49 protein-coding genes and 1 tRNA gene are annotated in these 41,377 nt (G+C 49.5%); 20 read left to right on the top strand and 30 right to left on the bottom strand.

Translation table 11 applies throughout. The features are described from left to right. Positions 1–153 precede the first annotated feature (153 nt). Positions 154–1,068, top strand: coding sequence for a bifunctional riboflavin kinase/FAD synthetase (locus NZM01_12320; GenBank protein ID MCS6960818.1), 915 nt, complete (start codon positions 154–156; stop codon positions 1,066–1,068). On the opposite strand, the gene NZM01_12325 is transcribed toward NZM01_12320, so the two are convergent. The 5 genes from NZM01_12325 to NZM01_12345 form a co-directional block, all read right to left on the bottom strand. After that, complete coding sequence (locus NZM01_12325) at positions 1,036–1,494, bottom strand: peroxiredoxin (protein MCS6960819.1); 459 nt, start codon at positions 1,492–1,494, stop codon at positions 1,036–1,038. The genes NZM01_12320 and NZM01_12325 overlap by 33 nt on opposite strands. 87 nt (positions 1,495–1,581) lie before the next feature. Next, complete coding sequence (locus tag NZM01_12330; GenBank protein ID MCS6960820.1) at positions 1,582–2,901, bottom strand: hypothetical protein; 1,320 nt, start codon at positions 2,899–2,901, stop codon at positions 1,582–1,584. 107 nt (positions 2,902–3,008) lie between these two features. Further along, the gene (locus NZM01_12335) at positions 3,009–3,710 is read right to left on the bottom strand and encodes a DUF1995 family protein (protein ID MCS6960821.1); all 702 of its coding nucleotides are present in this window, start codon (positions 3,708–3,710) and stop codon (positions 3,009–3,011) included. A gap of 57 nt (positions 3,711–3,767) precedes the next feature. Then, positions 3,768–4,493 carry a DUF429 domain-containing protein gene (locus NZM01_12340; protein ID MCS6960822.1) on the bottom strand — a complete coding sequence of 242 codons (726 nt, stop codon included), beginning with the start codon at positions 4,491–4,493 and terminating at the stop codon, positions 3,768–3,770. After that, a complete protein-coding gene (locus NZM01_12345) occupies positions 4,490–4,780 on the bottom strand; it encodes a metalloregulator ArsR/SmtB family transcription factor (protein ID MCS6960823.1) in 291 nt (96 codons plus the stop codon). Before NZM01_12345 ends, NZM01_12340 begins: the two co-directional genes overlap by 4 nt. 131 nt (positions 4,781–4,911) lie before the next feature. Between NZM01_12345 and NZM01_12350 the strand changes: the two genes are divergently transcribed. Further along, a complete protein-coding gene (locus NZM01_12350) occupies positions 4,912–5,073 on the top strand; it encodes a metallothionein (GenBank protein ID MCS6960824.1) in 162 nt (53 codons plus the stop codon). A 117-nt stretch (positions 5,074–5,190) separates the two neighbouring features. Here the strand turns inward: NZM01_12350 and NZM01_12355 are convergent, their stop codons facing one another. Together NZM01_12355 and rbfA are read right to left on the bottom strand one after the other, a co-directional pair. Continuing rightward, a complete protein-coding gene (locus tag NZM01_12355; protein MCS6960825.1) occupies positions 5,191–5,280 on the bottom strand; it encodes a cytochrome b6-f complex subunit PetN in 90 nt (29 codons plus the stop codon). A gap of 26 nt (positions 5,281–5,306) precedes the next feature. Next, complete coding sequence (rbfA, locus tag NZM01_12360) at positions 5,307–5,693, bottom strand: 30S ribosome-binding factor RbfA (GenBank protein MCS6960826.1); 387 nt, start codon at positions 5,691–5,693, stop codon at positions 5,307–5,309. A 100-nt stretch (positions 5,694–5,793) separates the two neighbouring features. On the opposite strand from rbfA, the gene NZM01_12365 reads away from it, so the two are divergent. Together NZM01_12365 and NZM01_12370 are read left to right on the top strand one after the other, a co-directional pair. Continuing rightward, positions 5,794–7,095: a histidine phosphatase family protein gene (locus NZM01_12365; protein ID MCS6960827.1), complete on the top strand. Its 1,302-nt coding sequence runs from the start codon at positions 5,794–5,796 to the stop codon at positions 7,093–7,095. A gap of 26 nt (positions 7,096–7,121) precedes the next feature. Beyond that, positions 7,122–7,268 carry a hypothetical protein gene (locus tag NZM01_12370; protein ID MCS6960828.1) on the top strand — a complete coding sequence of 49 codons (147 nt, stop codon included), beginning with the start codon at positions 7,122–7,124 and terminating at the stop codon, positions 7,266–7,268. Here the strand turns inward: NZM01_12370 and NZM01_12375 are convergent. Beyond that, entirely contained in the window at positions 7,265–7,612 is a 348-nt protein-coding gene (locus NZM01_12375; protein MCS6960829.1) for a hypothetical protein, read from the bottom strand. The genes NZM01_12370 and NZM01_12375 overlap by 4 nt on opposite strands. Positions 7,613–7,946: 334 nt before the next feature. Between NZM01_12375 and NZM01_12380 the strand changes: the two genes are divergently transcribed. After that, entirely contained in the window at positions 7,947–9,551 is a 1,605-nt protein-coding gene (locus tag NZM01_12380; GenBank protein ID MCS6960830.1) for a lamin tail domain-containing protein, read from the top strand. A 32-nt stretch (positions 9,552–9,583) separates the two neighbouring features. Here NZM01_12380 and NZM01_12385 read toward each other — a convergent pair. The 5 genes from NZM01_12385 to NZM01_12405 form a co-directional block, all read right to left on the bottom strand. Next, positions 9,584–9,655, bottom strand: a tRNA-Cys gene (locus tag NZM01_12385). 22 nt (positions 9,656–9,677) lie between these two features. Beyond that, a complete protein-coding gene (locus NZM01_12390) occupies positions 9,678–10,286 on the bottom strand; it encodes a DUF2076 domain-containing protein (protein ID MCS6960831.1) in 609 nt (202 codons plus the stop codon). Then, on the bottom strand, positions 10,270–11,070 hold the full coding sequence (locus NZM01_12395; GenBank protein MCS6960832.1) for a ParA family protein: 801 nt from the start codon (positions 11,068–11,070) through the stop codon (positions 10,270–10,272). The genes NZM01_12390 and NZM01_12395 overlap by 17 nt, the downstream gene beginning before the upstream one ends. A gap of 81 nt (positions 11,071–11,151) precedes the next feature. Continuing rightward, positions 11,152–11,631, bottom strand: a complete 480-nt coding sequence (locus NZM01_12400) for a gamma carbonic anhydrase family protein (protein MCS6960833.1) — start codon at positions 11,629–11,631, stop codon at positions 11,152–11,154. Positions 11,632–11,661: 30 nt separating this feature from the next. Continuing rightward, positions 11,662–12,483: an Rpn family recombination-promoting nuclease/putative transposase gene (locus NZM01_12405; protein MCS6960834.1), complete on the bottom strand. Its 822-nt coding sequence runs from the start codon at positions 12,481–12,483 to the stop codon at positions 11,662–11,664. A 293-nt stretch (positions 12,484–12,776) separates the two neighbouring features. Between NZM01_12405 and NZM01_12410 the strand changes: the two genes are divergently transcribed. Both NZM01_12410 and NZM01_12415 read left to right on the top strand, forming a co-directional pair. Then, positions 12,777–13,949, top strand: coding sequence for a GNAT family N-acetyltransferase (locus NZM01_12410; GenBank protein MCS6960835.1), 1,173 nt, complete (start codon positions 12,777–12,779; stop codon positions 13,947–13,949). Positions 13,950–14,022: 73 nt separating this feature from the next. Continuing rightward, on the top strand, positions 14,023–14,916 hold the full coding sequence (locus NZM01_12415; protein ID MCS6960836.1) for an AEC family transporter: 894 nt from the start codon (positions 14,023–14,025) through the stop codon (positions 14,914–14,916). Here NZM01_12415 and NZM01_12420 read toward each other — a convergent pair. Beyond that, positions 14,913–15,416, bottom strand: a complete 504-nt coding sequence (locus NZM01_12420; protein ID MCS6960837.1) for a DUF192 domain-containing protein — start codon at positions 15,414–15,416, stop codon at positions 14,913–14,915. The two genes, NZM01_12415 and NZM01_12420, sit on opposite strands and share 4 nt — an antisense overlap. A 3-nt stretch (positions 15,417–15,419) precedes the next feature. Between NZM01_12420 and NZM01_12425 the strand changes: the two genes are divergently transcribed. Both NZM01_12425 and NZM01_12430 read left to right on the top strand, forming a co-directional pair. Beyond that, on the top strand, positions 15,420–17,600 hold the full coding sequence (locus NZM01_12425; GenBank protein ID MCS6960838.1) for a glycoside hydrolase: 2,181 nt from the start codon (positions 15,420–15,422) through the stop codon (positions 17,598–17,600). Between the two features lie 142 nt (positions 17,601–17,742). Then, entirely contained in the window at positions 17,743–18,213 is a 471-nt protein-coding gene (locus NZM01_12430) for a late competence development ComFB family protein (protein MCS6960839.1), read from the top strand. Here NZM01_12430 and rpsI read toward each other — a convergent pair. From rpsI to rpsM, 7 genes are read right to left on the bottom strand one after another with little or no spacing between them, the layout of a single operon-like run. After that, positions 18,210–18,617, bottom strand: a complete 408-nt coding sequence (rpsI, locus tag NZM01_12435) for a 30S ribosomal protein S9 (GenBank protein MCS6960840.1) — start codon at positions 18,615–18,617, stop codon at positions 18,210–18,212. The two genes, NZM01_12430 and rpsI, sit on opposite strands and share 4 nt — an antisense overlap. Further along, a complete protein-coding gene (gene rplM, locus NZM01_12440) occupies positions 18,617–19,066 on the bottom strand; it encodes a 50S ribosomal protein L13 (protein ID MCS6960841.1) in 450 nt (149 codons plus the stop codon). The genes rpsI and rplM overlap by 1 nt, the downstream gene beginning before the upstream one ends. 5 nt (positions 19,067–19,071) lie before the next feature. After that, entirely contained in the window at positions 19,072–19,872 is an 801-nt protein-coding gene (gene truA, locus NZM01_12445; GenBank protein MCS6960842.1) for a tRNA pseudouridine(38-40) synthase TruA, read from the bottom strand. Between the two features lie 2 nt (positions 19,873–19,874). After that, the gene (gene rplQ, locus NZM01_12450) at positions 19,875–20,255 is read right to left on the bottom strand and encodes a 50S ribosomal protein L17 (protein MCS6960843.1); all 381 of its coding nucleotides are present in this window, start codon (positions 20,253–20,255) and stop codon (positions 19,875–19,877) included. Between the two features lies 1 nt (position 20,256). Beyond that, positions 20,257–21,201 carry a DNA-directed RNA polymerase subunit alpha gene (locus tag NZM01_12455; GenBank protein MCS6960844.1) on the bottom strand — a complete coding sequence of 315 codons (945 nt, stop codon included), beginning with the start codon at positions 21,199–21,201 and terminating at the stop codon, positions 20,257–20,259. A gap of 8 nt (positions 21,202–21,209) precedes the next feature. Further along, positions 21,210–21,605: a 30S ribosomal protein S11 gene (gene rpsK, locus NZM01_12460; GenBank protein ID MCS6960845.1), complete on the bottom strand. Its 396-nt coding sequence runs from the start codon at positions 21,603–21,605 to the stop codon at positions 21,210–21,212. Between the two features lie 18 nt (positions 21,606–21,623). Beyond that, positions 21,624–22,007, bottom strand: coding sequence for a 30S ribosomal protein S13 (gene rpsM / locus NZM01_12465; protein ID MCS6960846.1), 384 nt, complete (start codon positions 22,005–22,007; stop codon positions 21,624–21,626). A gap of 107 nt (positions 22,008–22,114) precedes the next feature. Between rpsM and NZM01_12470 the strand changes: the two genes are divergently transcribed. Genes NZM01_12470 through NZM01_12490 form a run of 5 tightly spaced genes read left to right on the top strand, consistent with a single transcriptional unit; the run spans position 22,115 to position 26,123 of the window. Further along, a complete protein-coding gene (locus tag NZM01_12470) occupies positions 22,115–23,176 on the top strand; it encodes an LOG family protein (protein ID MCS6960847.1) in 1,062 nt (353 codons plus the stop codon). After that, positions 23,173–24,159 (top strand): UDP-glucose 4-epimerase GalE, encoded by a 987-nt coding sequence (gene galE / locus NZM01_12475; GenBank protein MCS6960848.1) that lies wholly within the window; start codon positions 23,173–23,175, stop codon positions 24,157–24,159. The genes NZM01_12470 and galE overlap by 4 nt, the downstream gene beginning before the upstream one ends. Positions 24,160–24,169: 10 nt before the next feature. Beyond that, a complete protein-coding gene (locus NZM01_12480) occupies positions 24,170–24,823 on the top strand; it encodes a Uma2 family endonuclease (protein ID MCS6960849.1) in 654 nt (217 codons plus the stop codon). After that, positions 24,820–25,473: a Uma2 family endonuclease gene (locus NZM01_12485; GenBank protein MCS6960850.1), complete on the top strand. Its 654-nt coding sequence runs from the start codon at positions 24,820–24,822 to the stop codon at positions 25,471–25,473. The genes NZM01_12480 and NZM01_12485 overlap by 4 nt, the downstream gene beginning before the upstream one ends. Beyond that, positions 25,470–26,123, top strand: a complete 654-nt coding sequence (locus NZM01_12490) for a Uma2 family endonuclease (GenBank protein MCS6960851.1) — start codon at positions 25,470–25,472, stop codon at positions 26,121–26,123. The genes NZM01_12485 and NZM01_12490 overlap by 4 nt, the downstream gene beginning before the upstream one ends. Here the strand turns inward: NZM01_12490 and NZM01_12495 are convergent. Together NZM01_12495 and NZM01_12500 are read right to left on the bottom strand one after the other, a co-directional pair. After that, a complete protein-coding gene (locus NZM01_12495; protein MCS6960852.1) occupies positions 26,115–26,732 on the bottom strand; it encodes a Maf-like protein in 618 nt (205 codons plus the stop codon). The two genes, NZM01_12490 and NZM01_12495, sit on opposite strands and share 9 nt — an antisense overlap. Next, positions 26,729–27,952: a 2-oxo acid dehydrogenase subunit E2 gene (locus NZM01_12500; GenBank protein ID MCS6960853.1), complete on the bottom strand. Its 1,224-nt coding sequence runs from the start codon at positions 27,950–27,952 to the stop codon at positions 26,729–26,731. Before NZM01_12500 ends, NZM01_12495 begins: the two co-directional genes overlap by 4 nt. 144 nt (positions 27,953–28,096) lie before the next feature. On the opposite strand from NZM01_12500, the gene NZM01_12505 reads away from it, so the two are divergent. Further along, complete coding sequence (locus tag NZM01_12505; protein ID MCS6960854.1) at positions 28,097–28,381, top strand: hypothetical protein; 285 nt, start codon at positions 28,097–28,099, stop codon at positions 28,379–28,381. A gap of 3 nt (positions 28,382–28,384) precedes the next feature. On the opposite strand, the gene NZM01_12510 is transcribed toward NZM01_12505, so the two are convergent. Next, the gene (locus tag NZM01_12510) at positions 28,385–29,968 is read right to left on the bottom strand and encodes an NB-ARC domain-containing protein (GenBank protein ID MCS6960855.1); all 1,584 of its coding nucleotides are present in this window, start codon (positions 29,966–29,968) and stop codon (positions 28,385–28,387) included. Between the two features lie 147 nt (positions 29,969–30,115). On the opposite strand from NZM01_12510, the gene NZM01_12515 reads away from it, so the two are divergent. Further along, a complete protein-coding gene (locus NZM01_12515; GenBank protein MCS6960856.1) occupies positions 30,116–31,309 on the top strand; it encodes an OFA family MFS transporter in 1,194 nt (397 codons plus the stop codon). Between the two features lie 14 nt (positions 31,310–31,323). On the opposite strand, the gene lptB is transcribed toward NZM01_12515, so the two are convergent. Genes lptB through NZM01_12535 form a run of 4 tightly spaced genes read right to left on the bottom strand, consistent with a single transcriptional unit; the run spans position 31,324 to position 35,579 of the window. Next, complete coding sequence (gene lptB / locus NZM01_12520) at positions 31,324–32,052, bottom strand: LPS export ABC transporter ATP-binding protein (protein MCS6960857.1); 729 nt, start codon at positions 32,050–32,052, stop codon at positions 31,324–31,326. Beyond that, on the bottom strand, positions 32,024–32,563 hold the full coding sequence (gene folK, locus NZM01_12525; GenBank protein MCS6960858.1) for a 2-amino-4-hydroxy-6-hydroxymethyldihydropteridine diphosphokinase: 540 nt from the start codon (positions 32,561–32,563) through the stop codon (positions 32,024–32,026). Before folK ends, lptB begins: the two co-directional genes overlap by 29 nt. Continuing rightward, positions 32,547–33,413 (bottom strand): DnaJ domain-containing protein, encoded by an 867-nt coding sequence (locus NZM01_12530; protein ID MCS6960859.1) that lies wholly within the window; start codon positions 33,411–33,413, stop codon positions 32,547–32,549. The genes folK and NZM01_12530 overlap by 17 nt, the downstream gene beginning before the upstream one ends. 54 nt (positions 33,414–33,467) lie before the next feature. Then, complete coding sequence (locus NZM01_12535; protein ID MCS6960860.1) at positions 33,468–35,579, bottom strand: hypothetical protein; 2,112 nt, start codon at positions 35,577–35,579, stop codon at positions 33,468–33,470. Between the two features lie 171 nt (positions 35,580–35,750). On the opposite strand from NZM01_12535, the gene dnaG reads away from it, so the two are divergent. From dnaG to NZM01_12555, 4 genes are all read left to right on the top strand, one after another. After that, entirely contained in the window at positions 35,751–37,655 is a 1,905-nt protein-coding gene (gene dnaG, locus NZM01_12540; GenBank protein MCS6960861.1) for a DNA primase, read from the top strand. An 87-nt stretch (positions 37,656–37,742) separates the two neighbouring features. Next, positions 37,743–37,991: a hypothetical protein gene (locus NZM01_12545; GenBank protein MCS6960862.1), complete on the top strand. Its 249-nt coding sequence runs from the start codon at positions 37,743–37,745 to the stop codon at positions 37,989–37,991. Continuing rightward, complete coding sequence (locus NZM01_12550) at positions 37,966–38,202, top strand: hypothetical protein (protein MCS6960863.1); 237 nt, start codon at positions 37,966–37,968, stop codon at positions 38,200–38,202. Before NZM01_12545 ends, NZM01_12550 begins: the two co-directional genes overlap by 26 nt. Next, complete coding sequence (locus NZM01_12555) at positions 38,183–39,220, top strand: Fe(3+) ABC transporter substrate-binding protein (GenBank protein ID MCS6960864.1); 1,038 nt, start codon at positions 38,183–38,185, stop codon at positions 39,218–39,220. Before NZM01_12550 ends, NZM01_12555 begins: the two co-directional genes overlap by 20 nt. Before the next feature lie 12 nt (positions 39,221–39,232). On the opposite strand, the gene NZM01_12560 is transcribed toward NZM01_12555, so the two are convergent. Both NZM01_12560 and NZM01_12565 read right to left on the bottom strand, forming a co-directional pair. Further along, on the bottom strand, positions 39,233–40,627 hold the full coding sequence (locus tag NZM01_12560) for a deoxyribodipyrimidine photo-lyase (GenBank protein MCS6960865.1): 1,395 nt from the start codon (positions 40,625–40,627) through the stop codon (positions 39,233–39,235). Positions 40,628–40,850: 223 nt separating this feature from the next. Continuing rightward, positions 40,851–41,377 (bottom strand): Uma2 family endonuclease (locus NZM01_12565; protein MCS6960866.1); only part of this gene is annotated, 527 nt, incomplete at its 5' end.

Below are 41,377 nucleotides of genomic sequence, written 5' to 3' on the forward strand. Positions count from 1 at the left end.
TATTTGTTTGTCTTGGTTCTGGGTGGTTGCGCAAAAGGCGCTTTATTAATATGCACCACCCCCTCAACCCCTGTCAAGTACTTACCTAAAAAATCTTTTCCCTGTTGGCGAGGGGGGAGGGTTGGGCTAGAATGGGGCTGTCTCATAATCGGAATGAAAGTGATTGTAGTCAGTGATCTGGAGTGGCTGCACAAACCTACAGCGATCGCTCTGGGTAACTTTGACGGGGTGCACCGTGGACATCAACGGGTGATTACGTCGGTTTTGCACCGAGAGGGTTTGATCTCTACAGTTGTAACTTTTAATCCCCACCCCAGGGATTTTTTCAGTGGAAGAATGTCTTCGTTCCTTACTCCTTTGGCGGAGAAGATGGCTCTGTTGCAGGCAATGGGGGTGGAACAGTTGGTGGTGTTGCCCTTTACCAGGGAGTTAGCCAGTCTAAGGGCGGAAAATTTTGTCGCGGAGATTCTGCAGCAGGGGTTGGATGCGCAGTTGGTTAGTGTGGGGTGTGATTTTCGCTTTGGTTGGCAGCGGCAGGGAGATGTGCAATTGCTCCGATCGTTTTTTGGGGATAGGGTCTTGGTGGTGGCGGAGCAGAGGTTGGAGGGGGCTAGCTCGATTAGGATAAGTAGCTCTGCTATCAAGACTGCGCTAGGGGAAGGGAATGTGGCTCTTGCCAATGATTTGTTGGGCAGACGTTATAGTATTACGGGTCATGTGGTAACAGGGCAACAACTGGGTCGGGAATTGGGCTTCCCTACGGCTAATTTGCAAGTTGATCCGCAAAAGTATCTACCCAGGGATGGGGTCTATGCTGTTTTGTGGCGGGGACAGCCAGGGGTGATGAACATTGGGGTACGCCCAACAGTGGCAGGGGAACGGAAGCGAACGGTGGAAGTTCATTTACTGAACTGGGAGGGAAATTTGTATGGTCAGGAAATGACAGTGGAGTTGCTTCGCTTCATTAGGGAAGAGAAGAAATTTGCTAGCTTGGCTGAATTGCAAAACCAGATTCAAAGAGATTGTGAGGTGGCTCTAGGCTGTTCGGAGTTGGCGCAGAATTGTTAGCAGTTCGCTATCTTCCCGCTTGAAGATAGGTAAAAATTCAATGTGCTTGTAGCGAATGATGCCGTTGATGTCAACGATAAAATAAGCTCTCTTGCTGCCGAAAAGACTGTCTGCCACTCCGTATAATTTACTTACTTCTTGGTTACGGTCGCTGAGGAGGGGAAACTGTAGCCCTAATTTGCGGGAGAATTCTATGTGTTTCTCGATCGGGTCTTTGCTAATTCCCAAAATCTCTGCCCCTAATTCCCGAAACTTGCTCCAGTCATCGGCAAAACATTGCATTTCATTGGTGCACACTGGGGTAAAATCGGCAGGGTAAAAAGCAAGAAGGACAGTCTGTTTACCTCTGTAACTACTGAGAGAGATGTTGCCCTTGTCACTGGGCAGGGTGAAATCAGGAGCAGGTTGACCAACTTCAGCAGGCATAGTCTTGCTTAGATTGAGTAGTTAAATCCTAGCAGAAAGTACCCCCCTTGGTGAAAGAGGCAGAGGTTATCTGCCCCTGGAGTATTGTTAGACAGTGACGAAGTAACCAGCGCTTAGGTTCAGTCCTGTACTGCCCTGGATGATAGCAATGAGGTCGCTACCTCCCTGGTTGTGAAAGAGGGCGGTGCCACTGGGGAAACCTGCAGGGGGATTGCCGAGGCTGTAGTTGGTTTTGCTGCCAAAGAGTTGGATGAGGTCTTCGCTGGTGTTGAAGTCCAGAATGAGAGCATAGTCACTGTTGCCTTGCCCACGATAGAACACTCCTTGGGGTGTGCCTAGCACAAACCGATCGCGCCCTACCCCGCCGAACAGTCTGTCCACTTCCCCTGTTCCTCTGCCTGTCAAGGGGTCTGCCCCCGTGAGAGTGTCATCACCAGCATCACCAAAGAGCCGATCGTTACCTGTACCACCAGTTAACACATCATTGCCTCTGCCACCGTAGAGAAGGTCGTTCCCTGTTTCACCCAGGACTGTATCATTCCCATCACCAGCAGAGATGAAGTCATTGTCTGCTCCCCCTCTGAGGTTGTCGTTGCCTGCGCCACCAGCGATCGTGTCAGCACCAGCAGTGCCAGTAAAGGACAGGTTTTCAGTGGTTTGATTATTTTTCGTGGAGCTGTCCGTGCGACCAGCAAAACCAGCGTTGACTACAGAATTGAGGTTGAGGAAGGTGCCATTGCCCTGGCGGAAGCTGGAACCTTGCAGGAGCTGGGTGTATAGGGTGTGGGCGTAGCTGTGATTGCCAGCGAAATTCCACTGCCCCGGTTGAAACATATCCCGCCAGTTAACATAGACATCGTAGGTAGCCAGGGGATCGTCGTAGCCGAGGGTTTGGCTAGTGTGAAAAACAGTTACTCTTCTGGCATCAGTGGGGTCAAGTCTCTGGCTAGCATTTTTGCCCTCAAAGGATGGACCAGCGGGGTCAAGTCCCACAATTTGTCCGATTTGTCTACCTGTGAGGTTGCGGTAGTCAGTGCCAGCAAAACCAGCAATGTGTGCACCCAAGCTGTGCCCAATGATTGTGGTCAGGGCAGGATTAACATTGATGTTGCGCAGATAGTTAGCAATTTGATTACCTACATTGGGGGTGTTACCAGCAGCAGTGGGATACCACCAGCTACTTGCCCCTTTTTCCCAGTCCACGAGAATAATGTTGGCGTTGCTTTCTCTCTGTCTGATAGTGTTGGCAATGTTAGCCATCCAGTCGGCGGGCTTGAAGCCATTGTCTGCGTTGCCGCCTGTGCTCTGATAACCATGCACAATAATATAGGTAGGTGCGTCCCGATCGATAGCACGGTTTCTATCAATTCCTGTGCTGCCCCAGGGGTTAAAATTGACCTGAACCATAACCTGCTCTACGCTACAAGGCTAATGTTCCCCCATGGCTGAGGCGCTGTAGCAAGTTTAACCAAAGACCAAAATATGCATCAATTCCTAGCGAAATATCCGTCAGTTTAGCGGTTGAGAAAATTGAACAAGGTTTGTAACTGGTCGAGGAAGGAAAATTTTTTCCCTGTTTGGGGGGCAAAGATGCGCTGCAGCTCCTCGGGGGTCGGTTTACTCAATAGCTCTCGCAAACATTGTCCCTCTGCCCATACTTGCCAGGTTTGGGGATAGCATCGCCAGACAAATCCTGCTTCCAGGGGTTGTAAATAATAGGCAGTCTCAAAGGTATTGAGGAAACGCTCCCGCATTCTTCTGGTTGCTAAGCCTATCCCTACTTCCATGTTTTCTAACTGGGGATTCAGCATAATCAAAGGGCGGTCACTCACCAGCTGCGCCAATTTTTCCACTTGCTCGAGTTCTACAGAACTGGGAGCAATTAGTAAAAACAAGTCCTTGTCTTCGGCGGTTAGTCTTCTTCCTTCGTTTACCCCCCGTAGTTTGATGGGAATGTCTGACCAGTCCCGCTGTGCTAGCGCTGCCGCCCCCGCATCAGGAAATATACCCTGCCACCGATCGCCATACCGCTCTGTCAAAGCTCTGGCAAACTGGTAAGCAATGGGCATCTGTCGCAGTTCCGGAAACCGTAAATCCACTACAAGGCGATAAGTACTGCGCTCAATTGCGCTAAAACAGGCAGCGATCGCTTGACTGACTGCTACCTCTAAACTGTCGGGTGGCTGCTGAGTTTCGCTGAACGGAGGGGTGTTCACTGTATCGCAACTTTCTAGGGCAAGGATAGTTTAGCAAAAGCTAGGAAATTGTTATTTCTATGGTATCAGCTGGGGAACGATTATGTATCCTGTTTCTCGGTTACCTAGAGTCAAGTTCTTCGCACTGCCCCAATACCACCAGTGGGCACCGACATAGGCGCAAATTAAACTATCCAGTTGGTCTTCCAGGATTTTTAGGTCTGTTCCCTTATCAGGGATAGCTGGTAACGATCGGGTAAGTTTTAACTGTGGCTCTCTGTGACAGAGAATAGTCTCAATGTAGTATTTTAACTTGCTTAGTTCCTGCTTTCTCTCATTTAGCTTGCCCTTTTTATACTTCAAAATCCGATCGAGACCAAACAAATGCACGATGGCAGGATGGGGAAATACTTCAATCTGATATTTGCCACTAGACTGGGGCTCAATTTGCGGGGCATGGGCAAATCCCCGCGCTTCTAATGCCCTGCCAAAACTGACTGTACGATGGGCAAAGGGTCTGCCCAAATTGGCAGGATAACAACCTGCATGATACTGGCGGAAGTATCGATGGGTAAGGCGATCGGGTAGTCGCATCCCCGTCGGATTGTTGATAATTGTCGGCGCATCGACAGCAATTAAAGTTGTGGTAATTGTCCAGCAGTCTACCCAATGCAAAATCGCTGCTATTTCTGCTAAGCGATCGAGATTGAGTAGGTATAAACTATCCCCTTGCCATTCCAAACAACAGACTCCACTTGGTTGGGACCGCCAACCCAAATCTATACCTAAGAAACGAGCAATCACTCCTGTTCTTCGTCAATATGGTCTGCTACAGCATTGTATAAATCTAAAACATGATGGTCTTGTAACTGATAATAAACTTTGCGCTTTTCTTTGCGATAACTAACTAACCGTAAATTGCGCAACACCCGTAACTGATGAGAAACCGCCGATTCTGTCATGCCCAGCACGCTGGCAATATCGTGTACACACAGCTCCTGCTGCGACAACACCGACAAAATCCGCAACCGATTGGCATCCCCCAGTAAGCTAAAAAATTCCGCCATCCGCTGCGCCTTCTCTACCCCCAATGGCTCCACACCCTCCAACCGATCAGCAGTACAGGGTAAGCCCTCACACTCAGGTAATATCTTGGACTCTACTATTGACATATGAACATACGTTCAGGTATTGTAGATGTATTGAATTTGGGTAAGAGAATATGGTTACGGTTAAGCAGATGAAGTGTGCTTGTCCCCAGTGCCTGTGCATTGTGGAGATTGAGACAGCGGTATGTGTCAATGGTCGGTACTACTGTAGCGAAGCCTGCGCCCAGGGTAACTGTGGCAACGGTGGCTGTGGTCACAAAGGTTGTCCTTGCTAAGAGCGCCGACGACGATCGCGCCAGTCTAGGAAGGTGAGGTAGCCCACTCCTAGGGTTACCCCCCCCAGCAAGATGATCGCTAACCAGAAGACGGCTGTGATCAAATAGTCAGCCATACTAGAGACCGCTACGCCCCCAGACAACAAAGGCGATAGTGAGGGTGAACATGGCAGCTAGACCGACCCAGCCCAGTGTGAGAATATCCATTTTTCCTTAGTGATAATTGCCACTTGTTATTCTAGCTCAGGGGAGGCTTGTTTAGCTGCTCGTTCAGCGCTCAGGCGATTGATGAGAGAGAGAACCCTTACCCCCTGCTCTAGGGAGCGGTCTTCCTTGATGAGGACTTCAGGCACTCGGCGCAAACTGAGGCGTTGCCCTAACTCACGACGGATAAACCCTGTGGCAGCTGTTAGTCCCGCCATGGTTTCTTGGCGAGCTTCTTCCGTCCCGTAGATGCTGACAAAGATACGGGCGTGCTGTAAATCTCCCGATACTTCCACTGCGGTAACACTAACCATACCTGCTCCCACGCGGTCATCTTTTATATCTCGCATAATCATAGCGCTGACTTCCCGTTTGATTAACTCCGCCACGCGCTCCACACGCCGACTGGTAGCCATAGGACTGTTCCTCCCCTGGGTAGCTTGTTAATTTTACCATTAGCCCCTAGGATAAGAAAGGGTTTTTGGAGTTACGTATCTGAACACGCGGGTAATTTTGGTGCGGCATGGGGAGAGCACTTCTAACCTGCAGGGACTGGTTCAGGGGCGGGGTTTTTTGGATGATCCAGCGCGCCAGTCTGCTCTTACGGAAAAAGGGGTAAATCAGGCTCTGGCAGTGGGAAAGGCTCTGTTGGACATAGAAATAGACTACATGCTTGTCAGTCCGCTTAAACGTGCTCAACAAACGGCAGAATTGATCAACTCTCTGCGGTCCTATCCCCTACCCACCACTACTGTTGCTAATCTCTGTGAAATTGATTTGCCTGGGTGGGAAGGGGTTAGCTTTGAGGAAGTTAAGCGCACTAGTCCCGATCGTTATCACTGTTGGCACAACACTCCCCACTTGTTGGAGATGCAGGGGAAGTATCCTGTTTTGGATTTATTTGCCCAAGCGCAAGCCTTTTGGCAGGAGTTGTTACCTAGTTATCAGGGCAAAACGGTTTTATGTATTGGTCACAGTGGTATCAATCGTGCTTTGATTTTTACGGCGTTAGGTATTACTCCCGATCGCTATCACTGTCTCTCCCAGGGCAACTGTTGTGTTAGCGTCATCAACTTTAAGCCGGATGGTACCGCCCAACTGGAGTCTGCTAACCTAACCCAACACCACAATCACATTCTCTATCCCCTGCGCTCGGGGTGGACGGGTCCGCGCATTCTTTTGGTCAGGCACGGCGAAACCCAGTGGAATCGGGAGCAGCGCTTTCAGGGACAGATCGATGTCCCCCTCAATCAAACGGGTCTTGCCCAAGCCCAGAAGACAGCGGAATTTTTGCGGTCAGTTAAAATCGATCGGGCTTTTGCCAGTCCCCTCCTGCGCCCTAAACAAACGGCAGAGGCAATCTTAGCGGGGCGGGATGTCCCTCTTACTCTACTAGATGACCTTAAGGAAATCTCCCACGGGTTATGGGAAGGGAAGTTAGAGACAGAAATTGCCCAAGAATTCCCAGGGGAGTTAGAGCGTTGGCAAAGGGAACCCCAAAATGTGCAAATGCCCCAGGGGGAAAATCTGCAGCAGGTGTGGCAACGGGCAAAGCGGGCTTGGCAGGAAATTATCACTGTATCCCAACCAGGGGAGACTGTTTTAGTCGTAGGACACGATGCCATCAACAAAGCTCTGTTGTGTCAGTTGTTTGACCTAAAGCCCGATCGGTTTTGGGCATTTAAGCAGGGTAATGGGGGCATTAGCGTGGTCGATTTTCGGGAAGGCAAAGAGTCTGCCCCTGTTCTCACCACCGCCAACATCACCTTTCATCTATCGGGCAGTATCCTGGACACTACAGCCAAGGGGGCTCTATAGTGGTAGGTGGGAGAAGGAGGAGGACTATGGCAGAGGACAGAACATTTCAGGTTACGGTTAGGGCAGAACTGCTTCCCAAAATTGAGTACCTAGCTGCTAGGGAGGGTTGTTCCCTAGAAGCCATGATTGAGCTGCTACTGGAAGAGAAACTCAGCGAAGTGAAAACTCCCTAAATGTCAATATCCCACAATTCAGGGACAAGAATATTGGGGCTAGGAGCGATCGAGCCATCACTGTTGACCTTCCAAGTAGCGGGCAGAGACACAGTCTTGCCATTTCTGGTTCTATAGAGATTAGCCACTGGCTCTTTTGGTGGAGTAGGTGAAGTAGTAGGTTTGCTGGGGGTTTGGGGGGTAGAAGGCTTCCCAGGAGTAGCCCCGCATATCCTAGTCAAATCTTGGGTACGACCATCTTTAGTTTGAATAAAGCATTCAGGCGGCGTTTGGCTGTAGCTACCCAATGCCATTACCAAGAACACCGACAGCACAAATAAAACACAAGCCCAAACGTACTTCATAAGTTCCTCAGAAAAAGACAACTCCAGCTTATCCTAGTACAGATGGGATAGTGAACAAAATACGTCTAACCAAACCTTAACTAGTCCTTAACCATTCGTTAAAGATAAAAACAAGTTGGGGTTGAAATAATAGGAGTCTGTACCTGTTACGGAATCGTTGTCTATGTTTCTGCGATTTATATCACTAATTCTGTGTTTATTGCTAGTGGGAGTGCCAGTAATTTTAGGGCAGTCCGTTCAAGCTTCCACAGCTCTACCTTGTTCTGCCACTGGGGGCACTTGGACAAAAGGGGAACTGAACGTTTATGTGTTTGATGTAGAACAAGGTGACAGTATGCTGGTCGTTGGACCCAACGCTAAGACCATCTTGATTGACCTGGGAGAGACAAGATTTAATACTACAGGGTCTGCTACTAACGCCACTTCTGTTGCCAACAAGATCAAACAAATTTGTGGCACGGGACAGAACCCTGTGCTCTTGGATTATTTCATTGCTACTCACTTGCACCTTGACCATATTGGCTATGCTGCTAATCCCAGCGACACTACCAGTTACGGTAATGGCATTTATCAACTGTTGAATGGATTGGGTTTTAGAGTTAATCAGTTTATCACCAGGGATGCCGGTACATGGACAGATAGAAACGGCAACGGCAGATGCGAACCTGGTAAATCCAACGAGCCTACCAATGAAATTAACTGGACAAATGTCGGTACTATTTCCACTACTGCTACGCGGTTCCTTTGTTGGGTTTATGGACCTGACAGCCAACCCGATCGGGCTAGTATTCGGGGTCGCGTATTGACTGTGCGCAACAATGCCCCTTGGCCCGTCATTGATTTAGGGTCGGGTGCGAAAGCTGAAATCGTCAATGCCAATGGCAAGGGGTCTTTCATGGTTGATGGAGTGACTCCTATCAGTGGTAATTACGCCAACTTATCAGCACCACCCTCTGACAGCGACTATGCTGGGAGTAGTTCTGGGGGGCGACTACCTCCTTCAGAAAATGACTACAGTATTGCGGTGAAGCTATCCTACGGCAAGTACGTCATGGCTACCTCTGGTGATACGGATGGGGAATATAGCACCAGCAGATTTGGCTATACCTACAACGACATTGAAGCCAGACTGGGTCCCCTCTTTGGCAACGTGGACACTTATCGTGTCAATCACCATGGTAGTCAACATTCTTCTAATGCCCAGTTCTTGGCTACCCTACGTCCAGAAACAGCGATTATTTCCTGCGGGGCTAATACCTATGGTCACCCCACCAACCCCGTCCTCGATCGGCTGAGGAGAGTGCCCAATGACCGCGGTACAGGAGCAGATATATTTTTAACTAACAATCCCTGTTCCCCTACCCAGTCTGATGGTTCTGCCACCAACTACAGCGGTGTGTTTGGGAGCAATGGGGATGTAGTGGTGGTTACAACTAACCAAGGAGCAGGCTATCGCATTTCCTATCCAGGGGGCAGCAGGACTTACACTGCCTACGGTAACGCTTCTTCCTCTGGTGGGACAGCGGGTGATCCCTCCAAGGTAGTAATTAATGAATACATGATGGCTCCTAATTCGGGCAATGAATGGGTAGAACTATACAACCCCACCAATAGCCCCGTAACGATCGGTGGTTTATATGTGGACGACATTCCTGGCGGCACTGCTCCTAAACAAATTCCCAGTGGTACTACCATTCCTGCTAAGGGGTACTACGTATTAGAGGTTGGTAGTGCCATGCTCAACAACACGGGCTATGAAGAGGTTAGATTCCTGAAGCTAGAGAACGGTACAGAAACAGTCTATGACAAGACTAGCTATAATCTCTCGACAGCTAGAAACAACCAAGTCTTCTTCCGTACGGGAGATGGGGGTAGCTGGTGTAACCAAATTTCCAGCCGCATAACTAGGGGAACAGCTAATCCTACTACCTGTCCCTAGGTTGTTTACAGAGGGGGAAAATGCTCCCCCTAAGGCGGCACCCAGATTCGAACTGGGGAATGAAGGTTTTGCAAACCTCTGCCTTACCACTTGGCTATGCCGCCACTTCTCTCTATGTTATCACAGCTAGGAGCGGTTTTTGCTGAGGAAGGAAGGCAACTCAACACGGGCGGGTAATTCCGCCTTTTGCCATTCCCGGTGTTCTTCCAGTAACCGATCGATCGCCTTACTGAGGCGCAGAGCGTAGTTATGGAAATGCAAGGCTTGTTCCTGGAGATATTGCAGGGCAGTTTCGTATTCGTGTTTTTGTTTAGCCTGAGCAATAATTTGTTCCTGTAATTCTGCTACCTGTTGTTCCAATTCTTGAATGCGTTTTTGTCCTTGTTTATATTCCGCTTCCATAATATGGAGAGCTTCTTGCCAGGCAGACTGTAAAAGAAGGTGCTTTTGCTGTTGATATTCTTGCAATTGCTGTTCTAATTTTTGTTTTTCCTGCTGCAGGATATTAATTTGTTGTTTTTGTACCTGTAACTGACTTTGATATTCTTCTTGTAGCGCCAATAACTCTTGCATTTTGCGCAATAGAACCCCCTCGTTCTGCAACTTTTCCAACTGGTGGCATTTCTCTTGGTACTTCTTCCTGAGATTTTCTAGCTCTCGTTTTAGCTTTCCTATTTCTTCATCCCTTGTTGGTTTCCTTGGTGTTCTCGTGCCTCTTCTACTTCCGTTTGCCACTGCCCACAACCTCTTGCTTGAACAACTCCTGAATGCGCTTGGCGGCTATTTCCTTGGGTCTGTGTTCCATCACTGTTAACCCCCGATCGAAAGCTGTACGAATGTCATTACTTTCGGGGATAGTGATAGGGGAAAGCAGTGCCCCGAAAGTTTCCTGTGCCTGCAAGTACAGCCTACCCAGATGGGAACCTGCCCAAATAGTTTTATAGCGATCGTCTAACATATTGATAATTACTTTGACTTCCTTGTGACCGATGATGGGTGCAACTTCCTCTATGAATTGGATCATAGTTTCTGTGCACTGAAAGTCAGTGCGGTTAACACGGGTAGGTACTAGAATTTTGTGGGCACAAACCAGAGCGTTGGAAGTAATTTGGTTTAGTTCCCCTGGGCTGTCGATGAAGATGAAGTCGTAGCGGTCACTGATTTGCTGGATGTGACGATCGAGGACTTTCTCTGCTCCAATGGGAATTGCCGATAGTTCCACCACTGCCTGTGCCATAGAGACACTAGCGGGAATGATGTCTAGGTTTTTGTGGCTACGATGACACACTTCTATGACAGAACGATCGGGTTTTTTCTTCAGCAAAGCTAGGACAGTCTCTGTTTCATCTAGGGTGTCGCCCTGTTCCAAAAATAAGGTCGTACAAGTAATCTGGGAAGTCAGGTCAATGATGAGGACGCGATGACCAGCTAAAGCGGCACAGTGGGCAACATTAGAACATAGCGTTGACTTGCCTGTCCCCCCCTTGTTGTTGGTAAATGCAAATACCCTGGCCGTCATAACTGCATGGAAAATTTTTTAGGACAGCGTAGCAGAAATAATGCTATTTGTCCCCCTCCTTTTCTAAGTTTATGATTTTTTCTAGGTTTTGTGTTGCAATGCCAGTTGATAGTAAGACTTGGCGTGGTGGATCAATTCCGATTGTTCTGCCTCTGTCACTTCCCTTACCACTCGTGCTGGCACTCCTGCTACTACCACCCCATCTGCTACATCCTTCGTCACTACTGCTCCCGCCCCGACGATACTACCACTGCCAATGGTCACCCCTTCTAAGATCACTGCCCCCATACCGATCAAACTCCCTGCACCAATCTTAACCCCATGCACAACAGCGCGATGCCCGATCGTGACATGATCACCAATTACTAAATCTTTCCCCGGGTCACCGTGTAAAATTGCACCATCTTGGATGTTAGTGTAGGCTCCAATCGTGATGTGATTGAGGTCAGCCCGAATAACCACCTGGTACCAAATATTTACTCCCTCTGCAACAACCACATCCCCCAGAACTGTGGCATTGGGAGCAACAAATGCACAAAGAGATAGATCAGGAGTATGCATATACATCCTAATGATAATAGGGGGTCTGGATTATTGTTGGTGTAAGGCTATAACCCGATCGAGTCGGTCGACGAGGCTCCCGAGGCGTCGGTCGACGAGGCTCCCGAGGCGTCGGTCGACGAGGCTCCCGAGGCGGGGCAGCCCTGTTATGTCAGCAACCTGCTCTGGGGGCATAGCTAGTTTGAGGAGATTGCGACCTATTTTAGCGGCTTCCTCCTGCTTGCCAAGTTGAAATCCTTCCTCCTTTGCCTCCTGATAAACCTTCGTCTGCTTCAAGTCCCCCAAACTAAACATCCTCTCTATCTCCTCCCTGCTTCTGTCCTTTAGCTTGTATACCAAAATTGTTAGTACGAATTCTAGCAAATCTGGCTGTTTCTCTACCACTTGCTTAGCTAATTCCACGGCTTCAAACTCTGAACAAATCATCAGTTTTGTTAATCCCACCAGGGGAGATTTGTGCTCAGATAACTCATCTAGGTAAATAACTCTAACCCTACCACTGCTATACAACTCCTGATAGTGTTTACCTACCTCCGGTTCTACCTTGCGACTGGGGAAAATAACTGCCGCCCGCCAATCTGACACAGGTCGATATTGATTGAGATAGATGAAAATCTCGGTAAACAACTCACTGTAGAATGTCTCAACTTTCTGAAACTGCACCTCGACAAACCACAGGCAGTTATCGGGATGGTCAGGTACAAACACCCCGTCAAATCTAAAGGCTTTTTCTTTGACTTCTACGGAGGTAAACTGGTAGGTAGAAGCGATTTCAGGGGACAGCCCCAGCAACTCAAACAACAGTTGAGGGTAGGATTGAAACAGTTGATAAAAGATAGTGTCAGTCCGCATGCTTTTGTTGTAAGGCTGTGACCCGATTGAATCAGTCGACGAGGCTCCCGAGTCGTCGGTCGACGAGGCTCCCGAGGCGTCGGTCGACGAGGCTCCCGAGTCGGGGTAGTCCTGTCACGGCGTTGAAATCCCTCCTATCTTAGCTGTTGATAAACCTTTGTTTGCCTCAAGCCTTGCAAATTAAACATCCCTGGTATGTCTTGGTATACCAAACCTTAGTTCAGTTTCCCAGGGGAATTTAGATCATGCCTGTTCCCTAGATTAGAATGGGGCAAGGGTGGTTAGACAGATTTATGGCTCTCACTTGTCGATGGATAACTAGGATGGCGGATGTGGCACCCCAAATGTGGAATGAATTAGCAGTGCCTCTAGCCACGCCGTTTCTGGAGTGGGAATGGTTGCACAATCTGGAGGTATCGGGTAGTGCTGTCCGCCAGGCAGGATGGGTACCGCAACACTTAACTGTGTGGGAGGGGCAGGAGCTAGTAGGGGTAGCGCCGCTTTATATCAAGGGTCATAGTCAGGGAGAGTTTGTCTTTGACCATCAGTTTGCTGATTTAGCCCATCGCTTGGGAGTCAGATACTATCCTAAGTTGCTGGGTATGTCCCCTTTCACGCCAGCGGGAGGGTACCAATTTATATTCAGAGAAGGTTTTACCGATCGGTCTCGCGCTCTTGACCTGATGGTAGAAGAAATCGATCGTTTTTGTCTGCGCCACAATCTTTCTAGTTGTCATTTTTTGTATGTGGATACCCAGTGGCAGAGGGAGATGGTGGAGAGAGGGTTTGCGGAGTGGATGCACCACAGTTTTATTTGGACAAATCAGGATTTTCACAGTTTTGATCAATTTTTGCAGACATTTAATGCCAATCAACGGCGCAATATTAAACGGGAACGAAAAGCCATAGGTAATGGGGGAATTACAGTTGTGCCCTATACAGGGGAGCATATTCCACATTTCCTGTTTGGACTGATGTATGACTTTTATAGCGACCACTGTGATAAGTTTGGCTGGTGGGGTAGTAAATATCTGACACGGCGATTTTTTGAGAATCTCTATGATTGTTTTCGGGACAAGGTAGTATTTTTTGCAGCGGAACGGGAGGGGGAAAAGAAACCAATAGCTATGTCTTTTTGTATTAGAAAAAATGACCGACTCTATGGTAGGTACTGGGGCTGTTTTGAGGAAATTAATTGCCTACATTTTGAAGCTTGTTACTACAAACCGATCGAGTGGTCGATTCAGGAAGGTATTAAAATCTTTGATCCAGGAGCGGGGGGGGGACACAAGAAAAGGAGGGGTTTCCCTGCTACACCTAACTTTAGTTTGCATAGATTTTACCACCCTGTATTAGCTAAAATTATTTTGCCCTATATGGAGGAGTACAATGTTTATGAGGCAAAGGAAATAGAAGCAATTAACCAAGAACTACCTTTTGACATCCCTGCCCCTACTATTAGCTAAATCCCTAGTTGTATTGATTAGACATGATGGGGTACTATAACAACCAGTTTCCTGATTTGAGGTAAGAAATGTATTGTTAGACACACTTTTGAAACTCTATTTGCCCTTAGTAACCGTGGTCACACTGGGGGTAATTGTAGTCAGATATTTGCCTGCCTCTGTACCTCTACGTATTGGTCAGTTTCTTTACTATTTGGGTATTCCTATTAGTATTGTGGCATTTTTGCAGCAGGCAAATTTAGCAGGGAAAGTGTGGTTAGCACCGATCGTGGCTTGGGGGGGAATTTTAGGCGGCTTGACGATCGCATGGCTATCTATAAAAGACAGAAACTGGGAAATAAAAAGTAAGGCCAGCTTTCTACTGGCGGCGATGGTAGGCAACACTGGCTACATCGGTTATCCTGTGGCATTGGCGGTTGGGGGAGAAAAGCATTTCGCCTGGGCATTGTTCTATGATTTGTTGGGCACTTTGTTTGGCTCCTTTGGTTTGGGGGTAGTAATTGCCTCCCAATGTGGGGCAAAACAGTCCTACCCTTGGTGGCGGGAGTTACTACAAAATCCCACTTTATGGAGTTTAGGATTGGGGCTAATTTTACGCCGCTGGTCTCTGCCTACAATAGTTTTACTACCCCTCAAAACGATCGGTTGGGGGATGGTATGGTTTTCTTTACTCCTAATCGGCATGCGGCTTGGGGGTGTCAAGCATCTCGCCTACTGGGGAAGAGCCTGGGGGAGCGTAGTAATCAAAATGGCAATCGTACCCTTGATATTTGCAGTAGTTTCCCACTTCATTGCCATAGAAACTATGCCCCGTCGGATTTTATTATTGGAAATGGCTATGCCCCCTGCCTTTGCCACAGTCGTTTTAGCAGAAGTCTACGAACTCGATCGAGAATTAACCGTTAGCGCTCTATCGGTTGGTACCATACTACTGATGTTCACTTTGCCCCTGTGGTTACTTCTCTAAATCCCTTGCAGTTTGATTTTGTCCCCCACCTGTAGGTTTAATTTCTCGATCGTGCCAGCTCTCAACTCAATTACCAAATCTCCCACCACACCGCCAGGGGGATAGACAGGACAAGGGTCAGTAGTACAGGGGGGCACATTAGGAGCAAGAGCTTTGACTACACCCCGTTCCAGAAAGATCATATCCAAGGGGACAGGAGTGTTGTACATCCAAAAAGCTAGGGGGCGGGGGGTAGGGTAGGGAAATGCCATGCCCTGATCCGGTGCTAGGGGGGGACGGAACATCAACCCCCGTGCTTGCTGCTGGGGTGTGCGGGCTACTTCCAGGCGAAACCTTCTGCCCTTGATTTCCGCTGTGGCACTGAGGGGTAAAAACTGGGCGCGTTGGGGGTCGATAACAGGGGCTTGTCCTACCACAGGGAGACAGCTTGCCAGTGTAATTACCAACAAAACAATTGTTAAAGGTATGCCACAATTTGTATAGGTATTGCCAGTCTTCACCCTATGTCCTTTCCTCTCCATGTTGCGTTAGTCTGGCACCACTACCACCCCGTCTGCAGAGATTTTCCCATCGGAAGATACCGTCAGCCCTGGGCACGACTTTACGGTGTGAAAGATTACCTCCATGTCCTGCGCCCTGTAGAGCTTTATCCCGAACTGCGCCAAACCATCAATATTCTACCTAGTTCTATTTTGCAGTTACAAGACTATGCCCTCGGTACAGGTTTTGATCCGCTTTTGGAAGTTCTCCTTTCCCCCCATTTCACGGATAAGCACAAGCGGCTAGCACTGGCACATTGCTTTACTGCCCACCCCGCCCATCTTATTTTTCCCTACCCTCGCTACCAAGAACTGTGGGAGCAGCACTACTACTGGGGAGTAGAGGGTTGTTTACAACGCTGGCAGGAACAGGACTACAGTGACCTGGTAGCTTGGCATAACCTCTGTTGGCTGGTGACGGCATTACCCGATCGGCAAGTGCAAACCTGGTTAGAGCAGGGCAAAAACTTTAGTCTGAGCGATCGACAATTTATCTACGCCAAACAGCGGCAGATTTTGGGTCAGATCATTCCCAAACATCGGCAACTACAAGACCAAGGTAGGATTGAAATTTTGGGTAGCTCCTACACCCATGCGCTTCTACCCCTCCTCTGGGATACCCAGGCTGGCAAGGCGGCTCATCCCCAACTATTAACACCAGGAACAAAAGTGCGCTGGGACGTGGATATAGGGGGTCAATTACAACGGGGTCGGCAAATCTATGAACAGCATTTTTACCGCCGTCCCCTGGGTTTTTGGGCAGCGGAACAGGGGGTTAGCCCTGGCATCCTATGCCCTATTGCGAAACAGGGTTATCGCTGGCTAATTACAGATGAGAGTATCCTGGGCTGGACACTGGGTCATTATTTCTGGCGGGATGCCCAGGGCAACGTACTTAGCCCCCACCTTCTCTACCAGCCGTATCGCTTGGAGACCAATCAGGGGGAATTGGCAATTGTATTCCGCGACCAACGCCTATCGGATTTAATCCGTTATAGCTACCCCACCCTGTCTGCCCAGGCTGCTTGTCAAGATTTGATGGACCACCTCAAGGTTATCTATCGTGCCCAGCAACGCCACAGAAGCGATCGTCCCTGGCTAGTCACTATTTCCCCTGGGGAAACCTGCTGGGATGCCTACCCCGATCAGGGGCAGGAATTTTTAACCCTGCTAGGCTACTGTCTCACCCAAGCACCCTGGCTGAAAACCACCACCATTTCGGAATTTATTGACCGCTATCCCCCCAAAGAACGTATTCCTCCCCACCAACTCCACAGTGGTTCTTGGGTAGAAGCGGGTTTTACCCCCTGGATTGGGACATTGGGGCAAAATCGAGCTTGGGAACTCCTGCATGGAACGCGGCAACTCCTCTCCCAACACCCAGAAGCTACTCCTACCAACAATCCAGAAGCTTGGGAACGTCTCTACGAAGCGGAAAACAGTAGCTGGTTTCTCTGTTTTGGACAACACACCTGCCCTGATCCTGAGTTCGAGTGTTTGTTCCGCGAGCACCTGCAGGCAGTCTATCGAGCAGTGAATGAAAGCATCCCTGTCAGTTTACTCTACCCCCTGCCGCCGGAAGACAGTTCCCACCCCTGGCACAAATACCTTACGCCTACTCTTGATGGTCTAGGCAATGACTGCTATTGGCGCCATGGCTACCACCGAGACATCAACATCATTAGCGGTGACCCCACCCACAATGTCACCCTGAGGAAACTCTGGTATGGCTATAACCACTTTTACTTCTATCTGCGTCTGGATTTCGTCAGTACGGAACTGGGGAAATTGCCCCATGTCCATCTGTGCTTCTTTTACCCCGGTCGCATTCACTTCATCAGCCCCATTCCCCTCCACCATGTCCCTGATGTTGCCCCCGCTAACTACCTCTTCCATCACCACTTGGCGATTGTGCCCCAATCTGAGCAAGCCACACTTTGGCAAGCTGTTCCTTTTCACCAATGGCAAAGGCGGGAAACGAAGACAATAGTAAAACTAGCGAACTGCTTAGAAGTTGCTGTGCCTTGGCAGGACCTAATCCCAGAGACAGGGTTGAGTTTACGCTGTATTATCTTCTTCAGTCAAGATGGGACTTTCCAAACCTGCCTTGACCAAAAAGGGATTATTTCAGTAGAAGTCCCCTAGGCCTAACCCGACATTTACAGAGGTCTACTATATTATTATTGCTAAGATAAATAAAACTGCTAGGGGATTGGCTGCAGTGCAACCAAAGCGAATTATCAAAATCGTGGATCAAGCCCTCAAAGACGGTTACCTAACTCCCGCTATGGAAGCAGAGGTGGGCAGGATTTGTGACAGCGATGAGGAACTGTCGGTTGAGGAGTACATGGCTCTCGATCGGTTAATGGGTGCGCTGTTGACAGGGGAAGTTGTGGCAGTGCCCCGCAAACAGTTTGTGAACATCATGGAAGAGCTAGTTTTAGACTATGCCATTCGGCGAATTGCGGAACTGGAAACCAACGGGCTGTCCCTCAACCTCAGTGACATTGCTGCCTATGCCCTCAATCGCCTTCCCCCCCTTTACGCCACTACCCAAGAGGGTGCACGCTACCAAGAGGAACGGGCGCAAAAAGAACTCTACGACGTGATTGTACAGCGAGTCGAGGAGGCAATCCTCCTCAACCAGCAACGCCCTCGCCCAGAGGATCGAGTTGCCCTCACCCCCCAAAAGCAAGCTGACCTGGTCACCCAGATCAGCGAACTCCTCAAAGCTTACGCCCCTGCTATGGAAACCTAACGTTTGGAGTATTGGGGAGCTTTGCGGGCTTTCTTTAAGCCGTATTTCCGCCTTTCTTTGGAACGGGGGTCACGCCGCAGATAACCTTCCACCTTGAGGGGCTTGCGATGGTCAGGACTGAGTTCACAGAGTGCTCGCGCTACTCCTAGACGAATAGCATCTGCCTGCCCCGTCACACCGCCACCGTGGGCGTTCACCAGCACATCGTATTCATTTTCCAACCCCAGGGTTGCTAAGGGAGCTTTTACACCCTCAATGTGAATGGGATTAAACTGCAAATATTGATCCCCAGGACGACCGTTGATAATTACTTGCCCTGTACCCGGCACCAAACGCACCCGCGCGACCGCTGCTTTCCGTCGTCCCGTCCCCCAGTACACAACGCGATTTGTTGCCTGTGCCATTACTTACCTCCTGGAATGGTGTTAATTTGCAAAACTTCGGGTTGCTGAGCGCTGTGGGGGTGATGGGGTCCAGCATAGACTTTGAGTTTGGTAAATAGATGCCGTCCTAGGGTCCCCTTGGGCAACATCCCTTTAACAGCATGTTCCAACACCCTAGCTGGTAACCGTTCTATTAACTTGGCAAAAGTCTCCATCTTCATCCCCCCTGGACGACCAGAGTGACGGCGATAGATTTTTTGCGTCCGCTTTTTACCCGTGACTACCACCTTGTCAGCATTAATCACAATCACATAGTCACCCGTATCTAGGTGGGGCGTGTAGGTCGGTTTATCCTTGCCCCGCAAAATCATGGCAATTCTGGCTGCCAGACGACCGAGGCGTTGTCCCTCGGCATCAATGAGATACCACTTGGGCGTAATTTCTTTGGGTAAATAGGTTTTGTTGTCCATAGCAGTTATATAAGATAAGCAAAAGGTTGATCTTGCCATTGAAAGGGAGATTCGGGATACCCTACTCCCAACAAGCACAAGCCTTGGGGTGGAGCCGCATATTTTACCGCACTGCGCCGCTGCTGTTGCCAGATGTCAGTAAACTCCTGCAGGGATTTGCGCCCTGACCCTACTTCCACCAACATCCCCACTAATAAACGCATCATACCGTAGAGAAACCCACTGGCTTTTACTTCCACGAGGACAAAGTCGCGGTCTTGCCAGCACTTGGCTTCCTTCACCTCTAGGCGGGCATGGGGACGACGGGAACCCGATCGTTGAAATGCTTTTAACTCCCGTTCCCCCACTAGCGGGGCAAGAGCTGCCTGCATCCGCTCCACATCTAGGGGATAGTAATAATAGTGCCAACTGAGGGGACGGACAAAGATGTTGGGGATAGCTGCGGTGAAGAGGGTATAGCGATATTTGCGCCAGAGGGCAGAAAACCTGGCGTGCCAAGTCAGAGGAACTTCTGCCGACTCCCTTACCAAAATGTCCTTGGGCAGACGAGCATTGAGAATGCGGGCCCACCGATCGGCAGGAATCGTAGAGGTAGTGTCAAAGTGTGCCACCTGACCCGCTGCATGTACCCCTGTATCCGTACGCCCTGCTCCGTGTAGGGTGACAGGATGACCGCAGACAGAAGCGATCGTGTCCTCTAGTACCTCTTGAATACTGGGGTCATGGGGCTGTCGTTGCCATCCACAGTAATTTGTACCCACATACTGCAGCAGCAGAGCAATCCTCGCCATGACCCACTCCAGCATACTTAGACCAGCTCGATGATTGCCATCTCAGCGTTATCCCCCCGGCGGGACACAGTGCGGTAAATACGGGTATAGCCTCCCTGGCGATCACCATAGCGTTCCTGGGCTTTATCAAAGAGCAACTGTACCAGTGTCCGTACTTGGTCGTTCTCCTGTTTCACTTCCCTAGGGTAGAGATAGGCAATCACTTGCCGCCGCGCGTGGAGTGTGCCTTCTTTGGCTAACCCAATCATCTTGTCCACCCAGGGGCGCATGGCATCAGCCCTTGCCCTTGTGGTTTTTATTTGCCCCCGCAGGAGCAACTCCGTCACCAGGGAGCGCAGGAGGGCTTTCCGCTGGTCCGCAGCTTTGCCTAACTTGGGTACTTTACGACGATGACGCATGTTAGTTTCCTTTCTGTGATTTGGTTTCCGGTAGAGTCAGACCGAGCTTGTTTTTGAGGGCTTCTACTACTTCTTCAGCCGACTTTTGCCCAAAATTTTTGATCTCCAGCAGGTCTTCCTGGCTATACACCATCAGGTCTGCCACTGTGTTGATCTGGGCACGCTTGAGGCAGTTGTATGCCCGTACCGATAGACCCAGTTCCTCGATGTGGATGTGCTTAATTTCGCTGTCCTCTTGCTCTGCCTTGCCCTGGGGCTGAATCAGCGTGATCTCCTGCAAGGGACTAAATAGCCCCACCAAAATTTGCGCTGCCTGGGATAGGGACTCTTGGGGGGTGATACTGCCATCTGTTGTAATTTCCATAACCAGCTTGTCCTTGGTTACTCCCCCCACCCGTGTATCTTCCACAAAGTAGCGCACGTTTTTAACCGGCATGAATACGGCATCAATCTGGAGAAAGTCAATGGACAGTCCATCTTCCTTGTTCCGATTGACCATCCGATAGCCTACTCCGGTTTCAATCTTGCATTCCAGTTCCAGTACCGCTCCCTCCGCTACCGTGGCAATGTACTGGGCGGGATTGACCACTTCTACTTCCGAGGGTAGGTTGAAGTCCCCTGCTGTCACGGTACAGGGACCCCGCGCCACAATGCGCCCAATTTGGGGGTCAGAACTGTGGGACTTGAGGGTAATCTGCTTGAGGTTGAGCATCAAATCCATGACATCTTCCCTGACCCCAGGTACGGTAGAATACTCATGGCTCACCCCCGCAATCCGTACTGCCGTAATCCCCGCTCCCGGCAAGTTACCCAGGAGAACCCGCCGCAAAGCATTGCCCACTGTGAGCCCCTGCCCCCGATCGAGGGGACTGATGACAAAGCGACTGTACTGGGACTTGGATTTGTCAGTGTAGGACTCTACACATTCCACCTGAAAGTTAGCCATAGCCCGATCTATACTCTTCTCCGTTTGGGAGGACGACAACCATTGTGGGGAATAGGAGTAATATCGCGAATGAGGGTGATCTCTAAGCCCGCTGCCTGCAGAGCACGAATTGCTGTTTCCCGCCCCGCCCCTGGACCAGATACCATCACCTCAATTTGGCGCATCCCCTGCTCGATCGCCCGTTTTGCTGCACTTTCTGCTGCTGTTTGCGCGGCAAAGGGTGTTCCTTTTTTCGCTCCCTTGAAGCCACTTGACCCCGCCGATGCCCAGGAAATTACGTCCCCAGCAGTGTCGGCAATAGTGACAATCGTATTATTGAAGGTGGACTGAATATATGCCACCCCATTGGGCACATTGCGTTTGGGTTTGCGCGGTCCTGATTTCCGCCCTTGCCGAGTAGCCATACCTTTCCTACATCCTTTCTACTTCTTACTTGGAGCCTTTTTCTTGCCAGCAACTGTGCGTCTTACCCCCTTACGGGTGCGGGCATTGGTACGCGTCCGCTGTCCTCGCACAGGTAGACCCATACGGTGGCGACGACCTCGATAGCAGCCAATATCCATCAAGCGCTTGATACTCAAGCCCACTACCCGCCTTAGGTCCCCCTCCACTTGGTAGTTCTCCTCTATTTCCTGCCTCAGAGCCGCTACCTCCTGGTCACTTAAATCCTTAACGCGGGTGTCGGGATTTACCCCCGTTGCCGCTAAAATCTTACGGGAACTGGTCAAACCAATCCCATAAATATAGGTCAAACCAATTTCCACGCGCTTATCCCTGGGTAGGTCAACGCCTGCAATCCGAGCCACTATCTATCTCCTTACAAACAACTAGCAGGGGTGCTGCTAAATGACGAAAAATTTGTCGCAAAAATCATAATATACTGATTAAGCCCTGTCATGTCAAGTAAGATTGCATGGTTTCCAGCGCCGAAATTAGAGCACTACGCCACGCCACGGAGAGGTTACTCGATCGCTTAGAGGACATGCCCCACCGTAAGTTTATTTTCCGCGCCCTGCGGGTGATTACGGAGTTGAGTCAGCGGGAAGTAGAGCGCCTAGACTGGAAGCTGATGAGTGGTGCCCTGGAGGACATGGAGAGGGGATTAAAAGTCTTCCATCCCTATCGGCGTGTGAGGAAGGTGAGCATTTTTGGGTCAGCGCGCATGGGGAGGGAAGAGCCAGAATATCAGCAGGCAGTAAATTTTGCCCGTTGTATCACGGAGTGCGGGTTTATGGTGCTGACAGGGGCAGGGGGGGGTATCATGGCGGCAGGCAATGAAGGGGCGGGGCAGGAACATTCCTTTGGGCTAAATATTTCTTTACCCTTTGAGCAGTCCCACAACGAATTTATTGATGGCTCCGATCGGTTGATTGAGTTTCGCTATTTCTTCACGCGCAAATTATTTTTCTTAAAGGAAAGTGATGCTATTGCTTTGTTCCCAGGGGGATTTGGTACCCAGGATGAATTTTTTGAGTGTTTAACTTTGTGTCAGACAGGCAAATCAACACCAAAACCCCTAGTTTTAATTGATAAGGTAGGGGGGGATTACTGGCGACAGTGGGACGCTTATATTGCCAACCATCTGGTCAAGCGCAACTTAATCAGTCCTGAAGATCGATATTTGTACTACATCACTGATGATGTGGGGGATGCCTGTGAGAGTATCAAGAATTTCTATAAAGTTTACCACTCCAGCCGCTGGGTGGACGATTTATTAGTAATTCGGCTGTGCCAGGATATTAGCGATGCGGATTTGCGCCGTCTCAACCGTGAATTTAGTGATATTGTGGTGAAGGGGGAAATTGAGAAATCTAAGGCCCTGGCAAAGGAAAAGAATGAACCCCATCTCCTGGAACTGCCGCGACTATTGCTATACTTTGACCAACGCAGTTATGGGCGATTACAACAGCTAATTCTTGCCTTAAATGCCTGTGCTACGACTCATTCTCCCACTATGCCCTGTTTTAAGAAATGATGAAAATATTAGTTACTGGTGGTGCGGGTTACATTGGTTCTCACTGTGTGCTAGCACTACAGGAACGAGGTTATGATGTCTTGGTCCTAGATAACTTAGTGTATGGACATCGCGATTTTTTAACGGATGTATTACAGGTGGATTGGGTCCAGGGGGATGTCAACGATCGGGTTTTACTAGATGAAATTTTTACTAACTATAAAATCGGTGCAGTTCTCCATTTTGCCGCCTACGCCTATGTGGGGGAATCTGTGCAATTACCTGCTAAGTATTATCGCAATAATGTGGGGGGAAGTCTCACCCTGTTAGAAGCAATGGTAGCCCATCGTGTCCCCTACTTTATCTTCTCTTCTACCTGTGCTACCTATGGAGTTCCCCAAGTAATTCCCATCCCTGAAACTCACCCCCAGCAACCAATTAATCCCTACGGTAAATCAAAACTAATGGTGGAACAAATGCTAACGGACTTGGAAGGTGCCTATGGCATCCGATCGGTGATTTTCCGTTATTTTAATGCGGCTGGTGCTGACCCCCAAGCCCGCCTTGGTGAAGACCACAATCCTGAAACTCACCTCATTCCTTTGGTGTTCTATGCCGCTTTGGGCAAACGATCGGCAATTTCGATTTACGGCACGGATTACCCTACTCATGATGGTACTTGTATTAGGGACTATGTTCATGTAATGGATTTAGCAGAAGCCCATGTTTTAGGATTAGAGTATCTGTTAGCGGGTAATCCTAGTGATGCCTTTAATCTGGGTAACGGCAATGGTTTTTCTGTGAAAGAAGTGATTGACTGTGCGCAAACGGTGTGTAGCAAATCAATTACTGTAGTGATGACCGATCGGCGACCTGGTGATCCCCCTATCCTAGTGGGCAGTAGTGACAAGGCTAAGCAAATTTTAGGTTGGCAACCCCGCTACTATGAGTTAAAACAAATTTTGACCGATGCGTGGCGGTGGCATCAAAAACGACATGGTTAGTTAGACAATCATGGTAACTTTTGCACCTAGTGTCAAGCAAATAATAGGAGAGAAACGGGTTACCCTCCATCACTTAACTTGGCAATCCTATCAACAAATTTTACAGGCTTTACCGCTAACTAGAGCCGCGCGGTTGACCTTCGATCGGGGTGTTTTAGAAATTACTATGCCTTTACAAGACCATAAGTTTTTTATGCGCTTGATTGAGCGGTTTATCATCATCCTTGTGGTGGAAATGGGCATGAAAGTGAAAACCATGGGGTCAACAACGATCGAGCGACCGGACTTAAATCGCGCTGCTGAGCCTGACTGTGCTTACTACATCCAAAACTACGCCCAAGTGGCGGGACGCAAGGTAAACTTTGCTATCGATCCCCCCCCTGATTTGGTGGTGGAAGTAGACATTACTCACACTGATATTGATAAGAACCTCTTCTATGCCACTTTGGGTGTGCCAGAATTCTGGCGTTTTAATGGCAAGGAGTGGCGGATTTTCCAGCTGAAGGAAGGGAGTTACCAGAAGTGCGATCGGTCACCGACTTTTCCTTGGGTTAAAAAAGAATACCTGTACAATTTTCTGGCAGAGGCAGAACGGGATGAAGTGTTAGCAGAGCAAAACTGGCGGCAGTTTGTACGAGATTACTTGGGGCAGCAAACACTATGAAAACAACCACCCTACCCCTAACAGAAGTGATAGGAGAAAAACGGGTTACCCTCCATCATTTATCTTGGCAGTCCTATCAGCAAATTTTGCGGGCTTTACCCCTGACTAGAGCCGCGCGGCTGACTTACGATCGTGGTGTTTTGGAAATTACTATGCCCCTAGAAGAACATGAATTCTATCGCTGCCTCATTGAATTATTTATTCGCATTCTTGTGGTGGAAATGGGCATGAAAGTGAAAACCATGGGGTCAACAACGATCGACCGAGCGGACTTAAATCGCGGTGCTGAGCCTGACTGTGCCTACTACATCCAAAATTACGCCCAAGTGGCAGGACGCAAGGTAAATTTTGCTATCGATCCCCCCCCTGATTTAGTGGTGGAAGTGGACATCACTCACTCTGATATTGATAAAAACCTCTTCTATGCCACTTTGGGTGTGCCAGAATTCTGGCGTTTTGATGGCAAGGAGTGGCGGATTTTGCAGCTAGGGGAAGGGAGTTATCAAGAGTGCGATCGGTCACCGACTTTTCCCTGGGTTAAGAAAGAATACCTGTACAATTTCCTAGCAGAGGCAGAGCAGGATGAAGTAGTAGCAGAGCAAAACTGGCGCCAGTTTGTACGAGATTACTTGGGGCAACAAGCACAATGAAAACAACCACCCTACCCCTAACAGAAGTGATAGGAGAAAAACGGGTTACCCTCCACCATTTAACCTGGCAATCCTATCAACAAATTTTGCAGGCTTTACCGCAAACTAGAGCCGCGCGTCTGACTTACGATCGTGGTGTTCTCGAAATTACTATGCCCCTAGAAGAACATGAGTCCTTTAGGGAACTACTTGGTTTATTTGTGCGCATTTTGGTGGGGGAAACAGGCTTGAAATTAAAATCCCTGCGCTCTACTACCCTAGATCGGCAAGACCCACAACTGGGAGCAGAACCTGACAATGCCTATTACATACAAAATCAACCCCAGGTAGCAGGGTGTAAAGTAGATTTGCAGTCCGATCCTCCCCCTGACTTAGTTATAGGGGTGGACATTACCCACTCTGATATTGACAAAAACAATCTGTATGCTGCCCTGGGTGTGCCAGAGTTTTGGCGTTTCGATGGTCAAGAATGGCGAATTTTCCAGTTAAGGGCAGAAGTCTATCAAGAGTGCGATCGGTCACCAAATTTTCCCTGGGTAAGAAAAGAATATCTCTACAATTTCCTCGCGGAAGCACAACAGGATGAAATTATGGCAGAACGTAATTGGCGTAAGTTTGTGCAGAATTATTTAGCAACTACCTCAAACTAAATACACTTTTCTATCACTGGTGAAGCTCAAACTATAGCCCAATTCTTTTAGCATCTGCCGCAGCAGGGGTAAGCTTAAACCCAAAATGTTGCTAGAACAACCCTCAATCCGATCGATAAACCAGCCCCCCAAGCCTTCCAAAGTGAAACAACCAGCGCAGTGCAGCGGCTCCTTGGTGTGGATGTATTCCTCAATTTCCCGATCGGTGGCATTAGCGAAATAGACAGTACTGCGCTTGGCTTTGACGACACGGCGGTTATGCAGGACATCAATTAAACAATGTCCCGTGACCAATGTCCCTTTGCCCCCCCGCATCTGTTCCCACATCTTGAGCGCATTAGCGATAGTTTCGGGTTTGCCGTAGACACCTGAACTTAACTCTAGGACAGAGTCGCATCCCAACACTAAAGCCGCTTGTCCCACAAACTTGGGGGCTACCATTTCTGCCTTACTCTGGGCAAGGATAGTCACGAGGGTATCGGCATCTTCCGCCTTCACTTGGTCTTCGTCGAAGTTGCTGGGCCACACGATGGGGTCAATCCCCGCCTGTTGTAGAATGCGGCGACGAGAAGTAGAAGCAGAGGCAAGGACAATAAAGGGACGGCTCAAAGGGTCAATTGCTCCACTTGGTTTTCTATGAGGTCGGCGAGGTCTTTGAGGAACTGGGCAGCTTGGGCACCATAGATTGTGCGGTGGTCACAGGTGAGATTAACTTCCATCTGGGTCCTGACTATGATTGCTCCCTCTGGAGTTGCCACTACCCTGGGTTGGGATGCCCCCACAGCTAAAATTGCCCCCGTGCCCGGCGGCAGAATGGCTGTAAACCGATCGACTCCATACATTCCCAAGTTCGATATAGTAAAAGTTCCCGTTGTGTATTCCTGGGGCTGGAGCTGCTTCTGTCTTGCCCGTTCTACCAAGGACTGCCACTGCCGCCCAAGGGAGTAAATATCCGTCTTGTCTGCATCCTTTAACACAGGGGTAATCAGACCCCCATCCTCCATTGCTACCGCCACGGCAATATTGATTTCCCCGCGATAGGCGATCCCCCGATCGGTATAGTAGGCATTGATAATAGGATGCTTCTGGAGGGTGAGTGCTGCTGCCTTAGCTAATAACACCGTCATAGTCACGCCCTTGGATTTGACCTGCTTATACAAACGATCGAGGGCAGTCGTGGTGATTGTATAGCCGACGTAGAAAACAGGTACCTCCAGGCTAGCATTCATATTCCGTACTACCGCCTGCTGCAAGGTTGTCAGGGGCTTAACTTCTGCCTTGGTTGCAGGAGCAGTTGCTACTGGGACAGAGGGGGGAGCTGTAACTACCTTGGCTGCCTCAGGTGGACGAGATTGTAAGACATCCGCTGCCGTGATTCTGCCGTGGGGTCCTGTCCCCACGATCGTGGCTAGATCAACTCCCTGTTCCTTTGCCAACTTCTTTGCCCTAGGGCTAGCAATCACCCGGCCCCGCTCGCCATTGCGCTCTTCCACAGTAGCGGTTGTCGCTACCTCGGTACTAACAGCAACTTTAGCTGGTGTTGTCGTGGTGTTAGCGGGAGAGGCAGATGGTAAATTTTGTAACTCTGCTTCCGTGTCAGCAATGTAGGCTAGAACCGCACCGACAGGCGCATTACTGCCAGCAGGGACTAGAATCTGCCCTAGATAGCCGTCATAAAAACTCTCCACATCCATGTCAGCTTTGTCCGATTCCACCACCAGGACTGTCTCCCCCTTTTTCACCTTATCCCCAGGGGATTTAAGCCAAGCGGTGATCTTCCCTTCCGTCATCGTCGAGCTAAGGGCAGGCATGAAAACTTCGTGGATCATGGCAGCAATTTGTGAGAACTTCCCTATGATAACCTAGCTAGCCCCGGAGCGATCTGCCAACTCTTTATACTGATGCCTGGGGACTAGACAGAGGGGAAAAGTGTGCTACGATTAAGGAACAATATTTAGATTTTCACAGCGAGGATGTACTGGGAAAGCGTTTTATTACTGACCTCCATGGCAGTAGTCGTACCCTACGCCTGTTTTTCCCTTGTCAACTCTCTAATGAATGAAGATGCAGAGCGCAAGTATGGCAGTAAGGCGAAAACTGTTGCCACAACCCTGGTCATCCCCAAAGCAAAGGTTAGTCGGCAAGAGGAGAAAAAGGGTGGCAGTGCCCTGGTTAAGCTGAGTAAGCAAGAAAGTGCCCTAGTGAAGACTAGCATCTACAGATTTGCCACCCGTAGTTCCGACCCCAAAAACACCTAAGCTCTACACTGCGAGGTTAGCGGTAGTAGAAGTTACTTGCAACTGTTGCAAGAGCAGCCTTAGATTCATCGAGCAGTAGTTAGACAGATTTTGGTCATTACCAGTCAGGAGGTTAGTGAGATGGGCAGCCAGGAGGTCGCGGCTAGCAAAGCTAGTGGTCAGTCGCTGTACTAGGGGATACATGATAAATCGCACCTGGCGTTCACGGATGGGCGGAGGAGAACTGGGACGGATCAACAAATATTGGGAGAGAAAACTCAGATTGCCTGTGGTGATAGAAATAAAGGCTTCACTCACCAAGTGCTCCAAGATGTAGGTCATCACTACGGGCTGCAGCGTGAACCCCCCCGATCGTTTTTCAATCAACGACCGCCACTTCAGAGAATAGAGAGCTTCCAACAGCCCTGGGCAATTGCCATTAACGGACATATCTGACTGTAGCTGCTTGTGGGAGACAGGAGTTTGATTGATAGCCAGCCAAAACATGATCTGCTGCTCCACCTCTGTCAGCCGTTGCCATTGTTGGTCTAGTAGCTGACGGATACTGCTAAAGACAGGGGTATTCTGGGCAAGGAATTCGGCAATATTGCCGTCGAACAGTTCTTGAATCGAGCGGAAGACAACCTTGAGTGCCATGGGATTACCGCCATAGAACTCCATCAGTTCCCTAGCAGCACTGGGGTCAGACAGACCTTTGGCAAAAATACTGAGAGCCTCCTCTTCTAACCCCTGCAGTTGAATAGAGCGGACCGTTTCCCCTTCGAGGGGAGCAAGTTCGTCGGGTTTTTCCCTACCGTTGAGCAACAGACAGCTTTGGTGTTTGACTTCTCCCACCTGGCGGAAAATTTCGCCAAAAGCCTCATAGCCAGGTAAGTAGGTACCTGTAGTTTTCCCCCCTGCCATTATTCCTTCTACCCCATCTAAGATCAGCAGACAGCGGTGCTGCCGCAAATGATTCATCAAGAGGGAAAGCAGAGTGTCTAAATTGCCATTACTGGCCTGCCCGAAGAAGTAAAGCAGGTCAAGGAGGAGTTCTTGGGGTGTGGGGGCATGGGTCAGGGAGCGCCAAATAATATACTGAAAATCCCCTTGTACCTGTTCCGCTAACTTGATGGTAAAGAGAGTCTTGCCTATGCCACCAATGCCAAAGATACCGATCAGTCTCAATTGGTCAGCTTGAATCCATTGGGTTAATTCCCCTAGCTCCTTGCCCCTGCCAAAGAAGAGACTGGTATCAGGGGCTTTGCCCCAATCAATATAGCGCCCATCGGGGGTAGGGGGGACAAAGCGTATTTCTGGGGTGGTGGTGGGTGTACTCTGCTGCTGCCGCCGCGCTAATTGGCGACGGAATACTACTTGTAAGTTATTTTTGGACACTCTTTCCCCTAATGCCTTAGAGAGGGACTGCCAGAGTTTGTAGCCCACATCTCTTATGTAGGAAGCATCATAGCCGGAAGCTTCGGCGATCTCTACGTAGGTTTTACCCTCCCAGGCTTGGCGAAATAACAGTTCCTGGACGTTGCTTAACCGTTTTTGCTGTAACACAGCATCGACAATTACTAAGGCATCTTCCACACTCATGGACATCCTCACACTCCCGCAAAAGCTCTCTGGTACCACATTTGTCTAAACCCGGCAACTATAAGTCGCTTTGGATGAACATAAAATAGCAGAATTTCTTAAATATGCAAGGGTAAGACCTTAGAATATTGGTGCTTTGTGCAAATTTCATCTATGGTCAATCAGCGAAGATGGCTGGTCATTCCCCTGGGTATGATAGTCATGCTGTGCCTGGGGACTGTCTATGCCTGGAGTATTTTTCGAAAACCCCTGGAACAGGAAATTGGTCTGAATGCCACAGCTAGTCTCTTGCCCTATACCTTTGCTTTGTTTTTCTACTCTCTGTTGATGCCGATTACAGGATTTTACATCCCCCGCCTGGGCACAAGACGGGTAACAGCGATCGGGGGGGGACTTGTGGGACTGGGGTATATTCTCGCCAGCTTTGCCGACAGTTTGCCCCTTTTGCTTCTCTCCTATGGGGTGATCACAGGCTCAGGCATTGGTATTACCTACGGTGTGCCCCTGTTGGTATCGTCGCGGTGGTTTCCCGACCGCAAAGGCTTGGCGGTAGGATTGACGATCGTGGGCTTTGGTCTTTCCCCTATTATTACGGCTCCCCTGGCCAATTGGCTCATTACTACCTATGGTGTCCGTCTGACGTTGCGGGTATTGGGGGTAGTGTTTATGGCAGTGATTCTGAGGATTGCCGCTGCTATGGGCTTACCCCCTAGGAATTGGTCTCCCCCTAGCAAAGTAAGCGAGGTGGTGGGGTCTACCACTGTCTATCCCTCTAGTCTGTGGCAAAGTCGGGCATTTTATGGTCTGTGGCTCTGTTACAGCATTGGTACTTTGATTGGCTTGAGTGCGATCGGTATTTCTAGTCCCGTTGGACAGGAAGTGATTAAAATTAGTCCTACTGTAGCCGCTGGCAGTGTAGCGCTGTTTGCTGTGTTTAACGGGGTAAGCCGTCCTCTGTTTGGCTGGTTGGCTGACCGCTTTCCCCCTCGTTATGTGGCTATTTTCTCCTACGTTTTAATTTTGCTTGCCTGTATTCTAATGGCAAACAGCACCGTTGGACAGGTGATCAATTATCTGGTGGCTTTTTGTCTATTTTGGTTTTGTTTGGGGGGCTGGCTGGCGATGGCTCCTACGATTACTCTACAGTTTTTTGCGCCAGAGCAGTATGCCCAAAATTATGGTATTGTCTTTACTGCCTATGGCTGTGGTGCCCTAGTAGGGACGCTGCTAGCAGGGCGTATTCGCGATCTGTTTGGCTCCTATAATTTGGTCTTCTCCGCTATGGCAGTAGGGGCAATTGTTGGCATTCTGCTAGCTTGGACAATGCTGAAGCCCGATCGGGTATAGCAAATGATTGGTTGCTAAAAGTGAAACCGCTCCCCCAAGTAGTATTTCCGCACTTGGGGATTTGCTGATAACTCTTGACTATTGCCCGCTGCCAAAATTTCCCCGTCTCGCATGATGTAAGCCCGATCGATTACTGCTAGGGTCTCTCGCACGTTGTGGTCGGTAATTAGAATGCCTATGTTTCTTTGTTTGAGCACTGCCATAATTTCTTGAATTTCCGCAACGGCGATCGGGTCAACACCAGCAAAAGGTTCATCCAGTAATAAGAACTTAGGGCCCTCTATGCCCACAGCCAAAGCTCTAGCAATTTCAGTACGGCGACGTTCCCCCCCGGAGACCTGAATACCCAAGCTATGGGCAACATGTTCCAGGCGAAATTCCTGCAGGAGTTGATACAGGCGTTCCCGCCGTTTCCCTAGGGGTACCTGGGTTTGTTCCATAACTAGGAGGAGATTTTCTGCCACGGTCAAATGACGAAAGATGGTTGGTTCCTGTGCCAGGTAAGCAATCCCCAGGCGGGCACGGCGATGGATAGGTAGGCGGGTAATATCTCTGCCCCCCAAACAGACATAACCTTCATCGGGTTGTACCAAGCCCGTAGCAATATAGAAAGTCGTGGTCTTGCCCGCGCCATTCGGTCCCAATAGCCCTACAATTTCCCCTTGGGCAACGGACACACTCACCTGCTGTACTACTCGCCGTCGACCATAGGTCTTACTGACACTGCGTAGGCAAATTTCCATAGGGTATAGGGGCACATAAAGGATGGCTAAGGGACTGAGCAAGGTGTAAAACCGATCGTTTTGCCACGGGATGCCACCAGTCCGGAGCGATTTCTGCCAAGGGAAACAGGACAAACCCCCGATCGGTCATTCTGGGATGGGGCACCTGCAGCGTCGGGGTATTGATAATCGCATCGCCGTAAAATAACAAGTCCAAATCTAAAGTCCGTGCCCCCTTATCTGCTGTGCGTACTCTGCCAAAGGACTGCTCCACCTGTAACAAAAACTCCAGTAGCTCTGCCGCTGACAAACAGGTAGTGCCAACGACACAGCCATTAATAAAGTCAGGTTGGTCAACTATCACTGGTTTGCCGTTCTGATAACCGATCGGTTTGGTTTTATACCAGCGCGACACCGCTGTAATTGCCACCTCTCTTTGCAATGTGCACACCGCCTGGTTGACAATTGCTAGGGAATCCCCCAGGTTACTGCCTAGGGCAATAGCACACCGTACCTTATTTCTTTTTACCAAAGCCAAACCAACCCTTTTTCTCTTCCTGTTTGGGTGCTGCCATCTTTCTTTCTACTTCCGTCAGCATCTTTTTCGCCTCTTGATGATTGGGGTCAATTTTCAGCGCCCTTTGCAGGGAACTCCTCGCTATAGTCAAAGACCCCTGGTTCATGTACACCACCCCCATCAAATAATGGAGAGTTGCACTCTCGGCGGTTTTCTTCTCTGCTGCTTTCAACTCCTTGAGGGCATCCGTCCATTGCTTCTTGCCGATAAACAGCTCTGCCATCTGTAACTCACGGCGGATTTTGCTATCGTAATCTACTGGGTCACTAGCATAGGAATTACCAGTAGTGATTGGTTCTGCCTTCTTCGGCACAGTAATCGTCTCTTGAGATAGTAGGTAAATCAAATTCACTTCACTCAAATCAGCCACTGTCTCTAGCGCCTTATTTACATTTTGGTAGAGATTAGTCGCTAAACTAGCTACCACCCTAGGATAAAAAGTGGGATGGAACTCTCTCTGGAATTTTTGCGCCACAGGACTGACGATTTCCACCTGCTCGTCTTTCTTCTTGATATTTTGCACCACTAATTTGAGGGTAGCCCAATATTCACCCCTAGCTCGGTCATTCGTTAACAACTGGTAAGCGGGACTGATAAGGCGGGCAAAGAGCATCGTGGCAAGGAGGCGCTCGCGGTCACTGCCCTGAAACGTATCGGGGTGAAGAGTTTTAGCAATAACTAGGAAGCAGCTTCTGATTTCCTCTGGTTCTGCTGTCAGCGGTGCACCTAAAACTGCATAGTGATCAGTCACCTGGTACTTGGCTAGTCCTCTGTTAATTTTCAGTTGTTGTGGTAATTGCACCACGACTACCTCTCCAACCCCCTGTCCTAATCATACACCAGAGCTCGGAAAGACCGATCAATGCAGGGGAGAAAATACCATCGGCTCCCGAATTGATTGTTGTAAATTATTACACAGTTGGGAGAGGTAACTTTCCAGCCAAGCCAATTGCTGGGGCACCACCTGATAGAAACCGTTGGCAAGGCGCTGGAACAGTCCCCCCCCTTGGCGAAATACTTCAATGCCACTGTCGGGAATGACTAGAGGGTCTTCAGGAATAACGCCCTTGGGCAGGTTGTTTTGCAGGATGCTGATCACCCGATTGACGCAGGCATGGACATTGATCCCCCGCTGTTGCAGCTGTTGCAGGACAGTAGCTGGGTGCATGGGCTGGCTCCAGTCCAGTTGACAAATTTCATGGAGCAGGAAAAAGTCAGAATACTGCTGTTGACTGAGGTCTAAGAGAGCATAGAACCGGGGTGCTACTGCTAAACCATTGGCACTGCAGGAGAATTCTGCCACAGAGGCTTGGGGAAACTTTTGCTTCACCCATTCCTGCATTACCCTGCTGGTCATGACCCCCCCTCCACAGACAACGGCTTTGACATTGTCCGCAAATAAACCCGATCGGATCAGCAAGCTATTCACCTGGCGATTCAGTAGCTGCACATAGGGCTGACATACCCGCTGGATATAGGCACTGCGCCCTAGGGAGAGTTTATAACCCCGCCATTCCTCTAGCCAGATGTCCTCCCGATCGAGGTGATGCTTGGCGCGGTCTGCTAAATCCAAGAAAGCTTGGACTTGGGGATGATAGGGCGGTGCATCGGGGAGAACAGCCCCTGGCATTTGGGGTAATAAAAAATCCCGCACCAAGGTCATAGACAGATTTTCCCCCCCCTGATCAACGCTTTGGTAGAACAATTGTTCATGGCTAAGGGGTTGACCCACCACTGGCTTAACCAGGAGTAACTCTGTGGTATTTGCCCCCCCGTCTATAAACAGTGTGACCTCCGTAATGCTGTCCCCGCGGTGTAATCGTTCTAGGAGAGGGGCAATAGTTTGGGGAACAGCTATGACTTGCTCTGGACGCTGACAAAAGCCACAGTTGAGAATTACCTCCCGCAGATTAAAGATATAAGCATCGTCCCACTGGGGTGGATAACCAAATACTACACCGCTGAGGTGCTGGAACAACAAGGGCAAACTCTTCAAGTTAGGATGATGTAACCGATAGCGCGCCTCTTGCATGATCCCCCGCATGCCACTCAATAACGCCAGCAAAGGCAGGGGTTGCCCTTCTCGCCATTGCAACAGTGGTCGCCATTGTCCATTACTGAGATAGGGTAAACCTACCTGTAAAACTGACTTGTAACGGCGGACAGGTGTATCCTCAATTAGTAATTCCCCTGTCAAAGAACCGAGGTCATAAACGCGATTGGTAGTTAGGTTGCTCAAACTCAGGCGAATAGCAGTATTACCAAAGTCGATGCCCAAAAACCAAGAATCATTGACATCCTCGAGGGACAAACTAGGCAAACTAGGACTGGCGACCGCTCCCTGGGCTCCAGGAATCTTAAAGGAAATCTCCAGCCGATCGGCAAAATCGTTTAACTTATCCTCGATCGTTTGCACAGCAATAGTTGTGATGGTTGTGGGGGCAGGGGGTTGGAACGAGAGTTGTGCCTCCCAATCCTCTGCAACCTCCGTTAGCCACCGATCTAAGTCCGCCTTCTCCTGGGAGGGGGCAATGCTAGTTGGTTCCTTGAGCTGAGCTAGACGCTGGTCAATCCAGTTTAAGAGCTGCTCATCTTGGTATATCGCAGGTGAGACTGGTCGATAGCTGCTCAAGAGTTGGTCTAGGTGTTCTTTGATCAGAGTAAAGGTATGGGCGACTGTTAGGGCACTGAGAGTTTTCGCTAATTCAAAAGTGGCATATTCTACCTGGGGGGGAACGGGAAACAAATTACTATTGGCAGCGGCTAATCGACTTTGAATTTGGGCAATCACTTGCCGGCAACTTTCCTCTAGCAAACGCCGTTCTAATTCTGCTGTAACTGTGGTTAAACGCTGGCGTAGCTGGGCTAATTCCCCCTGCCACTTTTCTAGTTCCTCTGCCACTGACCGATCGGTAGTACAAAAAGGCTGACTCAAAAGGGCATCGATCGTGTCAATTAGATTGTCCGCCATAGGTAATTAGGATGCAACCTAATAATTTCAGTGGGAGTTTAGCACCAAAATTCAGTCCTGGTAAGGGATAGAAAAAAGAAACGACTTTTGCCTGTAATTACTGACTTTTCCTGATTTTGCAAGCAGGGGTAAAGCAACCGATAATAGAGTTGAGTGTCCCTTTCCTCGATCGTGGTTCCTCCCAAACTACACCCTGACATGATTGCCCAGGTAAACCAGCGGGTGGACTTGGTGGATATTGTGGCAGAGTATGTGCCCTTGCGTAAAAGCGGTAGAACCTATCGCGGGGCTTGTCCTTTCCACAAGGGGAGTAATCAAACCGCTCTCAGTGTGGACCCTGACAGGAAAGTGTATCACTGCTTTAGTTGTGGCGCAAAGGGCAATGCTATCAAATTTTTAATGGAAATAGGGCAACGCTCCTTTAGCGAAGTCGTCCTCGACCTAGCTCAGCGCTATAGCGTACCTGTGCGCACCCTGGATGACAATTATGCCCGTAATTACCAAACCCAACTGCATTGGCGGCAACAACTCCAGGCAGTGCTAGCCCTGGCAGCCAACTTTTATCACCATGCCCTGTTTACCCCCTCAGGTGCCCCTGCCCTCGCCTATCTCAGGGACAAGCGCCGCCTACCCCTAGAGGCAATTAAAGATTTCCAGCTGGGTTATGCCCCCCCGGGATGGGATGCCCTCTACAGCTACTTAGTCAAACAGCGGGGTATGGCAGTTGCCCTGGTGGAACAAGCAGGTTTGATTGTGCCCCGGTCGGACGGCAGGGGGTATTATGACCGCTTTCGCCACCGTATTATGATCCCTATCTGGGACAGTCAGGGAAACGTTATAGCCTTTGGCGGCAGAGCTTTAGGGGAAGAACAGCCTAAATATCTCAACTCCCCCGAAACAGAACTTTTTCATAAGGGCAGTACCCTATTTTTACTCCATCGGGCTAAACAAGCGATCCAGGCAACAGACCAAGCGATCGTAGTAGAAGGCTATTTTGATGCCATTAGGTTACACGTAGCGGGATTCCAGCAGACAGTCGCCAGTCTCGGTACTGCTCTGAGTAAAGAACAAATCCTCCAACTTGCCCGCTATACCCCCTCCAAGCGCCTTTACTTTAATTTCGATAGTGACCAAGCAGGCACCAAAGCGGCAGAACGAGCGATCGGAAACTTCCGTGACCTGGTCTATCAAGGCGCAATTCAGCTGCGGGTTCTCACGCTGCCGGGGGGAAAAGATGCCGACGAATTCTTACAATCCCACTCCCCTGCTGTTTACCAACAAGCCCTTGACTCCAGCCCCCTATTTTTGGACTGGCTAATTGACCTCTCCCTGCAAAACAGAAATCTGCAGCTAGCTGATCAGTTCTTGCAAGCACACCAAGCCCTCCTGGCTATTTTACAAAATCTCCCCGATGCCCCTATCAGGAATCACTACCTCCATCTCTGTGCTTACCGCCTTGCCCAGGGCAATGCCCACCGCGCCCTGCAGCTGGAAAGAGACCTCCGCCGTCAACTGCGCCACGCCCGCTGGCAAACTCCCCCTCCCCCCCCTACTCCCACCTCCACTCTGCAATTGGCAGAACTGCAGCTCCTACAGATTTTTCTCCATTTCCCTGACTATCGCGACCAGGTCTATGCTGCCCTAGTTGACCATGACATAGAGTTTAGTTTGTCCCACCATCGGCAGTTGTGGCAAATCATCCTTGACCTCCTAGAGGGGCGGACACTACAAGACAGCTACCCCGGGGAACTCCTAGAGCAGGTACAAGCCCAGTGCGCCAACCAACCCCAACTCCTCTCCTCCCTGGACTCCCTCCTTTGGTTGAACGAAAGCAGTAAAGTCGCTCTCCTACGCCCCCAATTTGTAATTACATCGGCAGTTACCCGTATTCAGCTGATTATGGCGGAAAAAGCCTACCACCACTGGCGCAACCTCTGGGAAAAAACCGATGTAAAACAACACCCTGACCTCGCCCGCTACTACCAGAGTAAACTGCAGGAGCAAAAACAAAAGATCACTCACCTGCAGCACCAGCTCGCTACCTCTAACCAAGTCCTACAACAGGAGTCCCAGTAAAAGCTGCAAAAAATTAGCTTGACCTATTTACAAATTATTTGCAGTAGGCTATGTTACTATGGGTGATGAAAATATCTAGCAATAGCTATGGAAACGAATGTGGCTGTCCCTACTGCTAAAGGGGGAGAAGTTATCGTGATGGAGTTAGTCTCTTTGGAGTTTTTCCAGACTCCCAGGGGAGAGCGGCTCTATGCCCTCTTTCGCAAGGCAGATGGACAAAGCTTTGGTATTTGGACAGAGGCTGATGACTTAATATCGCAGTTGCAGCCAGGGGATAGGGCTTACTTTCGCCGTATTGGCAGGAATAGTTATGAATTTTTTGCAAGAGCAGACTAAAATAGACAGGGTTCAGTGTTGGGAAATATACCACCGTCTGGGAGAGTTGGGTATTGCTTGCCAGTGTCCTCCCCTCACGATCGGGGTAGGGGACGTAGGTACAGCAATTCAGGTTTGGTGTGTAGCCAAAGCTACTCTGGCTAACAGAGCAGCAAAGATCAAATTTTTAGAACGTTGTTGGAGGCTAGACAGTGAGTCACAAGTGGACTAGAAGAGCAATCATCTTCGGCATTAGTGCAGGGGCAGCCAACTACCTAGGACGATCGGCAGCCCAGAGTGGGGTAGTCAATCTCTATTCTGCTCGTCACTACGACTCGGACAATATTCTGTATGAAAACTTTCGACGACAGACTGGTTTCCGCATCAACCTGATTGAGGCAAAGGCAGACGAGTTAATTGCTCGGATCAAAGCAGAGGGGGCTAACAGTCCTGCGGATGTGATTATTACTGTCGATGCAGGTAACCTCTATCGTGCTCAGCAGGAGGGGTTACTCCGTCCTATCCAGTCGAACATCCTGAATGCTGCTATCCCCAGTTATCTCCGCGAACCAGGGGGACATTGGTACGGCTTGACTAAGCGGGCGCGGGTGATTATTTACAACAAAGAGAAAGTTAATCCCAACGAACTTTCCACCTACGAGGATTTAGCAAATCCCAAGTGGCGCGGTCGTTTGATTTCCCGTACTTCTAACCATGTGTACAACCAATCTTTGATGGGTTCGATCATTGCTGCCCTGGGCAGGGAAAAGGCAGAAGCATGGGCACGGGGGATAGTAGCCAACTTCGCTCGTCCACCCCAGGGGAATGATACAGCCCAAATCCGTGATGTGGCAGCGGGAGTAGCTGATTTAACCTTTGTCAACCATTATTACCTCCCCCGTCTGATCAAATCCAACAAGCCAGAGGACAGGGAAGTAGCCCAGAAGGTAGGGGTGTTTTTCCCCAATCAGAGGGATCGGGGAACTCATGTCAACATCAGTGGGGCAGGGGTAGCGCGCAATGCCCCCAACCTTGAGGGTGCCATCAAATTCATTGAATATCTTGCTTCCAGGGAAGCCCAGGACTCTCTTGCCCGCGTCAACAATGAATATCCCGTTGTGTCAGGGACGGCAATTGATTCAGTGGTACGAGGATTTGGTGCCTTCCGAGAAGACCGTTTGAATGCTGCTGAATATGCTCGTTTGAACCCTGAGGCAGTCAGGATAATGGACAGAGCTGGCTGGCGCTAGCAAGGGGGATCTCTATCCTTCTCTGTAGAGGCTTTTGAACTTTTTCTGTTGTTCATTGTGATCAACAAGGGGCAGGGGATAGTCCCTTGCTTTACATTTGCTGGGGGGGATCGTACCTGTTACTAGTTCAACTGTGGAGAGGTCAGCTAGTTCAGGCAGCCAGGTTCTGATGTATTGGCCATGGGGGTCATAGTTCTTTGCTTGGGTAGCGGGGTTAAAGATACGCAGAGGACGGGGGTCCATCCCACTAGAGGCACTCCACTGCCAGCCACCGTTGTTAGCGGTTTGATCGCCATCGATCAATTTCTGCATGAAGTAGCGCTCTCCCCATTGCCAACTAACCAATAAATCCTTGGTCAAGAAACTGGCAACAATCATCCGACAGCGGTTGTGCATCCACCCTGTCTGATTCAGCTGACGCATAGCAGCATCGACAATCGGATAGCCAGTCCTCCCTTCACACCAAGCGTGGAAATAGTCTTCCCGATTTTCCCAGGGAAAGTTGAGCATCCTGGGTTGATAAGCGCGCTCTGCTAGTTCAGGAAAGAAAAATAACACGTGTTGATAAAACTCCCGCCAAGCTAATTCCTGTCGCCAGGTAGTTAAACTAGCTTTTTCCTCTTCTGTGCGTACGTCTACTTCTATTTCCTCTGTCATCTGCCAAACCCGCCGAATGCCGATCGTGCCAAACCGCAAATGGGGACTCAACCGTGAGGTGCCTTCTACGGCAGGAAAATCCCGTTGTTGTCTGTACTGCAGTATTTTCTTGGGATGACTAAACTCCTCTAACAATCTTTGGGCTTCTTTTTCCCCTGATTGGGGAATTATTTGATTGTGGCTAAATTTTAGTTCCGCTAGGGTCGGCAAGGTCATTGTCCCAACCTGAGATAGATGTATCCTACGAGTAGGTCGATCGTAGGGCTTGGGCTTGGTTAAACTCTGCCAATTCTTCCAATAGGGGGTAAAAACCTTGTAGGGTTCTTTTGTTTTGGTTTGTAACTCTTGGGGAGCATGGAGACCAATATCCCAAAATGACCTCACTTCTACCCCCAACTCCTGCAGAACTGCTCTTACTTTGTTATCTCGATCGAGGGCTGATGGCTCTACATCCTCATTAAAGAACACCCGTTGGGGCTGACATAAAGCAACAATTTGTCGCCATACTTCAGGAGGTGAACCGAAGAAGAATAGTAAATCACTGCCCAGTTCTCGGTAGCTCTCCCGTAATTCCTGCAGGCAGCCAAGCATGAATTCTACCTTTCCTCCGCCTGTCTCAGGGCTATATAGAATGGCAGGGTCAAAGATGAATACTCCCGCAACCGTATCTCCTTGCCAAGCCCAGTATACAGCAGGATTGTCGTCTAACCTCAGGTCGCGGCGATGCCATACCAGATTAAGGCTCTTCATAGGAAACAACTGCTACTTACTAGCCTAGTATCCTAACTCATGGGTTCATTTCCTCTGAGTTTATCAATAACCATCCTAGATGATATTGCTAAAGATTAGCAAATAGTTCTCACAGACTATCAGTGTAAATTCTCAAATATTCCCGTTTTTTTTCTAGCAGAACTGTTTGTTTTTGCCTGCTGTATCACTGCTGTGTTGTACTAGATAGGTGTTTATCCGCTTGTCAAGCGATCGTGTCAGGGTCTAGTCCCAACTCCCGCAGTTTGGCAGCGAAGCGATCGGCTCTGAGTTTTTCCTGTTCTGCCCGTTGAGCCTCCTGCTCAGCTCTCAGCCTCTCTTGTTCTGCTCTGAGTCTTTCTTGCTCTGCCCGCTCCCGTACCTGCACAGGGGTCAAAAATACCTCCCCCTGCGGGTCATACAAATTCAATGTCTCCTCCGTCAACTCAAACCTGATACCCAATCTAGGACTCACCCACCCGTTCATTTCTTCAATGTCTCTCAACTCACACCCCTGCCGCTGCAATCCAGCCAGGTCGTTAGTATCAGGATTGTAGATGTAGTACTCCTCCACACCGTAGTGGTTGTAGAAGAATAATTTGCGGTTCATCTCTCTGATGGTGTTGCCTGGGGACAAAACTTCAAACACAACTTGAGGAGCAATGTTGTCTTCTTCCCACTGTTTGTAGGAACCTCTGTCGCCTTTGGGTCTGCCGAACACAACCATGACATCAGGAGCGGTGCGGATGTCGG

This window comes from Pseudanabaenaceae cyanobacterium SKYG29, assembly GCA_025055675.1.
Taxonomy (GTDB): Bacteria; Cyanobacteriota; Cyanobacteriia; order Pseudanabaenales; family Pseudanabaenaceae; genus M5B4.

Excerpts from the sequence above, each read along its gene's own strand:
- NZM01_12350 (MCS6960824.1), top strand. The coding sequence starts at position 4,912 with ATGGTTACGGTTAAGCAGATGAAGTGTGCTTGTCCCCAGTGCCTGTGC.
- NZM01_12505 (MCS6960854.1), top strand. The coding sequence starts at position 28,097 with ATGTACTGGGAAAGCGTTTTATTACTGACCTCCATGGCAGTAGTCGTA.
- NZM01_12425 (MCS6960838.1), top strand. The coding sequence starts at position 15,420 with ATGTCCTTTCCTCTCCATGTTGCGTTAGTCTGGCACCACTACCACCCC.
- NZM01_12430 (MCS6960839.1), top strand. The coding sequence starts at position 17,743 with ATGGAAGCAGAGGTGGGCAGGATTTGTGACAGCGATGAGGAACTGTCG.
- NZM01_12410 (MCS6960835.1), top strand. The coding sequence starts at position 12,777 with ATGGCTCTCACTTGTCGATGGATAACTAGGATGGCGGATGTGGCACCC.
- rpsI (MCS6960840.1), bottom strand. The coding sequence starts at position 18,617 with ATGGCACAGGCAACAAATCGCGTTGTGTACTGGGGGACGGGACGACGG.
- rbfA (MCS6960826.1), bottom strand. The coding sequence starts at position 5,693 with ATGGCTACCAGTCGGCGTGTGGAGCGCGTGGCGGAGTTAATCAAACGG.
- NZM01_12355 (MCS6960825.1), bottom strand. The coding sequence starts at position 5,280 with ATGGATATTCTCACACTGGGCTGGGTCGGTCTAGCTGCCATGTTCACC.
- NZM01_12500 (MCS6960853.1), bottom strand. The coding sequence starts at position 27,952 with ATGATCCACGAAGTTTTCATGCCTGCCCTTAGCTCGACGATGACGGAA.
- NZM01_12455 (MCS6960844.1), bottom strand. The coding sequence starts at position 21,201 with ATGGCTAACTTTCAGGTGGAATGTGTAGAGTCCTACACTGACAAATCC.
- NZM01_12550 (MCS6960863.1), top strand. The coding sequence starts at position 37,966 with ATGAATTTTTTGCAAGAGCAGACTAAAATAGACAGGGTTCAGTGTTGG.
- rplQ (MCS6960843.1), bottom strand. The coding sequence starts at position 20,255 with ATGCGTCATCGTCGTAAAGTACCCAAGTTAGGCAAAGCTGCGGACCAG.
- rplM (MCS6960841.1), bottom strand. The coding sequence starts at position 19,066 with ATGGACAACAAAACCTATTTACCCAAAGAAATTACGCCCAAGTGGTAT.
- NZM01_12325 (MCS6960819.1), bottom strand. The coding sequence starts at position 1,494 with ATGCCTGCTGAAGTTGGTCAACCTGCTCCTGATTTCACCCTGCCCAGT.
- NZM01_12330 (MCS6960820.1), bottom strand. The coding sequence starts at position 2,901 with ATGGTTCAGGTCAATTTTAACCCCTGGGGCAGCACAGGAATTGATAGA.
- NZM01_12480 (MCS6960849.1), top strand. The coding sequence starts at position 24,170 with ATGGTAACTTTTGCACCTAGTGTCAAGCAAATAATAGGAGAGAAACGG.
- NZM01_12375 (MCS6960829.1), bottom strand. The coding sequence starts at position 7,612 with ATGAAGTACGTTTGGGCTTGTGTTTTATTTGTGCTGTCGGTGTTCTTG.
- NZM01_12535 (MCS6960860.1), bottom strand. The coding sequence starts at position 35,579 with ATGGCGGACAATCTAATTGACACGATCGATGCCCTTTTGAGTCAGCCT.
- rpsK (MCS6960845.1), bottom strand. The coding sequence starts at position 21,605 with ATGGCTACTCGGCAAGGGCGGAAATCAGGACCGCGCAAACCCAAACGC.
- NZM01_12560 (MCS6960865.1), bottom strand. The coding sequence starts at position 40,627 with ATGAAGAGCCTTAATCTGGTATGGCATCGCCGCGACCTGAGGTTAGAC.
- NZM01_12395 (MCS6960832.1), bottom strand. The coding sequence starts at position 11,070 with ATGACGGCCAGGGTATTTGCATTTACCAACAACAAGGGGGGGACAGGC.
- NZM01_12320 (MCS6960818.1), top strand. The coding sequence starts at position 154 with ATGAAAGTGATTGTAGTCAGTGATCTGGAGTGGCTGCACAAACCTACA.
- NZM01_12545 (MCS6960862.1), top strand. The coding sequence starts at position 37,743 with ATGGAAACGAATGTGGCTGTCCCTACTGCTAAAGGGGGAGAAGTTATC.
- NZM01_12470 (MCS6960847.1), top strand. The coding sequence starts at position 22,115 with ATGGTTTCCAGCGCCGAAATTAGAGCACTACGCCACGCCACGGAGAGG.
- NZM01_12405 (MCS6960834.1), bottom strand. The coding sequence starts at position 12,483 with ATGCGGACTGACACTATCTTTTATCAACTGTTTCAATCCTACCCTCAA.
- NZM01_12510 (MCS6960855.1), bottom strand. The coding sequence starts at position 29,968 with ATGTCCATGAGTGTGGAAGATGCCTTAGTAATTGTCGATGCTGTGTTA.
- truA (MCS6960842.1), bottom strand. The coding sequence starts at position 19,872 with ATGCTGGAGTGGGTCATGGCGAGGATTGCTCTGCTGCTGCAGTATGTG.
- NZM01_12400 (MCS6960833.1), bottom strand. The coding sequence starts at position 11,631 with ATGCATACTCCTGATCTATCTCTTTGTGCATTTGTTGCTCCCAATGCC.
- NZM01_12380 (MCS6960830.1), top strand. The coding sequence starts at position 7,947 with ATGCTGGTCGTTGGACCCAACGCTAAGACCATCTTGATTGACCTGGGA.
- NZM01_12370 (MCS6960828.1), top strand. The coding sequence starts at position 7,122 with ATGGCAGAGGACAGAACATTTCAGGTTACGGTTAGGGCAGAACTGCTT.
- NZM01_12490 (MCS6960851.1), top strand. The coding sequence starts at position 25,470 with ATGAAAACAACCACCCTACCCCTAACAGAAGTGATAGGAGAAAAACGG.
- galE (MCS6960848.1), top strand. The coding sequence starts at position 23,173 with ATGATGAAAATATTAGTTACTGGTGGTGCGGGTTACATTGGTTCTCAC.
- lptB (MCS6960857.1), bottom strand. The coding sequence starts at position 32,052 with ATGGAAATTTGCCTACGCAGTGTCAGTAAGACCTATGGTCGACGGCGA.
- NZM01_12485 (MCS6960850.1), top strand. The coding sequence starts at position 24,820 with ATGAAAACAACCACCCTACCCCTAACAGAAGTGATAGGAGAAAAACGG.
- NZM01_12515 (MCS6960856.1), top strand. The coding sequence starts at position 30,116 with ATGGTCAATCAGCGAAGATGGCTGGTCATTCCCCTGGGTATGATAGTC.